The organism is Erysipelothrix anatis (assembly GCF_009828745.1).
In the GTDB taxonomy this organism is placed as follows: Bacteria; Bacillota_I; Bacilli_A; order Erysipelotrichales; family Erysipelotrichaceae; genus Erysipelothrix; species Erysipelothrix anatis.
Genome location: NZ_WTSX01000013.1, coordinates 1 through 57,671 on the forward strand (window position 1 = coordinate 1; position 57,671 = coordinate 57,671).

58 protein-coding genes, 1 rRNA gene, 1 riboswitch and 2 other annotated features (1 of these 62 running past the window's edge) are annotated in these 57,671 nt (G+C 37.5%); of the genes, 7 read left to right on the forward strand and 52 right to left on the reverse strand.

Annotation, left to right across the window (positions count from 1 at the left end):
• The 5 genes from GVV19_RS08920 to GVV19_RS08940 all read right to left on the reverse strand — a co-directional run.
• A 16S ribosomal RNA gene (locus GVV19_RS08920) occupies positions 1-89 on the reverse strand; the annotation flags it as partial.
• Between the two features lie 188 nt (positions 90-277).
• Positions 278-811, reverse strand: coding sequence for a DUF402 domain-containing protein (locus GVV19_RS08925; RefSeq protein WP_159638408.1), 534 nt, complete (start codon positions 809-811; stop codon positions 278-280).
• Positions 812-860: 49 nt separating this feature from the next.
• Positions 861-1,376, reverse strand: a complete 516-nt coding sequence (locus tag GVV19_RS08930; protein WP_159647116.1) for an energy-coupled thiamine transporter ThiT — start codon at positions 1,374-1,376, stop codon at positions 861-863.
• A 24-nt stretch (positions 1,377-1,400) separates the two neighbouring features.
• A riboswitch (TPP riboswitch) is annotated at positions 1,401-1,491 on the reverse strand.
• A 31-nt stretch (positions 1,492-1,522) separates the two neighbouring features.
• A complete protein-coding gene (locus GVV19_RS08935; protein ID WP_159647118.1) occupies positions 1,523-2,203 on the reverse strand; it encodes an AAC(3) family N-acetyltransferase in 681 nt (226 codons plus the stop codon).
• Between the two features lie 18 nt (positions 2,204-2,221).
• On the reverse strand, positions 2,222-2,701 hold the full coding sequence (locus GVV19_RS08940) for a phosphatidylglycerophosphatase A family protein (protein ID WP_236261726.1): 480 nt from the start codon (positions 2,699-2,701) through the stop codon (positions 2,222-2,224).
• A 106-nt stretch (positions 2,702-2,807) separates the two neighbouring features.
• On the opposite strand from GVV19_RS08940, the gene GVV19_RS08945 reads away from it, so the two are divergent.
• Complete coding sequence (locus tag GVV19_RS08945; protein WP_159640956.1) at positions 2,808-4,286, forward strand: carboxypeptidase M32; 1,479 nt, start codon at positions 2,808-2,810, stop codon at positions 4,284-4,286.
• Between the two features lie 46 nt (positions 4,287-4,332).
• Complete coding sequence (locus GVV19_RS08950) at positions 4,333-4,944, forward strand: superoxide dismutase (protein WP_166083073.1); 612 nt, start codon at positions 4,333-4,335, stop codon at positions 4,942-4,944.
• An 82-nt stretch (positions 4,945-5,026) separates the two neighbouring features.
• On the opposite strand, the gene GVV19_RS08955 is transcribed toward GVV19_RS08950, so the two are convergent.
• The 9 genes from GVV19_RS08955 to GVV19_RS08995 all read right to left on the reverse strand — a co-directional run bounded on the left by GVV19_RS08955 (position 5,027) and on the right by GVV19_RS08995 (position 16,160).
• Complete coding sequence (locus tag GVV19_RS08955; RefSeq protein WP_159647120.1) at positions 5,027-7,789, reverse strand: polysaccharide lyase 8 family protein; 2,763 nt, start codon at positions 7,787-7,789, stop codon at positions 5,027-5,029.
• 347 nt (positions 7,790-8,136) lie between these two features.
• Positions 8,137-8,847, reverse strand: coding sequence for a TrmH family RNA methyltransferase (locus tag GVV19_RS08960; RefSeq protein WP_159647122.1), 711 nt, complete (start codon positions 8,845-8,847; stop codon positions 8,137-8,139).
• Positions 8,848-8,849: 2 nt separating this feature from the next.
• Positions 8,850-11,567 (reverse strand): isoleucine--tRNA ligase, encoded by a 2,718-nt coding sequence (ileS, locus tag GVV19_RS08965; protein WP_159647124.1) that lies wholly within the window; start codon positions 11,565-11,567, stop codon positions 8,850-8,852.
• A 34-nt stretch (positions 11,568-11,601) separates the two neighbouring features.
• Positions 11,602-11,817 (reverse strand) — a binding site (T-box leader).
• Positions 11,786-12,265 (reverse strand): DivIVA domain-containing protein, encoded by a 480-nt coding sequence (locus GVV19_RS08970; protein ID WP_159647126.1) that lies wholly within the window; start codon positions 12,263-12,265, stop codon positions 11,786-11,788. Its footprint overlaps the feature before it by 32 nt.
• Positions 12,266-12,270: 5 nt before the next feature.
• Positions 12,271-12,675 carry a cell division protein SepF gene (locus GVV19_RS08975; RefSeq protein WP_159638392.1) on the reverse strand — a complete coding sequence of 135 codons (405 nt, stop codon included), beginning with the start codon at positions 12,673-12,675 and terminating at the stop codon, positions 12,271-12,273.
• A gap of 60 nt (positions 12,676-12,735) precedes the next feature.
• A complete protein-coding gene (gene hpf, locus GVV19_RS08980; protein WP_159638390.1) occupies positions 12,736-13,278 on the reverse strand; it encodes a ribosome hibernation-promoting factor, HPF/YfiA family in 543 nt (180 codons plus the stop codon).
• Between the two features lie 32 nt (positions 13,279-13,310).
• Positions 13,311-14,252, reverse strand: coding sequence for a zinc dependent phospholipase C family protein (locus GVV19_RS08985; protein WP_207948930.1), 942 nt, complete (start codon positions 14,250-14,252; stop codon positions 13,311-13,313).
• Between the two features lie 73 nt (positions 14,253-14,325).
• Positions 14,326-15,444, reverse strand: coding sequence for an alanine dehydrogenase (ald, locus tag GVV19_RS08990; protein ID WP_159647128.1), 1,119 nt, complete (start codon positions 15,442-15,444; stop codon positions 14,326-14,328).
• Positions 15,441-16,160 carry an HAD family hydrolase gene (locus GVV19_RS08995; protein ID WP_159647130.1) on the reverse strand — a complete coding sequence of 240 codons (720 nt, stop codon included), beginning with the start codon at positions 16,158-16,160 and terminating at the stop codon, positions 15,441-15,443. The genes ald and GVV19_RS08995 overlap by 4 nt, the downstream gene beginning before the upstream one ends.
• Before the next feature lie 257 nt (positions 16,161-16,417).
• On the opposite strand from GVV19_RS08995, the gene mgtA reads away from it, so the two are divergent.
• Positions 16,418-19,024 (forward strand): magnesium-translocating P-type ATPase, encoded by a 2,607-nt coding sequence (mgtA, locus tag GVV19_RS09000; RefSeq protein WP_159640977.1) that lies wholly within the window; start codon positions 16,418-16,420, stop codon positions 19,022-19,024.
• A gap of 65 nt (positions 19,025-19,089) precedes the next feature.
• On the opposite strand, the gene GVV19_RS09005 is transcribed toward mgtA, so the two are convergent.
• From GVV19_RS09005 to GVV19_RS09020, 4 genes are all read right to left on the reverse strand, one after another.
• On the reverse strand, positions 19,090-19,248 hold the full coding sequence (locus tag GVV19_RS09005) for a hypothetical protein (protein WP_159647132.1): 159 nt from the start codon (positions 19,246-19,248) through the stop codon (positions 19,090-19,092).
• Positions 19,248-21,830, reverse strand: a complete 2,583-nt coding sequence (locus GVV19_RS09010; protein WP_159647134.1) for a valine--tRNA ligase — start codon at positions 21,828-21,830, stop codon at positions 19,248-19,250. Before GVV19_RS09010 ends, GVV19_RS09005 begins: the two co-directional genes overlap by 1 nt.
• Before the next feature lie 27 nt (positions 21,831-21,857).
• Complete coding sequence (locus tag GVV19_RS09015; protein WP_159640986.1) at positions 21,858-22,406, reverse strand: GNAT family N-acetyltransferase; 549 nt, start codon at positions 22,404-22,406, stop codon at positions 21,858-21,860.
• A gap of 35 nt (positions 22,407-22,441) precedes the next feature.
• Positions 22,442-22,647: a binding site (T-box leader), on the reverse strand.
• Between the two features lie 57 nt (positions 22,648-22,704).
• Positions 22,705-23,115: a MerR family transcriptional regulator gene (locus GVV19_RS09020; protein ID WP_159647136.1), complete on the reverse strand. Its 411-nt coding sequence runs from the start codon at positions 23,113-23,115 to the stop codon at positions 22,705-22,707.
• Positions 23,116-23,201: 86 nt separating this feature from the next.
• Here GVV19_RS09020 and GVV19_RS09025 point away from each other — a divergent pair, with 86 nt between their 5' ends.
• The 3 genes from GVV19_RS09025 to GVV19_RS09035 all read left to right on the forward strand — a co-directional run bounded on the left by GVV19_RS09025 (position 23,202) and on the right by GVV19_RS09035 (position 26,143).
• Positions 23,202-23,792: a histidine phosphatase family protein gene (locus GVV19_RS09025; protein WP_159640992.1), complete on the forward strand. Its 591-nt coding sequence runs from the start codon at positions 23,202-23,204 to the stop codon at positions 23,790-23,792.
• Positions 23,793-23,910: 118 nt separating this feature from the next.
• Complete coding sequence (locus GVV19_RS09030) at positions 23,911-24,942, forward strand: sugar-transfer associated ATP-grasp domain-containing protein (protein WP_159647138.1); 1,032 nt, start codon at positions 23,911-23,913, stop codon at positions 24,940-24,942.
• 169 nt (positions 24,943-25,111) lie between these two features.
• Positions 25,112-26,143 carry a sugar-transfer associated ATP-grasp domain-containing protein gene (locus GVV19_RS09035; protein WP_159647140.1) on the forward strand — a complete coding sequence of 344 codons (1,032 nt, stop codon included), beginning with the start codon at positions 25,112-25,114 and terminating at the stop codon, positions 26,141-26,143.
• A 62-nt stretch (positions 26,144-26,205) separates the two neighbouring features.
• On the opposite strand, the gene yihA is transcribed toward GVV19_RS09035, so the two are convergent.
• From yihA to GVV19_RS09110, 15 genes are all read right to left on the reverse strand, one after another.
• Positions 26,206-26,784, reverse strand: coding sequence for a ribosome biogenesis GTP-binding protein YihA/YsxC (gene yihA / locus GVV19_RS09040; protein WP_236262215.1), 579 nt, complete (start codon positions 26,782-26,784; stop codon positions 26,206-26,208).
• Positions 26,784-29,105, reverse strand: coding sequence for an endopeptidase La (gene lon / locus GVV19_RS09045; RefSeq protein ID WP_159647142.1), 2,322 nt, complete (start codon positions 29,103-29,105; stop codon positions 26,784-26,786). The genes yihA and lon overlap by 1 nt, the downstream gene beginning before the upstream one ends.
• Before the next feature lie 46 nt (positions 29,106-29,151).
• A complete protein-coding gene (tig, locus tag GVV19_RS09050; protein ID WP_159638368.1) occupies positions 29,152-30,426 on the reverse strand; it encodes a trigger factor in 1,275 nt (424 codons plus the stop codon).
• A 74-nt stretch (positions 30,427-30,500) separates the two neighbouring features.
• Positions 30,501-31,133, reverse strand: a complete 633-nt coding sequence (locus tag GVV19_RS09055) for a DUF3196 family protein (protein ID WP_159647144.1) — start codon at positions 31,131-31,133, stop codon at positions 30,501-30,503.
• Positions 31,134-31,432: 299 nt separating this feature from the next.
• Entirely contained in the window at positions 31,433-32,314 is an 882-nt protein-coding gene (locus tag GVV19_RS09060; protein WP_159641001.1) for a G5 domain-containing protein, read from the reverse strand.
• Between the two features lie 95 nt (positions 32,315-32,409).
• Positions 32,410-33,387, reverse strand: coding sequence for a sugar kinase (locus GVV19_RS09065; protein ID WP_159647146.1), 978 nt, complete (start codon positions 33,385-33,387; stop codon positions 32,410-32,412).
• Positions 33,384-34,124 (reverse strand): 2-dehydro-3-deoxy-phosphogluconate aldolase, encoded by a 741-nt coding sequence (gene dagF / locus GVV19_RS09070; protein WP_159638360.1) that lies wholly within the window; start codon positions 34,122-34,124, stop codon positions 33,384-33,386. Before dagF ends, GVV19_RS09065 begins: the two co-directional genes overlap by 4 nt.
• On the reverse strand, positions 34,124-35,227 hold the full coding sequence (locus GVV19_RS09075) for a DgaE family pyridoxal phosphate-dependent ammonia lyase (RefSeq protein ID WP_159647148.1): 1,104 nt from the start codon (positions 35,225-35,227) through the stop codon (positions 34,124-34,126). The genes dagF and GVV19_RS09075 overlap by 1 nt, the downstream gene beginning before the upstream one ends.
• Positions 35,224-36,315, reverse strand: coding sequence for an amidohydrolase/deacetylase family metallohydrolase (locus GVV19_RS09080; RefSeq protein ID WP_201288208.1), 1,092 nt, complete (start codon positions 36,313-36,315; stop codon positions 35,224-35,226). The genes GVV19_RS09075 and GVV19_RS09080 overlap by 4 nt, the downstream gene beginning before the upstream one ends.
• A gap of 36 nt (positions 36,316-36,351) precedes the next feature.
• Positions 36,352-37,284 carry an NADP-dependent oxidoreductase gene (locus GVV19_RS09085; protein ID WP_159647150.1) on the reverse strand — a complete coding sequence of 311 codons (933 nt, stop codon included), beginning with the start codon at positions 37,282-37,284 and terminating at the stop codon, positions 36,352-36,354.
• A 233-nt stretch (positions 37,285-37,517) separates the two neighbouring features.
• The gene (locus GVV19_RS09090; protein ID WP_159641013.1) at positions 37,518-38,333 is read right to left on the reverse strand and encodes an undecaprenyl phosphate translocase family protein; all 816 of its coding nucleotides are present in this window, start codon (positions 38,331-38,333) and stop codon (positions 37,518-37,520) included.
• Between the two features lies 1 nt (position 38,334).
• Positions 38,335-38,688, reverse strand: a complete 354-nt coding sequence (locus tag GVV19_RS09095) for a DMT family transporter (RefSeq protein ID WP_159641016.1) — start codon at positions 38,686-38,688, stop codon at positions 38,335-38,337.
• On the reverse strand, positions 38,685-39,035 hold the full coding sequence (locus GVV19_RS09100; protein ID WP_159641019.1) for a DUF2304 domain-containing protein: 351 nt from the start codon (positions 39,033-39,035) through the stop codon (positions 38,685-38,687). The genes GVV19_RS09095 and GVV19_RS09100 overlap by 4 nt, the downstream gene beginning before the upstream one ends.
• Positions 39,036-39,038: 3 nt before the next feature.
• Positions 39,039-39,734, reverse strand: coding sequence for a glycosyltransferase family 2 protein (locus GVV19_RS09105; protein WP_159641022.1), 696 nt, complete (start codon positions 39,732-39,734; stop codon positions 39,039-39,041).
• Positions 39,703-41,034, reverse strand: coding sequence for an ArnT family glycosyltransferase (locus GVV19_RS09110; protein ID WP_159641024.1), 1,332 nt, complete (start codon positions 41,032-41,034; stop codon positions 39,703-39,705). Before GVV19_RS09110 ends, GVV19_RS09105 begins: the two co-directional genes overlap by 32 nt.
• A gap of 651 nt (positions 41,035-41,685) precedes the next feature.
• On the opposite strand from GVV19_RS09110, the gene GVV19_RS09115 reads away from it, so the two are divergent.
• Positions 41,686-41,889, forward strand: coding sequence for a cold-shock protein (locus tag GVV19_RS09115; protein WP_159638344.1), 204 nt, complete (start codon positions 41,686-41,688; stop codon positions 41,887-41,889).
• Between the two features lie 97 nt (positions 41,890-41,986).
• On the opposite strand, the gene GVV19_RS09120 is transcribed toward GVV19_RS09115, so the two are convergent.
• The 19 genes from GVV19_RS09120 to GVV19_RS09210 form a co-directional block, all read right to left on the reverse strand.
• Positions 41,987-42,847 carry a LicD family protein gene (locus tag GVV19_RS09120; protein WP_159647152.1) on the reverse strand — a complete coding sequence of 287 codons (861 nt, stop codon included), beginning with the start codon at positions 42,845-42,847 and terminating at the stop codon, positions 41,987-41,989.
• A 350-nt stretch (positions 42,848-43,197) separates the two neighbouring features.
• The gene (locus GVV19_RS09125) at positions 43,198-43,911 is read right to left on the reverse strand and encodes a hypothetical protein (RefSeq protein ID WP_159647154.1); all 714 of its coding nucleotides are present in this window, start codon (positions 43,909-43,911) and stop codon (positions 43,198-43,200) included.
• Between the two features lie 588 nt (positions 43,912-44,499).
• The gene (locus GVV19_RS09130; protein WP_159647156.1) at positions 44,500-44,733 is read right to left on the reverse strand and encodes a hypothetical protein; all 234 of its coding nucleotides are present in this window, start codon (positions 44,731-44,733) and stop codon (positions 44,500-44,502) included.
• A gap of 4 nt (positions 44,734-44,737) precedes the next feature.
• Positions 44,738-45,583, reverse strand: a complete 846-nt coding sequence (locus tag GVV19_RS09135) for an N-acetylmuramoyl-L-alanine amidase (protein ID WP_159647158.1) — start codon at positions 45,581-45,583, stop codon at positions 44,738-44,740.
• Entirely contained in the window at positions 45,583-45,993 is a 411-nt protein-coding gene (locus GVV19_RS09140; RefSeq protein WP_159647160.1) for a hypothetical protein, read from the reverse strand. Before GVV19_RS09140 ends, GVV19_RS09135 begins: the two co-directional genes overlap by 1 nt.
• Positions 45,994-46,007: 14 nt before the next feature.
• Positions 46,008-46,667, reverse strand: a complete 660-nt coding sequence (locus GVV19_RS09145; protein ID WP_159647162.1) for a hypothetical protein — start codon at positions 46,665-46,667, stop codon at positions 46,008-46,010.
• A 17-nt stretch (positions 46,668-46,684) separates the two neighbouring features.
• Positions 46,685-49,252: a phage tail spike protein gene (locus GVV19_RS09150; protein WP_159647164.1), complete on the reverse strand. Its 2,568-nt coding sequence runs from the start codon at positions 49,250-49,252 to the stop codon at positions 46,685-46,687.
• A complete protein-coding gene (locus GVV19_RS09155) occupies positions 49,249-49,911 on the reverse strand; it encodes a phage distal tail protein (protein ID WP_159647166.1) in 663 nt (220 codons plus the stop codon). Before GVV19_RS09155 ends, GVV19_RS09150 begins: the two co-directional genes overlap by 4 nt.
• Positions 49,908-52,871: a phage tail tape measure protein gene (locus GVV19_RS09160; RefSeq protein WP_159647168.1), complete on the reverse strand. Its 2,964-nt coding sequence runs from the start codon at positions 52,869-52,871 to the stop codon at positions 49,908-49,910. Before GVV19_RS09160 ends, GVV19_RS09155 begins: the two co-directional genes overlap by 4 nt.
• 108 nt (positions 52,872-52,979) lie before the next feature.
• Positions 52,980-53,342: a hypothetical protein gene (locus GVV19_RS09165; RefSeq protein ID WP_159647170.1), complete on the reverse strand. Its 363-nt coding sequence runs from the start codon at positions 53,340-53,342 to the stop codon at positions 52,980-52,982.
• Between the two features lie 30 nt (positions 53,343-53,372).
• A complete protein-coding gene (locus GVV19_RS09170) occupies positions 53,373-53,981 on the reverse strand; it encodes a major tail protein (protein ID WP_159641790.1) in 609 nt (202 codons plus the stop codon).
• A gap of 3 nt (positions 53,982-53,984) precedes the next feature.
• Positions 53,985-54,380 carry an HK97-gp10 family putative phage morphogenesis protein gene (locus tag GVV19_RS09175; RefSeq protein ID WP_159641793.1) on the reverse strand — a complete coding sequence of 132 codons (396 nt, stop codon included), beginning with the start codon at positions 54,378-54,380 and terminating at the stop codon, positions 53,985-53,987.
• On the reverse strand, positions 54,367-54,711 hold the full coding sequence (locus GVV19_RS09180) for a hypothetical protein (protein ID WP_159641795.1): 345 nt from the start codon (positions 54,709-54,711) through the stop codon (positions 54,367-54,369). Before GVV19_RS09180 ends, GVV19_RS09175 begins: the two co-directional genes overlap by 14 nt.
• Positions 54,704-55,084 (reverse strand): hypothetical protein, encoded by a 381-nt coding sequence (locus GVV19_RS09185; protein WP_159647172.1) that lies wholly within the window; start codon positions 55,082-55,084, stop codon positions 54,704-54,706. The genes GVV19_RS09180 and GVV19_RS09185 overlap by 8 nt, the downstream gene beginning before the upstream one ends.
• Positions 55,038-55,340 (reverse strand): hypothetical protein, encoded by a 303-nt coding sequence (locus tag GVV19_RS09190; protein WP_159641799.1) that lies wholly within the window; start codon positions 55,338-55,340, stop codon positions 55,038-55,040. The genes GVV19_RS09185 and GVV19_RS09190 overlap by 47 nt, the downstream gene beginning before the upstream one ends.
• Entirely contained in the window at positions 55,315-55,521 is a 207-nt protein-coding gene (locus tag GVV19_RS09195; RefSeq protein ID WP_159647174.1) for a hypothetical protein, read from the reverse strand. The genes GVV19_RS09190 and GVV19_RS09195 overlap by 26 nt, the downstream gene beginning before the upstream one ends.
• Before the next feature lie 32 nt (positions 55,522-55,553).
• Positions 55,554-56,687 carry a hypothetical protein gene (locus GVV19_RS09200; RefSeq protein ID WP_159647176.1) on the reverse strand — a complete coding sequence of 378 codons (1,134 nt, stop codon included), beginning with the start codon at positions 56,685-56,687 and terminating at the stop codon, positions 55,554-55,556.
• A gap of 18 nt (positions 56,688-56,705) precedes the next feature.
• Positions 56,706-57,410: a head maturation protease, ClpP-related gene (locus GVV19_RS09205; protein ID WP_159647178.1), complete on the reverse strand. Its 705-nt coding sequence runs from the start codon at positions 57,408-57,410 to the stop codon at positions 56,706-56,708.
• On the reverse strand, positions 57,411-57,671 hold the 3' end of the coding sequence (locus tag GVV19_RS09210; protein WP_159647180.1) for a phage portal protein. Its footprint extends 894 nt past the window's final position; the window shows 261 of its 1,155 coding nt (coding positions 895-1,155); its start codon lies beyond the right edge, outside the window — the gene reads right to left on this strand; it ends in the stop codon at positions 57,411-57,413.

The following is a 57,671-nucleotide window of genomic DNA, read 5'->3' on the forward strand; positions in this document are numbered from 1 at the left end:
AAGCAAGCTTCTTACGCTCTTCGTTCGACTTGCATGTATTAGGCACGCCGCCAGCGTTCATCCTGAGCCAGGATCAAACTCTCCATTTGATTCTTTCTCATTTTTATACTCTGACGAGTTTTGTTTACTTCTTGTATTTCTTTTGAAATTGACGTTTCCTGTTTAGTTTTCAAAGACCATTTCGCACTAAAGCTCCCTTGAGTGCCTACATATAATACTACTTCAGGGGGCAGTTGTCAAACATAAAACTCATTTATTGCAAAAAAAATCCACGAGCTTATTTAAACTCGTGAATTGATAAATATTTGTCGAAATAACGATGAATAGTATCGTCATTGAATGGATATTCTTTATGTTTAGCCAGTTCAACGAGGCGGTTTTTCTCATCTTCAACAATTCTTATGATGGATTCACTGTAGTGCATCTGTTTTTGATGCAATTCAAATTCATCTTCATCCAAAATGATATACTTACCATCCGGAAATACTTTCACATCCAAATCATAATCTATATTCTTCAATGACTCGCCATCGTACACACTTGGCGAAGCAAGATTGCAATAATAATAAACTCCTTTGGCACGAATCATAGCAATGACATTATACCAACGATTTAAATAGTAGAAGCAAATTGCGGGTTCTCTAGTAAACCACCGACGTCCATCAGATTCGACTACCCACGTTTTATATGTAATGAGAACAATTTTTTCGTCATCGGCCGATAATACCGTTCCACTTGACCATGTTCTATGAAGCGATCCGTCATGTTTATAACTTTGTACGTAAATTACTTCTCCAACTTTCGGTTTCATAATGTTCCCTCCCAATTAATATACAATAATAACTAATTTAAAATATAATTCATTTTTTCAATTTTGGTCTTATTAATAGAACTAAGAATGCACTTATTATCATCGTCGGTACCATATATGACGCATTGTAAAGCATGACTCCGACAAGGATGTTACCTTCGTAATACGAGGCAAAGAAAAGCCATCCTGCAATATTATGCCACATAAATCGCAAAACATTCGACATAATTGCGCCAGTGGGGAATGTCTTGTCTCCAAACCTTAGATCTTTAAAGAGCACCGCTGTAGAGTAGGACATGTAAGAAAATACATAATCTGCCATGAATTGACCTAGAGTGAGAAAGTATGGAGGTGTGATTAACAACATAATGACGACGGAAATTGCGGACACTATCAAAGATTTTTTAAATCCTAAGTGATAACTCGCTATAATCAATGCTACTGCACTAATGGAAATACTTCCACCCTGAGGCATTTTCAATAATCCAAATGTAACACTTATATACTCCAATACTGTAAATAAGGTTGCGTACATTGCAATTAGAACTAAATCTTTTGTTTTCATAAAAAAAAACCTCCACACAAGGCGCAGGGTAAAAACAGAACTCCCTCCGCTAGTCTTAACTAGATCAGGTTTTGAGGGTTATTTTCTCAACCATTTGGTTCCCCTGTTCACTTTTAATTATAACATTTATGTTTGTTTTTTCAATGTCACATTGTAATGAAGTCAACGAGCATTCTATAGGATATCCCATAAATTTTTACACCTTCAATTTCTTCAAACAACAGGATATTCGAATTAACAATTTTCGATAATAATGGTGTTTCGTCAATATCTAAATCTAAAAACGAAATCATTTCTCCATCTTTAATTGCTGTATTCCTTTTAATTGACTTCGTTGTGTCGTGGGCATATGCAAGCTTAGCTTCTGGAACATGTGCCGGTTCTCCAAGAAAAAGTATTGTTGCATTTAACTCGTACATATCTTGAAAAATCGATTTATCTCCGTAGGGGTAATCGACTTTAACATGTCTTGCAAAGAACTTTGCATACTTACCTATATGTCCAATCATTAAAGATGGATGGTGGGCAAATGTTGTCTCATCTTTTAAGAGCATTAATTGAAGCATTCTTCCTGATGAGAGAATAATTCGTTCTTGGGTTGTAACAAGTGGTTTTAGTACCTTTTGGGATACGTTATTATTAAACGTATTGTCACCAATTATCGAAACAGTTCGGTCTTCTATATTTTTCAACAACATGTCAAGCACATATTTCGATACAAGTGCAGGAACATTGCTGTTTTCATGAATTATTAATACACCGTCTGAAGGGACGTCAAGTCTCTTAAGGAGTGATTGAATTTGATCTTGATTCACTTTCTGTTCCATATGTTCCCTTTCCAGCTTTTAATTACTATGTGAATGTGCAAGCTTGCTCGCAGCTGCAGCTGCAATTGCGCCGACTATATCATCGATAAAGGTGTTGCATTGCCCTGCATCATGATCATTAAGTTTGCCAATAATTCCAGGTTTTACTTTATCGATGTAACCATAATTGGTTAGTGCAATAGAACCATAAAGGTTACATATTCCATATGCCATAACTTCATCAATACCATATAAACCTTCATCAACTCTTATGATATTTTGAATTGTTTCATTACCAAATGCACCCTTGTCGACTTGAATATCAATATTAATAGCGGTCATCAATGCATTTTGTACTTCTCTTTTCCGGATTACGCTTTTAACAATATCTTCAATATCGATTTCGTGAATGTTCGCGATATAGTCTTTTTGTAGATAAACCACACAATCAACTATATCATTAAGGGTTACACCGCGTTCTTCTAGTAACGCAATGCAGTCATCATACATTTCATTCATTATTGAGTCCTCCAGTACTTTGTCACCTAATTATACATCATCTTTTCTGTAAAACATAGTATCCCTTTAGGTTTGAATGCAGTACAATAATTTCAGGAGGTATATTATGAATTTTTCAGAATTAAACAATAAATTGAATGCTTATTCTTTAGCATTAACAACGATGTCATTTGATGCGCAGACGATAGCACCAAAAATGGGAGATGCGTATCGAAATAGCGTAATGTCTTTTTTATCTGGTGAGTACTTTTCATTGTTCACAAGTCATGAAGCATATGTAGCCTTGACTGACGCTTTATTAAATGAGGATCCAATTATCGCTAAAAGTGCGGAGCAAATGTTAGAGAGCTTAAACAAAATCAAAGATATTCCTTATGATGAGTACGTAGCGTTCGAAAATCTAAAACTTGCGTCTCATAATGTATGGGCTGATAGCCGTAAAAATAAGGACTATAGTACTTTTGTTGAGAACCTGAATGAACTAATCACATCTCATCGGAACGTTGTTTCATATCGACCAAATGGTGCATCCATATATGATGCATCTTTAGATGATTATGAAAAAGGATTAACAATTAACATTGTCGATAATTTCTTTACAACGATCAACGACAAAATTGTACCGTTCATCGATACGGTAATCGAACATCAAGCTCCGCGTCCTGCGTTTATGAACGCTTTTGTATCAATTTCAAAACAACGTGAAATTTCTGAGTTAGTAATGACTCATCTTGGTTATAGTGTTGATTTTGGTCTTCTTGGTGAAGCTGAACATCCTTTCAGCAGTACATTTTCAATCAACGATACTCGTATTACAACTACATATCACGAAAATGACTTTACACAAAGTATTTTCTCGATAATTCATGAAATTGGTCACTCCATGTACAACCATCAAGTTAATCCAGAATTTGAGGGTTACGCTATCGCTGATTCGATGAGCATGAGTTTGCATGAATCGCAGAGTCGTTTTTTAGAAAACATGATTGGCCGTTCCGTTGCATTTTGGACACCGCTTTATCCAAAATTGCAAGCAATTATACCTGATGTTCTTGGAAGCGTTTCACTTGATGAATTTATTCGCGGTATCAATTTTGTTGAACGTGGTGCAATTCGTATCGAAGCTGATGAATTGACATACCCACTGCACATTCTTGTTCGTTACAATATCGAAAAAATGATGTTTGTAGAGGCTCACGATGCACATGGGCTTGACCAAAAGTTTGCCGACGAAATGACTCGTATCTTAAAATTAACACCTGCATCCGTAAGCGAAGGGATTTTACAAGATATTCATTGGTCCGATGCATCATTTGGTTATTTCCCAACATATGCACTTGGTACAGCATATGCAGCACAGTTTATGGCGGCGATGGAGAAAAATCTTGACGTCGACCAAACATTGCGTGATGGAAATTTATCATTAATATTTGATTGGCTACGTCAGAACATTCACCAATTTGGCGGATCAATCGAAACACAGGACCTTATTCTTAAAGTGTGCGGAGAGGCTTTTGATCCAAATTATTATGTGAATTATTTAATTACAAAATATAGTACATTAGTAGGCATACCTTTTGAATGACCCGACCCCATATGCTATGATGTAGCCATTAGGAGGAAGTACTATTATGACATACAAACTACCAGAATTGGCTTATGCTTATGATGCTTTAGAGCCACAAATTGATGCACGTACAATGGAAATCCATCATACAAAACATCACCAAACATATATTACAAATTTAAACGGAGCTTTAGATAAACACGAAGCTTTGAAGGATAAATCTCTAGAGGATTTAATCCGCAATATTAATGATGTTCCTGAGGACATTCGTGTTGCTGTTCGCAATAACGGTGGTGGCCACTTAAACCACTCGATGTTTTGGGAAATCATGGCTCCCGCAACAGGACAACAACCTGAAGGTGCATTGTTAGAAGCTATTAATGGCACATTCGGTTCAGTTGATGCATTCAAAGAAAAATTTGATGCAGCAGCTAAAACTCGTTTCGGATCAGGTTGGGCTTGGTTAGTTGTAAATGCTGACAAACAATTGGAAGTAATTTCAACACCTAATCAAGATAATCCACTTATGGATGGACTTGTTCCAGTTCTTGGCTTAGATGTTTGGGAACATGCATACTACCTAAATTATCAAAACCGACGTCCAGACTACATCCAAAGCTGGTTCGATGTTGTTAATTGGAGTAAAGTTGCCGAATTATTTGCAGCTGCAGTCTAGTCAACTTCAAGGAAGTCTGAAAACAGTATTCAAAAAATAAAAAAACGGTACATTTCGCACCGTTTTTTTTAGTTATCTTTTCCTAATCAATTTTTTTTAATTTCTTTTTGATATCGAAACAGAATACAATAACTCCCATAATGGTTAGCATTGCACCCAGACTTATCCCAAAGCCACTCACTCCTGTTGAAGGTAATGTTTCCAATCTCGAATCGCTTGATTTATCATTTTCTATAATTTCGTTAACTTCTGCGTCTGGTTTCGGCGTCGTTTCTCCTCCTTGTTCCGGTGTCGTTTCTCCACCTGTTTCTGGTGTTGTTTCCCCACCTGTTTCTGGTGTTGTTTCCCCACCTGTTTCTGGTGTTGTTTCCCCACCTGTTTCTGGCGTTGTTTCTCCTCCAGTTTCTGGCGTTTCTTTCTCTTTTTTGTTAAGTGTAATCGTTGTTGTAACACCGTTTGAATTTCTCGTATCAACAACAAATACATTATTTCCAATTTGAGATACATTAGCAGGCAAAATTACTTCTGAAAATTCTACATCCGTTGAGAACATGATTGAGTCTTGTGCTTGAGTTGGATCTGCAATGTTAATTTCAAATGACTTTGCTTGTTCATCAATTAGAACCGATGCTGGTGAATAGATTGTATAGTCCATCACCTTATGAGGTCCTTGACTCCACACATTAATACCCAACGTATTGTGTTTTTCATCAAGAACTGCTTGAACGTCTTTGTTGTTCTCAATAATCTCAAAGGATTCCTCCACAGTACTTAGGGAATTAATTTCTACGGCAGGTGCCATAACGTAGGCATACGTTGCTTCTTGCGCGTTAGCACCGTGATTTACAATAATCTTCTTATATGTGTCAGTGTATTCATTGCCACTTAATTCAGTCGCTGAGTGTCGCAAATATGTATCTGTATTTGTTTCCGTTTGTATTGTGACGGCTTGGTCTTGAAGCATCATGTATGCGAGATTGTTCGAAGATTCATATGCTTCAAGAATCATCCAATCTCCTTTTTTTACGTCGTAATTTCCATCGATAATTGCTTTTTCGTCTTGATCAACCAACTTATAACCTATATCACTATCAAGGATGCGATTTTCAACGACTGTTTCGATTGTTGCTGGGGTTTTTCCATTTATATCCGTTCCAAGTGCAACGATCTTTCCATCCATCACAAACCATGATTTTTTTGCGGTTAAATCCATACCAATGTTTTTACCATTATTTTTCATGTCATTTTTATCAAGTTGCATTCCAATAACAGCGTTAGTATCACTACTTGTTCCGCCCACCCATTTTTGTGGCGAAAGGTATGAAACCCATGCTTCAGTTGTATCTTCAAGAGTTCGCGTATCTACCGTTATTCCAGGTAGACGGTACATATCGACAGTTGCCCAGTATGATTTTCCGAATTGCTTGTCCTCATTTTGGAGGTAAACCATTCCATCAGCCATGTGCCACCCTTTTAGGTTCTCTTTGTTCCCTGTTGCATATGCTGATACTCGGTTGGAATACATTGAGAGCCCGAAATGATAGTCTTGAGCACTGTATACGTATCGGTCCATATTTGAAAACATTTTACTTCCTCTAAATGGGACAAAATCTACTGGCAACGTATCTCGATTAATAAAATCGCTCATTGTTACTAAGTCTGCTATATTAGAGCTTATTTTGAGGTAGTATTCTGGATCTTGCTGAATCCAGTATTGCATTGAGTTTTGTAGCTGAATGCCTTGATTGTTATTAAGCAAGTTTCCTGCTTGCGCGAGTACTTTTACGCTATCAGATCCCGATGCATCTATATTATGAACATATTCGCGTGCAATTGATCGTCCTTTAACAAACGGCAGAAACGTTCCTTTGAACATAACTGGGACCGTAGCATTATAGGTCATTGCAACGAATCGTTCTTTTGTTTCTGCTGGGAGATCGTATGTTGTTTCGCTCACAATTGTAAGTATTTTTGTAACGGCTTTTATTAATTCAATTCCGTATGAACCTACATACGGTTTATTTTCGTGAAAAATAAAACTTCCGTCATCATAAAACCCTTCACCCTGGGTAACATAGTCAAATTCGCCCTTAATACTTTCGATACTTTCAGCAATAATTTCTGGATTTTGGTCAAGGATTCCGATGCCAAGGCGAGTATAAGCAAAATCTGTCCGGTTAGCTCCTGAAGTTTGTGGTCCTGTATAAACAAAAGGAACAAATACTTCACTGCTTCCTTGGCCTAACAGTTGTTTATAGGGATCTGGTACATATAATTTTAAGATTTCGATATATTCGTTCAGCTCTTCAGGTGTCAAAGTATCTTGAATCATGAATAGAATATTTATCATTTCATGTGGAATTCCAATTTGCCAGTTCCACCAGTTTCCATAGTATCCTTCACCATTGTACTGTTCGATTTCTACAATGTGTCGTAATGCGTCTTTAATTGTTTGTAACATTGCACTATCTTGATAGTACACAGTACCGTATGTTGCGTAAGCTTTGGTCAAAATTCCGATATTTTTGACATTTCGTGAGAGATAGTCGTGTTTGGGTTCTTTATCATTTCGCACCCATAAAGAAGTCCGATTCGTATCTTTATTAAGTGTTTGGTTGACTTGCATAGCATCATTGGAAAGTTTTTGAACATAGTCTTTAACATATACATTTGATTGTAAGTCCGTATCTACGTCTAAATTTCCGGTTAGTGATTGAACCCATCGTTGGGTCATCACTTCTATATCCTGGGCTTCGTCACCATAGATTGGCATAAATGGTACAGATCCAATTCCTAGTACCATAATAAAGAGTAGTATTGTTCCTAGTTTATATAATCGTTTCATTATTCCTCCTGTGAAAGCGCTTCGATTATTAAAATAGCACACCACATCTCGATGTCAATTAAGCAGTTGTATCTAATTTTTTATATTTGCGTGTCATCAATGTCGATCAAAACCACTTATAAATGGCTTTTTAGGCATTACGTTACTTACCTAACGATTTTAGCTTCGAAACTAAAACACCAAAATTGCGTATGTTTTACACAAGATTGTTTATGCTCATTTTAGCCTATTAAGCTTCATTCAACTCCTTATTTTAAGAATGTGGACGTCTTAATATCTTTCGCCATTTTATCAGTATCTACGGAATAAAAGGATTAAAAAAACGCTACAAAATGTAACGTTTTAGTTTATTGCCTAAATGTATAACAAATAATTGCTGTCGCAATCGCAACATTTAATGATTCAAAATTACTGGTTTCTATTTTTGTAGTGCCATCACATTGCTCGAGAACTGCATCACTGACACCTTGCCCTTCGGATCCAACCACAAAAGCAATTGCATTATCGGTAACTGCTGACAATGGCACTGTATTATCTCCCAAGTATGTTGCATAGACAGATACAGATTCACCTTTCAAACGTGCGATTGCGTCTTCGAGTGACATTCTTATAACTGGCATATGGAATATCGACCCTTGGGTTGATCGGACAACCTTATCATTGAATTCATCCACACTATCGTTCGAAACGATGACTGCATCAAATCCAAAACTGTGTGCGGTGCGTATTATCGTGCCAAGGTTTCCGGGGTCTTGAACTCCATCACATAATATGAATCGTTTCCCATTTTGGGGCCACCCATGCTGCGGTTTATCAACTACAGTAAACAGTGTCGATCCTGATTGAGTCGTCGATAGTTTGTGTGCAATGGCATCGGTAATTTCAACATCAAATTCTGATCCGATACCATAAGTTGTGTGGTTAAGTCCAGATGCCTTCACTTCTTGAAGTAGGTGTTCTCCTTCGACAAGAAGTTTGCCATTAGCATCACGATATTTTTTCTTTGATAATTTTAAGAGCGACTTGATGGTTTCGTTGTTGACGGATGTAATTTTCATAATTAACTATGAAGGACGTGATCACAACGCTCACACAATCCTGCATCGTTAATTGAACTTACAACATTCCAGCAACGTTGGCAAGTATGACCATCGTATTTCGTAACCGCTACGTCAATTGCTTCGCCTTCGACAGCTTCAAGTGTAACATGTGACACAATAAACCATTGTGCTAGATGTTTTCCAAGAATAGACTCGACACGTTCTATTGTCGCGCTATTCATTGAGATTGTAACTGCTGCTTCTAATGATTTCCCAATTTCTTTATCCGCACGTTTGACTTCAAGTGCTTTAAATACTGTTTCGCGAACCTTAAAGAGATCTTGCATGTCTGCTTTTTCTTGTTCAGAAATAATCTCATCTTGAATATCGACAAATTTTGTGAGATGAATACTTCCTTGCTCTGGTTTAAAGATTTGATACATTTCTTCTGTTGTATGCGGCAAGATTGGTGCAAGGAGTTTTAAGTATGTATCGAGTGTATGATAAATGACAGTTTGAATTTCACGTCGTGCTCGATCATCTTCTTTCTCAATGTAAAGAATATCCTTTGTATAGTCTAAATAGTATGACGACATCGTATTAATTAATGAGTTAAGAACTGCTGTCGTTACTTTTTGATAATCATAACCTTCGTATGCTTTACGGCCTTCGTTATTTACACGAATCGTTTCGTTCAAGACATAACGGTTCATTAAGGATAAATCTTCAATTGCAATACCGTCAGTGTCAATGTTGAAATTGTTCAAGTTACCGTGCATGAATCGGAATGTGTTTCGAATCTTGCGGTATGACTCGCTCACTTGTTTTAAAAGGTCTTTTGACATTGTAATGTCTGAGTGGTAATCAACACTACCCACCCAAAGTCGTAAAATATCCGCACCCATTTCGGATGTGATTTCATTTGGGCTAAGTCCATTCGATTTAGACTTACTCATTTTTTCACCAGAATCCAGTTTGATGAAACCGTGCGTAATTACAGTCTTGTAAGGTGCAATTCCGTACAACGCGACTGAAATAATGAGTGATGAGTTAAACCACCCACGGAATTGGTCAGCTCCTTCAGCATATGCATCAACCGGAAGTGGTGTTTCGTTGTGATTTAATGCAGCTGTGTGCGATGATCCTGAGTCAAACCAAACATCCATGATATCTTTTTCTTTTGTAAAGGTTCCATTTGGAGAATTTGGATGTGTATAACCAACAGGCAACAGTTCAGCAGCCTCTTTCTCAAACCAAATATTTGAACCATGTTCTTCAAATAACGTTGCAACATGTTCAAAGACTTCTGCATCGATAATTGGTGTCTCATCTTCTGCGTAGAAGATTGGAATTGGAACACCCCACGCACGTTGACGTGATATTGTCCAGTCGCCACGATCTGCAATCATATTATGCATACGTTTTTCACCCCATTTTGGATACCACTCAACATTCGCAATTTCATCAAGAATTTGTTGACGAATGCCATCAATCGATGCAAACCATTGCGTTGTTGCACGGTAAATAATTGGAAGCTTCGTTCTCCAGTCGTGTGCATAACTGTGAGTAATCCAACCCATTTTTAAAAGTGCACCTTCTTCTTCCAAACGAAGCGTTACGGCTTTATTTGCTTTCTCAAAGAACATACCCGCAAACTCACCTGTTTTTTCATTAAGGTGACCTTGAGCATCGACAGGTCCAAACGGTTTAATATCATACTTTGCAGCGACATCAAAGTCTTCTACCCCGTGGTCTGGCGCTGTATGAACACAACCTGTTCCCGCTTCATCAGTTACGTGATCACCATTTAATACAGGGGAAATACGGTCATAAAGTGGGTGTTTGTATGTAACATATTCAATGTCTGACCCCAAGAATGTTGTCAAAATCTCATAGTTTTCAATTTCTAATTCTTTCATTACGGATTCAATGCGCGATTCCATCATCACGAGAACTCCTTTATCAGTTTTCACACGTGCATAAGTCATCACTGGATTAACTGAAATTGCAAGGTTTGCTGGAATAGTCCATGGTGTTGTAGTCCAAATGACCAATTTATCATTTTGTTCTACGACGCCCTTACCATCAACCACATCAAACGCAATATAGATAGCTGGATCACGTCGATCTTGATATTCGATTTCAGCCTCAGCTAGTGCAGTCTCACTGGATGGTGACCAATAAACAGGTTTTAATCCTTTGTAGATCATACCTTTTAGTGCCATTTGAGCAAAGACACGAATTTGTTGTGCTTCATAGTCTTTATTGAGTGTAATGTATGGATTCTTGTAATCTCCAATTTTCCCAAGAGATTTGAAATCTTTCATTTGAATTGCAACTTGTTCGCGTGCATATTTCTCGCAAAGAGCTCTAAACTCGTGCAATGGCATTGATTTACGATCAACACCTAGCTTTTGAATCGCATTTTCAATTGGCAATCCATGCGTATCCCAACCTGGTCTAAACGGTGTCTTAAATCCTGCCATGAATTTTGTACGGACAATGAAGTCTTTTTGAATGCTATTTAATGCATGACCAATATGAATGTTTCCATTCGCATAAGGAGGACCATCATGTAATACAAAGAGTGGCGCACCTTCTGCTTCTCTGGTTGTTTGCATTGCTTCATAGAGATTTTCTTCATCCCATTTCGCTTGAATGAGTGGTTCTTTTTTGCTGAGATTCCCTCTCATCTCAAATTCTGTTTTCGGTAACAGTAGTGTATCTTTGTATTCCATAATTTCCTCCTATATACAAAAAAAGACGTCCTTAGATAAGGACGTCTTCGACGCGGTACCACCTTAATTCACAATTAAAAAATTGTGCACTCAAATGCGGTAACGCCGCCGACGTGTTTCTTACTTTATTCATAGAGTGTTCAGAAACAAGCTCACAAGTGATAAACCCATAAGGCCCTCTTCGTTCTCACCAACCACGAAGTCTCTGCAAGGGATGCTTATTGATTATTGTCTTGGTCATCGCCAATTATTAATGAATAAGGCGCTTCAGGAAGTTCAAGTCCTTCAATCGCTTCTTCTAGATTTTTAATTTTATCTTTCAATTCATCACGAAGCAACTTCGATTCATTTGAAATTCGAGCAATCTCAACCAGCACTTGACGCGATGTTGACATTGCTTCACGAACAATCATATCTGCATTTGAATGAGCATTTTCAATAATGTCGTTTGCTTCACGAAGGGCAAGGCGTGACATTTCTTCTGATGCTCGTTCACGAACAGTGATTTCGCCAACAAGTTGCTGATACCTCTTTTTTATGAGGTCACGTTGTTCTTGGAGTGTATCAATCTGTTTCTTATAGATTTGTGTTTGTTTTTGCAACAAAACGCGTTCACGTTCTAGTTCCGAGATTGTCTGATCTACTTCAAAGCGATCGTATCCCTGTTTCATAATGCGAAATGCATGATTGTTTGACATAGTGTCTAAGAATCGAATTCTTCAAGGTTCATACTGATTTCACCTTGTACACCAATTGTTTTAGGAGTACATAGAATTACATTATGACCTATTTTTTGAATTGATCCATCAAGTGCAAAGACGACACCTGTTAAAAAGTCAATTGTACGCTGTGCGTAATCACGTTGTAAACGATGTAAGTTAACAACAGCAGCTCGTTTTTCTTTTAAGTAACGTGCTACTTCTTCAGACTCCTCAAAGGATCTTGGTTCGAATAGAACCATCTTTGTATCACTTGGTAATTTTGTTCCATCGCTTGCGCGTGGTGCTTCATAATCGCTCAATGTTTCTACCTCATCATCTGAAAATTCCAGGTATTCGTCATCTTCTACTGGCGTTAGAATGTTTTTTAGTTTGTCTTTAAAGCTCATATCCAAACCTCCATTTGTGTAATTATAGCATTTTTTCTACTGAACTTAAAATAAATTTTGTTATTCTACCTCAAGTAGACCATAGTCACCATCTAAACGCTTGTAAACAACAGCTACTTCATTGGTTTCATCATCAGTATAAATGAAGAATGTATGACCAAGCATTTCCATGTTTAAGATTGCATCGCTTAGGTCCATTTTTTCTGCAGCAATTGTTTTGGTTCTTACTAATTCTGCTTCTTCGTTTTGTTTTGTTTCTGCTTCTTGATCTTCGATCATTGAAATGAATGCTTGTGATAAGCCTTCACGGTTTTTCTTAGAAATACGTGTCTTATGACGGCGAATTTGATCTTCTAATTTATGAACTACTTTATCAAGCGCAGCATAGAAATCTTCGGTCATTACTTCTGCACGTAATGGTCCGATTTTTGAAGTAATAGTTACTTCAACTTTAACGCCTGTTGGGTATGTATTAACAACAACGTTTGCACGCCATGTATCGTCAATTTCGAAATACTTGTGTAAGAATTCCAATTTTTCCTCTACTGCTGTGTACATCGCCTCTGTAATGTCGACGTTTTTTCCATGAATACTGATTAACATAATAAAACCCTCCCTATTATAGTGTTATAGATTTAATAAATACTATTGTAATACTTCATTTCTTTACCTACAGGTCTCCCCGTATCATATTGGCAATCTCTGAGTATGTCATCAAATGTCACACTAGGATCTGCAAGTGCTTCGTTTAGACGATCAACAAGGATTACACCTAGTTTAATTGAGTAATCGTACAAGTCGACGAAGCTTAGTCGCGATGTATCGTTTATATCCGTTGGATTTGACCAAACATCGTGTTTTAAATTAAGCACATCATGTTCTGAATCCAGTTCTCCATTCACCACATGGCTCGTAAGTGCCCAGGGTTCCAAGAACTTGTTTTCATATGCCCGGATTACAGGCGTCTTGATGTTACTTGGATCATATAAAAATCCAAGTGCCGTCTTGAAAGTCACAATTGATTCTTCTATGACTTGTGGACTCGTTTGAATATCAAACACATTTGCCAATAACATTTGGTAAAATGATGCGATAACACGACGCTCCGTCGCATCAACATCCACAAATCGTGTCGCTTTCAATTTTTTCATGTCTCTTCGTTTTACGTAAGATACCATGAGGGCGTCAATCATTGACTCGTAACGGAAATGCCAGTACTTCGTTTCATTTGCAATTTCGCCACTGCGATAAAACACAAATGGATGTGCTAACGTATCCAGTGACCAATGCATAAAATGTCCCGAAAGATATGCAATAAGAATTGCACGTCGTTCTGGATCTTGGACTTGACGAACAAATGATACAGCTTCACGATAGAAGTCATTTATATGTTCAACATGAACCAAGTTTCCATACCCACCAACTTTTTTATTTAAAGCTTGATCTTGCCAAGGCAAGGCTTTGTAGTAAAAAAGAAGGTCAGGTCCGTTACTCCCAAGCAAGTAAGCTTTAGGATGTTTTGCGATTGCCTCTTGGACTTCTGACACCTCTAGTTTGTTGTAAACGTCGAGTGCCATCAATCCGTGTGTTATTACATTAGGTATGACGGCCACCTCCTTTAATCTATTGTACCAAAAATGCTTAAAGAGTTCATCCTTTTAACGTATTTTTCATGTTGTTATATTCAAAATTTTGTGAACGTGCAACTGCAGCATTTGTAATGTGACCATCGTAGGCATTAAGACCATTAAATAGACCTTCATTACTTTGGATTGCTTCCAAAGCGCCACGATTGGCAATTTCTAGACCATATCGAATTGTCGCATTCCCCAATGCATGAGTGGATGTTTGTGGCACAGCACCCGGCATGTTCGTAACACAGTAGTGCACAATTCCCGAGTCAATAAAAATTGGATTTTGGTGTGTTGTCGGTTTGCTAGTTTCAAAACATCCCCCTTGATCGATTGCAACATCCACAAGAACTGTTCCTTTTTCCATCAGTTCTAGATGTTCACGGCGCACAAGTTTGGGTGCCTTATCACCAGGAATCAATACACTTCCAATTACAATGTCTGCACGTTTCAATTCTTCTTGAATATTATGTTCATCACTGAAAATCGTGTTGACACGGCCATTAAAGACATCCTCTATGTATGCAAGGCGATCAAGATTTGTATCCAAAATGCTTACAGATGCTCCGGTTCCAAGTGCAGTTTTACATGCACTCATCCCGACGACACCTGCCCCAATGATTACCACATGACCACCATGAACTCCAGGAACACCCGATAGCAGAATTCCTTTACCACCGTAGTGACCTTCAAGGTATTTTGCTCCTTGTTGAATTGAGAGTCGTCCTGCAACTTCTGACATAGGACGTAATAACGGCAAACGACCTTGCGGATCGGCAACTGTTTCATAAGCAAACGCTGTCACTTTTCGGTCTACGAGGGCCTGTGTCAGTGGCGCATTATCTGCCAAATGAAGGTATGTGAACAGTATTTGTCCGGCACGCATCAATGGATATTCACTTTCAAGCGGTTCTTTGACTTTTATCATCATATCTACTTGTGCCCATACCGCTTCAGCGCTATCGACAACTGTAGCTCCAGCTTCGCTGTATAGTTCATCTGTAAAACCACTTGCAACACCCAAGCCAGATTCCACAACTACAGTGTGCCCTGCATTCACATATTCAAATGCATGGGTCGGCATTAATCCCACTCGGTTCTCGGATTCTTTTATTTCTCGTACACAACCTACAATCATACTAAATCCTCCTTAATTTTTATGAGTAGTTCTTCTCGGTTTCCTCGCCACGTCACATGATCATCAAGAACATCCGGTTGACGGTTAATTAAGTCATCCGTAATCAACCATGTTTCCATACCGAGTTTTGCAGCCATCATATCTTCTTGTACATCATTTCCAATCATGATGCAGTTTTTGGGTTCTAAGCCACAAACACTCATAATTTCTTGATAATACATTGGATTAGGCTTACAGAAATGATTCGATTCGAATCGTGTAATATAATCAAAGTCTTCAGGTTTAAATCCTGCCCATTCGATACGTTTATCAGTAGCTATCTTAGGGAATAAAGGATTTGTCGCTAAAATAACGGTATATCCTTTTTGTTTGGCATAATGGATTGCTTCAATCATTGCCTGACTTGGTTTTGTTGCTTTTTGAATTTCTGAAAACGGACCGTTGTAGTACTGATCCATTGTTTCCTTAATATATGCGGTTGCTGACGCGCCAATCAATGCTTCAAAAGCTTCCCAAAAAGTTGTTTCATTGGTTCGATTTGAATCGGTATTTTGAATCATTGCTGCGGTTGCTGCCCACAGGCTTTTCGCTAATTTTTCAGGTTCGATAGTATCCTTCGCAAAGTTTGTTAACGTTCCAATATAGAGACGTTCAAAGTCTTTGTTATCTAAAGGTAATACAGTTCCATCTAAATCAAATAATAGTGTCTTTTTCATTATGCACCCCCTAGTACTCTAAAAGTATATCATATTGTGTTATTTTTCTGTGAAGACTGTGTTCACAATCCGTCGTTTTATTGCTAATAATCCTTAATTTTGTTATAGTTTACATGAAAGTGAGGTGGCAACATGGAAGGTCAAAGTTGTAGTTCTAGTATATGTAGCACTTGTTCTTTAGACGATGATCCCTTGGGGCCTCCCTCGGGTTATTATCTATTTTAGTGCGCTTTTTCTGATGAAGGAGGGCTTATTGAATGACATCAAAAAATAAAAATATTCTAGACTTGCTCCAAAGTTCCCAAGAGGAACTCTATGATAATTTGGGAGCGTCACCAACAGGGTATACTCTCGACCAAGCAGAGCAAAAACTTGAAGAGCTTGGTCCAAATGCGATTTCACAGGGGACGAAAAAGCATCCAATTATTGGTTTTGTAAACGTATTGATTAATCCATTTAACCTAGTGTTAATGGTCGTAATTGCAATTACATTAATTACTGATGTGATTGTTCCGGTATTTTTCCTGACTGGGGAAACACCAGATTATCTCACCATCACAATCTTGACTGTCATTGTCATGATTTCAACACTGATTTCATTTGTTCAAGAAGAACGTTCCAGTGCCGCTAGTGAGAAATTACTCAACATGGTTTCAAATACCACCGCTGCACTTCGTGATGGTGTCTTTACTGAAATCCCAATTGATGATTTAGTTTTGGGTGATATTGTCCGACTATCTGCAGGTGATATTATCCCAGCTGATATGCGCGTCTTATCTGCAAAAGATTTATTTATTTCTCAAGCAACCTTAACCGGGGAATCACAGCCTATCGAAAAATTTGTTAAATTCGATGAAGAGCAAATGATCACAGAGTCTGATTATTCGAACTTGTGTCTCATGGGAACCAACGTAGTCTCAGGTAGTGCACGGGCAATGGTCATTCGGACCGGTGATGATACATATCTTGGCCGTATGAATACAAGTTTAAAAGAAACAAAGCAAATCAATAGTTTTGAAAGTAGTATTTCAACAATTAGTTCGCTTTTAATGCGATTAATGTTAATTATGCTACCCATCATTTTTATCATTAATGGCGTTTTGAAGCATGATATTGTCGAGGCCTTCTTGTTTGCGCTCACAGTTGCGGTAGGTCTTACACCAGAAATGCTTCCGGTTGTGTTAACCACAAGTCTTGCACGTGGTTCTATCAACATGGCAAAGCATCAAACAATTGTAAAATCCCAAAGTTCTATTTCTTCCTTTGGAGAAATGGATATCCTTTGTACAGATAAGACTGGAACTCTAACACAAGATAATATTGTTCTTGAACGTTATATGGACGTTAATGGAGAAGATGACATGCGTGTCCTTCGTCATGCATTCTTAAACTCATATTTCCAAAGTGGTCTTAAAAACCTAATTGATCTCGCCATTATTAACCGTGCAGAATCATATAACATGGATGACCTTGTAAATTACTATTCAGTCGTTGACGAAATCCCATTTGATTTCTCTCGCCGTCGAATGAGTGTCATCTTGGAAGATGGTAATGACAAACGACAACTTATTACGAAAGGTGCCGTTGAAGAAATTGTTAAATTATGTCGATACATTGACCGTAATGGCGAAGTATTTGAACTCAACGACGAAATTCGTAAAGAAGCTATGGAAGTCTATTCCCAACACAATCATGATGGATTACGCATGATTGCTGTCGCGCAGAAGAACAATGTTCCTACAGAGCACGAATTCGGCGTCGAAGATGAAAGTGATCTCGTATTAATTGGGTTTATTGGTTTCCTTGACCCGCCTAAAGAAAGTGCGAAACCTACAATCGAAAGCCTTAACCGACATGGTGTAAAAGTTGTTGTTATTACAGGTGATAGTTTGGGTGTTGCTAAAAAAGTAAGTAGCAAAGTTGGAATTGATACTGAGATTACCTATATGGGTGATGAAGTAGAAGCCATGAGTGATGAGGAATTACGTGATGCAGTTGATCACTGTCACCTCTTTGCAAAGATTTCTCCAGATCAAAAACAACGAATCGTTAAGGCATTCCAAGATAAAGGCCATACAGTTGGTTTCTTGGGTGATGGTATCAACGATGCCCTCGCATTGAAACAAGCAAACGTCGGTATTTCGGTTGACAGTGCCGTTGATATCGCTAAAGAATCTGCTGATATTATTTTATTGAAGAAAGATTTAACCGTACTTGAAGAAGGAATTCTTGAAGGACGTAAAACAATTGTAAACATGATCAAGTATTTGGAAATGGCAGTCAGTGGTAACGTGGGGAATATGATTTCTGTCTTGGTCGCAAGTCTCTTTGTGCCATTCCTACCACTATTACCAGTTCATATTCTTGTTCAGAACCTCTTAAGTGATTTAGCACAAACAGGAATTCCATTCGATAATGTTACTGAAAAGGAACTCGAAAAACCTCGTAAACTCGAATCAAAATCGCTTGTGAAGTTCATGAAACTCTTTGGGCCACTCAGTTCAATTTTTGATATCGCGTGCTTTGTCGTCCTGTATGCTGTGTTTGATGTTAGAACACCTGAGCATGCTACATTATTCCAAACATTCTGGTTTGCGTTTGGAATCATCTCCCAATCTTTAATTATTTTCGTAATTCGTACAAAACGTCCATTCTCGCTATCAAATCTACCTTCGGGAGTGCTTGTGTTTGTATCATTCTTAGCGATTGCTATTACCTTGCTCTTTGTGACCACACCATTAGCATCAACAATTGAGCTCCAAGTACTTTCATCAACACACCTCTTGTGGGTTGGTGGAATCGTACTCATGTATATCATCGCTACTTCAGTTATGAAACGCATTTGGTTTAAAGATATCATCTAATTAAAAGGAGTGCGAATGCACTCCTTTTACATAAAAAAAAGAACCGCACTTATGCGGTTCTTTTCTTAATGTATTAATGATCCAATAACCCCTACATACAGCAGGATAATAAAGATAAGAATGATGATAAGGCTCTTTTTACGAGCACCACGTGGGTCTTTTTCGATATCAAACCGAAACATTGTAGAAATACCTTTTACTAAGGTGTTAATGATTGCTTCCATTAGTTTAACTGTCCTAAGACCACATCAAGTTGACGTCGATATTCATCAAGTTTTGCTTGTTCGGCTTCAACTTTTGCAGCAGGTGCTTTGGCAATAAAGTTCTGGTTTGCAAGCATTTTTTCACCACGTGAAATCTCCGCTTCAAGTCGTTCTTTCTCAGCATTTAGTTTTACTAACAATGCTTCCTGATCTACTAATTCATCTTGTAATAAAATAATTGATCCACCTTGAATTGGTTGTTTAACGGGATTCTCGGTAATCGTTCCGATGGCAACACGTGCCATACTCTCAAACATCGCTTTTAAGACAGCATCAAATTCGTAGTCCTTATCTTTGTTATTCAATAGTTGTGCCGTGAGTGGTTTTGAAGGCTTAACATCGTATTGAACACGGAGTTCACGAATTGCTGAGATCGCATCTATCATGAATGTGACTTGTTCTAATCCATCTGTGTCAATTTGCATCATTGAAGGCCATGTCTCGAGATTGATTGATTCCAAGCTGCCAGGCATCGATTGGTAAATCTCTTCGGTTACAAATGGCATTAAAGGATGAAGGACTTTCACAATATTCTTCAACATATAAGCAAGTGTTGCTTTTGTTGCATAGACAACTGTTTCATCCTCACTTTGAAGTCCTGATTTGCTAAGTTCGATATACCAACTGCAGAAATCATCCCATACGAAACGTTGTAAAGTATTTCCTACAAGGGCATATTCGTATTTGTCCATATTACGATTAACTTCATCGAGTGTGCGGTTAAATTGATGAATAATGTGACGATCAACCATTGATAGTGTTGCTTTTTCTATATCATATACTTGATCGCTGGTATGCATGTTGACGAAGCGTGAGGCATTCCAAATTTTGTTGATAAAATTCCATGAAGCTTCAACTTTCTCTGGCACATAACGCATGTCTTGCCCTGGTGTCGAGTTTGTCGTTAGGAAGTAACGTAGCGCATCTACACCAAATTCTTCGATAACATCCATTGGATCAACACCGTTTCCTAATGATTTACTCATTTTACGACCGTGTTCATCTCGGATTAATCCATGCATTAGGACGTCTTTAAATGGTTTGGTTCCTGTAAAGTAGCGCCCTTGGAATGCCATTCTCGCAACCCAGAAGAAGATGATATCATAACCTGTGACTAATAAGTCAGTTGGGTAGTATCGTTCAAGATCTGGTGTTTGTTCTGGCCATCCAAGTGTTGAGAAAGGCCATAGCGCTGATGAGAACCAGGTATCTAATACGTCAGGATCTTGTGTCCAATTTTCGCTGTCTTTAGGGGCTGTTTCTCCTACATAGACTTCTTGGGTTTCGTTATGGAACCAAGCAGGAATACGATGCCCCCACCATAACTGACGTGAAATTGTCCAGTCTTCAATATTTTCAAGCCATTGGTTGAAGGTATGGCTGAAGCGTTCTGGGTAAAATTTAATTGGATCTGTTTCCTGGAACTTCAAAACTTCTTGCGCAAGTGGTTGCATTTTAACAAACCATTGATCGGATAAATACGGCTCTACAATAACACCTGTACGTTCCGAGTGGCCGACCGAATGTATGTGTTTTTCAATACTGATTAACTTCCCATTTTCCTTAATGTAAGCTACTAACTGTTTTCGTGCTTCAAAACGGTCTAGTCCTGCAAATTGATGTGCAAGTTCATTCATGGTACCATCTGGATTCATACAAATTGGCATTTCTAAATGATGGCGTTTTCCAATTTCATAATCGTTAGGATCATGTGCTGGAGTACATTTCATAACACCTGTACCAAATTCAATATCGATATAGTCATCCGCAATAATTGGTAAGACATCACCATTTGCAGGATTTATCGCATGTTTCCCAATTAGATGCTGATAACGGACATCATCTGGATGTACAACGATACAAACATCTCCGAACATTGTTTCAGGACGTGTTGTTGAAACCGCAAGTTTATCGCCTGTTTCTTCAACCGTATATTCAAAAGTATAGAAATTCCCTTCAATTTCTTTGTGCTCTACTTCAATATTTGAAAGCGCCGTTTGGGCTTGAACGTCCCAGTTGATGATGCGGTATCCACGATAAATCAAACCATCGTTATAAAGATCAACAAAGACTTTATTAACCGCTTTGTTCAAGCCTTCATCTAGGGTAAAACGTTCGCGTGAATAATCAACCGAAATTCCTAGTTTTTCCCATTGAGCACGAATGTGTGAAGCATATTCTTCTTTCCATTCCCATGATTTATTGAGGAACCCTTCACGGCCTAAATCATATCGCGAAATTCCTTGCTCACGCAGACGTTCGTCAACTTTTGCTTGAGTGGCGATTCCAGCATGATCCATCCCCGGAAGATACAAGGCATCTTTACCTAAGAGTCGTTGGTAACGAATTGCAATGTCTTGCAAGGTATTATCCCATGCATGACCTAAGTGTAGTTTCCCAGTAACATTTGGAGGCGGAATTACAAGGGAATATGGCTTTTTACTGATATCTCCAGCAGTAAAATATCCTTTGTCTACCCATTTTTGGTATTTATCTTTTTCAATATCTAAGTGATTGTATTTTTGTGCAAGCTCTTTACGCATCTTACATCCTCTTCTTTCTTTTCTGTTTTATTTGAACTCTTCATCAAGCATCGCATAGTAGACGATATCACTGTAGTGTTCATCAATCTTAACCAATCGTCTACGGACGCCTTCATAAGTAAATCCTTGTTTTTTGATAATATTTCGAGATCCGATATTCTCAGCGTTATGACGAATTTCCATCCGTCGAACACCGAAATCTTCAAACGCAAACTTTAAGACTGCACGGCATGCTTCTGTCATGAGTCCTTGACCCCAATACGCTTGATTAAGGACATATCCCATTTCATACGTATTGTCACCATCAACTCGCCAAAAGTCACAGGTTCCAATCATTTGATGTGTCGTTTTATCAACAATTGCGAATGCTTCAGGAGATCCGTTATCGGGACGTTTCATAAAGATGTTTGCAATCGCCCATTGTGCATCCTCGACAGATGTATGTGTCGGAAATGACAGGTAGCGTGTGACCTCAGGATTTGAAGTATAAGCAAACATATCTAATGCATCATCCATAGTTACAGCTCTTAATATTAGTCGGTTCGTTTCGAGTGTTGGAATTCTTAACTTGTTCATCATTTACTCCTTTTCTAAACACAAAAAAACATCATCCAAAGGACGATGTGTTAGTCGTGGTACCACCTTAATTTACTTGTTTTCAACAAGCCTCAATGTGTTAACGCCACCAACGGATTTACCTACTTAAGTTCAGTATCTCATCTCACATACGACTTTCCCGTTTCCAACGATTGTCTTTCACCAGACGACAACTCTCTAAACGTTTTTACACGGTACTCCTTATGCTCATTGATTTTTTTATATTTTAGCACAGTCTTTTGTGATTAGCAATTTTTCAAAGTTCTTATTTTAAAAGTTAGCTTGTTTTTACCGCTACTAAATTACTGACGTATGGAACCACGCCATTTTGGACGTCCGTATAGTAGTTTTGTTTCTTTTCAAGAAATTGTAGTGACGCTTCAATTTCTTTTTGTTGGTTCTGTAACTGTTCATATGTTTTTTTAAGCATCGCTTTACGTTCTGAAATTGAGTCCACACCTTCAAGACCTAATTGAATATATTGCTTCATATCCTTCACCGACATACCACATCGTCTTAAACAGACAATGCCTTCAACACAAGCGAGATCACGTGCATCGAAAATTCGGTGATTGTTGTGATCACGTTTATGAAAGGGCACAAGGTTTTCATTACAATAGTATTTTAGTGTATCATAACTAATTCCCGTCGCAATACACACGTCACGCATTGTCATTAATTTTGTCATTGTACAATCCTTCCTTGACCGGGAGTAGCTCCCCTAGTTTATGCTTCTATTATAGATGATTCATTAAAATCATCAAGGAGGTCTCTATGACAAATTTGAAATACAATGATACAAAAACGATTTATCTAGTTCGCCACGGTCAAACACTCTTCAACCTCCAAAAGAAGATACAAGGATTCTGCGATTCACCACTTACTGCGCTCGGCATTCAACAGGCACAAGCTGCTCGTAAACATATTGATTCGCTAAACATTGTTTTTGACGATGCTTATTGTTCTACTTCGGAGCGGGCAGTTGATACGCTCAAAATTTTAACTGACATCGCCTATACACAGTCAAAAAACCTACGTGAGTGGAATTTTGGACGTCTAGAGGGCGAAGGAGAACATCTCAATCCGCCGCTCCCCTACCAAGATTTTTTTGTGCAATTTGATGGCGAGGGTGAAGCCGACTTTCAAGATCGTATTAGTCTTGAGATAGCACAATGCGTGACTAACTCAAAAGGAAATCAGATTCTTATCGTTTCGCACGGTGCTGCGATTGCACAATTCTATAAACGTTGGGAATCCTATAGCTCCGTGCGCCGCCAAAATCGAATTCCCAACTGTGCGATTTTCAAATATTTATATGTCGATCAGTCATTTATACTCCAAGAGATAATTGAACATGACATTTAAAATCCGGGCATTTGTACTGGTATAAAGGTGTCTTGCATTGTTTCCCTTCTGAGCATTGTTTGTGGTCAATGAATGCGATATAATTGATGACGTATAAGAACTTATGGAAGGTGATATCATGAAAAAATTTAAATATATGATTCAGCGTATTACAAAAATGAATCATAAAGCTATGTATGAAACAGCCAAGGAAGTTCATAAGCGAACGGGCAAGAACACCTTATTGATTCTAATCGATATCATTAAAACCGGATTAAAATATCAAGCTGGATATGTAGATTATTTGGATTTCGAATTATACAACGTTCCCGAATCAAAACGTAGCACTTTCGTGACTCGAGGTGTCAATAATGCTTATGTCGCGAAATTTAACAGTCAAGAAAAATGGGATACACTCGATAATAAGGTTGAATTTCTCAAATTTTTTGATGGGTATCATAATCGCGCCTGGCTTGATTTAAACGCGACCAGCTTTGATGATTTTGAGCATTTCTTCAAAACAAACCCACGAATTGTCGCAAAGCCAGTAGATGGGATTGGTGGAAAAGGTATCGAATTCTTTGATTTTGACGGTACCAATGCAAAAGCCGTATATGACTCGATGCTTGCGAATAACCAAACACTCGCGGAGGCGTACATCATTCAAGATGAACGGATGGGGATTTTACATCCTGCATCGGTAAACACTGTACGGATTGTTACACTGCAAAAGAATGGTCATATTCGAATCCCCTTTGCATGTGTTCGTTGCGGAAATGGAAAGAGCGTTGATAATTTAAACAGTGGTGGATTTGCAGCGCGCATTAATCTAGAAACAGGGGTTGTTGAAACCGATGGCGTTGGTAAATTCAATAAGATCGCTGCCGTTCATCCGCTAACTGGTATCACATTCAAAGGATTTGAAGTCCCTGAGTTTGAGGCAATGATTGAACTTGCGAAGAAAGCTGCCCTTCACATACCTGAATTAGGAATGGTCGGATGGGATGTTGCTTTGACTAAAGATGGACCCATGCTTATCGAAGGTAATCAGTTCCCAGGGCACGATATTTATCAGTCACCAGGATTCCTAGGCGAAGCACAAATAGGTGTCAAACCACTCTTTGACCGTCTAATTGCCGAACTGGATAATACACAAAATACCGAGAAATAGTGATCGAACACTATTTCTTTTTTTTTGACTAATTTACGAGACCTTTTAATACCCCTAAAACTTAAGAATACCCACTATTCAAGCCGTATTATGCGTTTACGCATCTTGTTGTTTATCTTGACACATGAGCCTAAAACCGATAACATAGTAAGGACAGGAAGGTATTTGTATGAAAAAATTATGGTGGCGTATAAAGTACTACTTTAAACGTCTGAAACAAATGGATCGTCAAGGATTCAAAGACGCAATTAACTATGCTCATGAAAAGAGCGGAAAAAGTAAATTTGTAATTCTCATTGATATGATGTGGTGTTCATTCCGATATACTGCGGGCTATGTTGATTACAATGAGTTTGAATTTTATCTTTTAAACGGTAAAGAACGTAAAACTTATATTACATTAGGACATTCTGACAAAGTCGTTAAGTACTACAATGATCGTGAGTATGTTGGACTTTTTGATGATAAATCCCAATTTGATGTATTATTTGCAAAATTCATTAGCCGTAAACACATTGATTTGGAAGAAGTAGATGTTGAAGCATTTAAAGCTTTCGTCGTTGAACATGGCAAAGTTATGGCTAAACGTAAAAACGATTACGTTGGACGTGGTATCGATAAGATTGACTACAACGAAACTCCAGACATCGATTTCGAAAAGCTATACAATGATTTAAAAGCAAATCGCCAATATCTTATTGAAGAATTCTTTACGCAACATCCAAAGATGTCAGAGCTATCACCTACATCTGTTAATACAATGCGTATTATTACATTTTTAGATAATACTCAAACACCTCGAGTGCTTATTACAGCATTAAAATCAGGTTTAGGTGGTCACGTTGATAATATTGGTCAAGGTGGTATGTACACCATCTTAGATGAAAAAGGGACTGTTGTTTACCCATTCATCGACAAGCATGGTAACCAACATACAAACCATCCACTTACAGGTGAAAACCTTATGGGATTCCAAATTCCAAACTTCGAGAACGTCGTTGCTCAAGTAAAAGAAGCGTGCCTCGTCATTCCTCAAGTACGTTATATCGGTTGGGATGTTGCTGTCTCGCAAGACGGTAATGCAGAGCTTATCGAAGGAAACAGTTCTTCAGGACCATTCCAAGTTATTCCATCACTATCAAAAGATCGTGTTGGAATTCGCCCAGTTTACGAAAAATATATGACAGACATTAAGTTCTAATTCTTAAGCTATCCCTTATACGGATAGCTTTTTTGTCATAAAAAAACCTGCTTTCGCAGGTTTTATAGAACACTTCGCATATATTCAATAATTGGTTCACGAGTATCATGGTTCAGACTTGAAAACTCAAGCACTTTTACATCAGGATATTCTTTCTTGACAGCACGTCGCTCATTCGCGATTTTATTACGTGACAACTTATCGGTCTTCGTTAGAACGATAGCATGTTCAATGCCATTGTAACGTGCGAAATCAAGCATCATAATGTCATCTTTACCAACGCCACGGCGGACATCAATCAAGATAAGCATCATAGCTGGATGACGTTGTTGGAAATAACTATCCATTAGCACACCATACTGAATTTGTTCTTCTTTAGAACGGTTCGCAAACCCGTACCCGGGAACATCGGTCAACAATAACTCATCATTAATATGATAAAAGTTAATGAGACGGGTCTTACCAGGACGCTGTCCTACGTACGCAAGACGCTTACGGTTTGTAAGTGCATTAATAAGGGATGACTTCCCAACATTAGATTTACCAACCATTACAATTTCCTTCTGTGTCGTTTCAGGAAACTGTGATGCAGATGCACATGAGATAATCAAATGTGCATCTTGCGTATTCCAATTAATCACTAAACAAGTGCCTCTTTGATAACCTGGTCAATGGTTTCAACCGGAATGAACTTAACGTTTTCTTTAACGACATCCGGAACATCAACTAAGTCTTTTTCGTTCATTTTTGGAATCACAATTCGAGTAATACCAACGCGGTGAGCAGCTAATGACTTCTCTTTTAAACCACCAATTGGTAGAACATTTCCACGAAGTGTAATTTCACCTGTCATAGCTATATCTGCAGCAACCTTACGGTTGGTAAGTGCAGAGATAAGCGCTGTGGTGAACGTAACTCCAGCAGATGGTCCATCTTTCGGAACAGCACCTTCAGGAACGTGAACTTGAATGTCATGTTTTTCAAAGAAGTCAGGCGCGATTTTTAACTCTTTGGCATGTGATTTCACATATCCAAAGGCAATTTCTGCAGACTCTTTCATTACATCTCCTAATTGTCCTGTGACGATAAGGCGTCCTTTTCCGTCAAATGAAGTTATTTCGATTGGAAGCACATCACCGCCGAATTGTGTAAAGGCAAGACCTGTGACGACACCCACTTGATCTTTCTTTTCTTTTTGTCCATACTCAAAGATAATTTGACCTAACCACTCAGAGATTAAATCTTTAGTGATTGTGACTGACTCTTTTTCATCTTTAAGAATTGCTAATACCGTCTTACGCGCAAGCGATGAAATGGTACGTTCTAGTTGACGCACTCCTGCTTCACGTGTGTAGTGACGAATTAAATAACGAAGCGATGCATCGCTAATTTTAAACTGCGATTTTTTCAATCCATTACGTTTAAGTTGTTTCGGAATTAAGTGTGCTTTCGCAATGCTTAATTTCTCTTCTTCAGTATAAGAGCTGAGGTTAATAATTTCTAAACGGTCACGAAGTGCTTCTGGAATATCACCAAGATAGTTTGCTGTTGCAACGAACATAACTTGTGATAAGTCATATGGCTCTTCTAAGTAGTTGTCAGAGAACAGTTTGTTTTGCTCTGGGTCCAATACCTCAAGCATCGCACTTGTTGGGTCACCCTTGTAATCTGATGCCATTTTATCAATTTCATCAAGTAAGAATACAGGGTTTACAACTCCTGCTTTTTTCATCCCTTGAATAATTCTTCCTGGCATTGAACCAAGATATGTACGACGGTGTCCACGAATTTCCGCTTCATCACGTACACCACCCAGTGAAGCCTTCACAAACTCACGACCTAGTGAATCTGATATGGACTTCGCCAAAGAAGTTTTACCAACTCCTGGAGGCCCTACAAGCGCGAGAATAGGAGCTTCGAGGTTCCCTGTCATTTGTTTAACAGCCAAGTACTCCATAATACGATCTTTAACTTTATCCAATCCAAAATGATCTTCATCAAGTTTTTTACGAACGTCATTAAGGTCTTGAATATCCGTAGTTTGTTGCCACCAAGGTGTCTTTAACAACCAATCTAGATAGGTTCGAACCACACCTGATTCACCCGATGCTTGAGGAAGCATTTCATAACGGCGAATTTCTTCAAGTGCTTTTTCACGAATGTGATCTGGATAAGGGTTGTTTTCTAGAAGTTCTCGGAACTCATCACTGTCTTCTCCAACATCCGTTGCATCTCCCAATTCTTCACGAATAGCGCGCATTTTTTCACGTAAGTAGTACTCACGTTGATTTTCTTCAACACGATCTTTAACTTTTTCATTAATTGTTGTTTCAATAGTTGCAAGGGTTTGTTCGCGTTGAATTTCCTCAATTATCATTAAAAGACGCTCATTAACATCAAGTTCTTCAAGTAATGCTTGTTTACGCTCAACTTGTAATGGGAAGTACTGTGCAAATTGATCACTCAATTGCGACGCTGACACTCCCAAAGTAAGCTGATTAATCAATTCAGTTGGAATCGTAATGTTTGCGGCGGATACTTTTTCGATTTCTGATGTAATACGACGAATAAGCGCAATTTCTTCATTTTCTGAACCGATGATATCCTCAAGGAGTTCAACAGTTCCAAAAAGCATTTTTCCATCATCTACGAGTTCACTGATACGTACACGTTGCAATCCTGAGAATGTAACACGTAAGAATCCTTGTTTACGTTTAACAGATTTAATATGGACTAAAGATCCATATTGGAACAATTCATCTTTCTTAGGATCGTCAATGAGAATGTCTTTTTGACTTACGAGTATGACGTGTCCGTTGAAGAATTTTTCTGCTTCATCAATCGCATTTATACTTTTATGACGACCTACTTCAATCATTATTTCCTGTTCAGGAAATACGATTACCCCGCGTGTCGCAACGACAGGGACATTCATAATTTTATTTTCTTGTTTTTCGCTCATAGCAATCCCTCCTTTTAGGATAAAAAAGACGCTAAGCGTCTTTTAATTAAGCACGAGTTTCTTTAACTAACTCGATTGCCTTACGAAGTAAAATGTCGTATGTTACAGCGTCGATTGAGACAAGTTCTTTAACTTGTTCGAGTTCGATTCCGTATGCTTCTGAGATCGCAGCAAATTCTTTTTCTACTTCCTCATCATCAACTTTTAATCCTTCAACTTCAGCAATTTTTTCGAGTGTTAAACGTGTGCGAACGCGTTTTTCTGCATCTTCACCCATTTGTGATTTAACATCTTCTTCTGTTTGACCTAAGATTTGTGAGTACAATTCAAAGTTCATTCCTTGTTGTGCAAGACGTTGTTGGAATTCATTGAACATTTGGTTCAATTCTTCTGTAATCATTGCTTCTGGTACATTGATTTTTGCATTATCTGCAACTGTTTGAACTAAAACGTCATTGACACGGTCTTCTTCAGCGTGTTGGCGGTTGTGTTCTAAGTTGTGTTTGATTGATGCTTTCAATGCTTCTAAAGTTTTAACTTCTTCATCATCTAACAATTCTACAAACTCATCGTTAAGTTCTGGCAATTGTTTTGATTTAATTTCATGTAGTTTCACTTTGAAAACAACAGGTTGTCCTTTTAAATCTTCAACATGGTAGTTTTCTGGGAATGTAATATTTAAATCTTTTTCTTCTCCAGCTGCCATACCGATCATTGCTTCTTCAAATCCTGGAATAAATGAGTTTGAACCAATTTCTAATGTATAGTTCTCACCTTTTCCACCTTCGAATGCAACGTCTTCTTTAAATCCTTCAAAGTCAATAACAGTTGTATCTCCTGATTCAACAGTTCCTTCTTCTTTAAGAACGAGTTCTGCTTGTTCTTCTTGTAATTTTGCAAGTTCAGCTTCAACATCTTCGTCTGAGACTGTGATATCTTCTGCTTCTACTTTAATCCCTTTATACTCACCTAATTCAACTTCTGGTTTTACAGTTACATTGAAAAGTAATGTGAGTGAATCAGCTGTCATCTCTTTAACATCTAATTCTGGTGTTGCGACTGGTTCTAATTTATGTTCAACCATTCCTGCAACAAATGCGTCATTTGCAATTAAGTTCATTGCTTCCATCATGACTGAGCTGTCGCTAATTTGTTTGCGTGCAAGTTCTTTAGGAGCTTGTCCTTTACGGAAGCCTTGAACCTCAACGTCTTTAGTTAATTTATCAACTGCTTTATCTTGTGCTTTTTTCCAAGCATTTTGTTCAACTTCAACAGTTAATAATCCTGTTGAGTTTTCGTTTAGTTTCCATGTAGATTTCATGTGTTCCTCCTAGTACGTAACTATTATAACATACCTTTTAGCACAGTCAAGCAATGAGTGCTAAAAGTTTTAAATCATTGATTGAGATAGCGATTTACAGTGTCCAAGATTGATTGCGCATCAATATTTTGGGCTTCTTCTGGAAATGCCTCTAAAACTTTTTGATCCAACTCATCAATGCAAAGCATGAGTAGGCTCGGATTTACAGATTCTAGCATATCACGAAGTGATGCTACAGTTTGTAAATATGCTTCACTGCCAATTGGATTTTCAAGTTTACGAATTTCAAGTGTGTACATTTTATTGTTCAAACGTACATCTATTGAAACATCAATATTTTGCTCCATCAAATAAAAGACTAACTGCTTTTTAGGCCAATCATCAATCAGTTTATCGCGCATAATATCCTCAAGATCATTCAAGACTGCACGTAAATTCATACGTTCGAGTGATATGAGTGCTTTTTGTTTCAGAGCATCATTCCCTTTCAACGCATCAAAAACCTCTTCCATTGACTCGAAGTAACGCGCTTTCGGGTTTCTATCGATTCGTAAGTTATCTCGTAAATCACGAAATACTTGGTCATACGGCTGAGGTATAAATGGCATTGAAAGTTCTTGGTCTAAAAGTGTCAATGCTTCTGCATGATTTTCATCAGCAATACATTGTCGAATCACTTCTAAACATGATTCATAGTAGTTATTCATACGTATCCTTTCATACTGTTTCATTTTATCATAAGTTGCGATATTTTGACATATCAATAGTTTTTTTATTCACCTTTGAAATTAATTTTCAATCATAGTGTATTTTATGAGATTTTATACCAAATTGTATTGACTTACAATTAGTTCAATGTTTTAATATAGGTGCATGCATGTGTAGTATATAACTAATAATGAATGTCTCTTCTCTATTAACAAAACTACACTTACACCAAGCGATCCAAGTTCGCTTGGTTTTTTTATGAGAAAAGCAGGATCTTAAGATCCTGCTTTTGTATTTCTTAATAACCAAACAATTGCACCCAATACCACTCGCCATTGCTTGCTTTAAAGACCGCAACACTTCCCATAGGGAAGTCTGAAAGAATATTCTTCCGATGTGTCGGCGAATTCATCAGTGCATCCATCGCCACATTTACTTTGTAGGCTTTGGTAGCGAGATTTTCAGCATAGATAATATCAGGGTTAAGACTATCCCATGCAGACCCATCAGGTCTTCTGTGGTCAAAGACTACCGAGATCTCTTGTGCTCTAATTTTTGCATAATCATAAAGTTGATTCGACCATCGTAGGCGACTTAATCCGTTTTGTTCCCGGATATCATTCATCGCATCAAACATTGATCGCGCAAGTCCATCATCGTAATTTCCTTGAGGTACTGCTACTTCTTGAGTTGCTGGTTGCTGGCCACTTGAATTTGATTCACTTGACCCTGCACTAACTTTAGTCCCAACAACAACGACTTCATCAATTGGTGCGGTCACTGTATTTTCTGAGACTAATGTTGTTGCAACGAACACATCCCCTTCATATTCATCGTTATATGTGCTTTCAAGCATTCCTTCAACACCTTCCACACTTACATACGAATCTTTTTCTTCACGCGTATCGTCATACACATACTGTGTATCAAACGCGATAGGTGTATTCTCTACACGACTCTTATATGTTTGGACTTTTTCTATTTTTTTGTCATCCGCTTGTGTGCCATTTCCAATTGCCGCATTTATGTTGCCTGAATGGGGGGTGGATACAGGAATTATATTTGGTTGGGATCCCTGTACGTTTGGAGATGTATTTTTCGACACCGAGCCTGCTAATAATGCTTCAGTTACCATCACGCCCAAAATGAGCGTAATTATTAACATGCTTCGTTTTTTCACGTTCTACCTCTTCTGTCCAAACATTGAATCGGTATAAGCTTACAATATCATAATTTATTTAAAAAAGCAGTTTAATGCTTAAAAAAAGAGGTATTTTACCTCTTTAAATCTATTTTCACACCTTGGATAAGATTTTCAATATCAATACGATTCACAAGAACTGCATCACCGTAGACAGTATGTGCCAAAACACCACTCGCTACGCCGTACGTTACGATATCCTCTGGTGCCTTGCCTTCAAGTATACCGGTGAGTGCTCCTACTGCAAACCCGTCACCACCACCAATACGATCTATTATTGTAAGTGGATATCGATCGGATACATTGTACGCATCATTGCTCACAATAAACCCTTGGATGGATTGCTCAAAGCGTTCTGTTCCTAAAACATATTCAAGCGCATAATGTTTCTGGAAAGCTTGCATCAATGTTGCTGAATCCCCGTCAATACCAAGTAATTTAACAACGTCTCGAGGACCCGCAAAGACTATATCTGCACGCTTGAGCATCGCTTCATACATTTCTTTGTATAAATGCATGCGATCATCTTGCCACAAAGATGGCCTGAAATTACTATCAAAAACAACCGGAACATGATGGTCTTTGGCAGTATCCATCAATCTTAGTGCAGTGTTATATGTGTTTTCGTTAATAAGCGAAATACCACAAATATGTAACATATCCGCATTCGCTACCACAGATTCCCAGTTTTCGAGTTGATAGTTCGCTTTCGCAAAAGAACTTTCAGTACGGTTCAAATATGTTACTTGGGAACTTCGCGCACCTGCCCCAAACTCAATGACGTATGACCCTAAATGATTCCCTGAAAAGTCGATATAACTATCTTTGATACCTAATCGTCGTAAATGCGATGCAGCAGCATATCCGACATTATTGTCAGGTAATGCAGTTAGTAAAGTAGTTTCAAAACCAAGACCATAAAGACCTGCCAAGACATTAACACCCGTTCCTGTAAACATAAAATCAAACGTCTGTGCTTGCTGAAGTGTTGTATACATTGGGGGTGCTAATCGCATCATGACTTCGCCAAACGCGACTATTTTCTTTTTCATTGGGTTAGTTTTTTCATTATGGCGTAGAGTGTCGCAACATCTTCAGGTCGAGTTGCTCCAGTTTCGGGATCAATGATTGATGAATAAACATGAGGAATCACGCGTTTAACACCTGCATCAAGTGCCGTCTTAACGACGATTTCAAAATTTTCTAAATCCAATCCGCCTGTTGGTTCCAACATAAAATCATATTCTGCACATGCTTCACAGACTGCTTTGTATTCTTCGAAAGTTGACAATCCATTCATTGGAAAGAATTTAATTGATGATGCTCCCATTTCTTGCATCATACGAATTGCCGTACGAATTGGAACGAGCGCTACCTCTTCTTCACGACTTTTTATACCTGTAGCAACATTTACATATCCTACTTTCCCAGATGGTGATACGAGACTATTAACAATCGTTTGATCTTGGCCTAGAAGTCCGCGTGTATATCCTGTTGCTGTAAACATTTGATTAATATGTTGAGGTTGAATAATCTCAGAGATTTGAGCAACCATTTTCCATTGCCCTGGATCGCCAGCTCCCAATCCTACAGATATCGCATTATCGGTTGCACTTTGATAGCGTTTCATATCTTCAACCGCAGCTTCAACCGTTGGATAATTCTTGGACAATACACCTACTAATACATGCCCTTCCGCAGCCTCTACGAGTGCTTGAGCATTTTCTACTGAATTGGTTAAGACATTCAGTGCCAGTCTGTCGTTTAAATATTTCACATCTAATGTCATTATTTTAATCCTCCATACAGTGTTTCTATTGCCTGCGCAATTTCTTCTAATTCCGTTTCACTTACATCACGAAGATCCACCTCGATTATGCCTTCATTTTTTCGATAATCGCGAGTATATATTTTGGGATCATTTTCTTGTAACGCTTTCGTAATTTGCATTGCATCTTTGGCATGTGTAAATGTAATTGATGCACGATAAATTGGGCGACCTGCACCGTCTTGAACACTTTCAGCACTCACACCATCAAGTGCATTCATCCGAGCCAAAAGTGGTGCCATGAACGCTTCTTGCATCGCTTTGGTTGCTGGTTGACTCTTTTTGAAGTGAAGTAACGCAGCCATTAGTCCGAATATCGATTCTTTTCCCACTTTCATGACTCGACCAATCCCTTGCCCTTGAAGTTTAAGCAGGTCAATAAACGCTGCTTTTCCAACAACAACCCCTGACGTAGGTCCTTCAAGAGCTTTTGTTCCTGAATAGATTACAGCATCTGCACCTTTGTTTAAATAAAGATTTAAATCGCTTTCTGCTGCAGCATCAACGATTACGGGTACTTTATATTTCTGTCCAAGCTCAACGACTTCTGCAAGTTCAAGCATGCCTTTTTGTACTGCATGGTGTGATTTCACATAAAGCAGTGCAGCTGTGTTTTCTGTAATTTTTGTTTCAAAATGTGCTTTTGTGCAAGCATTTGCGAATCCTGCTTCAATGATCGTACCACCACCCATTCGGATTGGTACCTCGATAGATGTTCCGTAATCTACAATATGCCCTTTCGCAATCACAATCTCTCGCTTGGTAACGTTAGGTGCATAGGGATTAAGTATTACATCCAAGTTATCCTGGGCGATTGCTGCAGCAACGGTCTGTGCAATGCCAGAAGATGCTGAACTCACAATCCATGCCGCCTCAACGTTATAATTCGTTTCAATCCATTGACGCGATTTCATCATCAAATCAGACATAACATAAAAATTCTGAGAGCCATCGCACATTGCTTCTGTTACTGCATCTGATAATTTAGAGCCACCTAAGATGGTCATTTTACCAGATGCATTAATCACTCGAGTTAACGATAATTCGTTTCGGATTTGACTCATAATTCAATATACTCTCCTTTAATCACTACAGCCTCTACTTGAATTCCACGTTCTAATGTTCGTGTCACATCATGAGAATCAACCAAACTCTGATGGATTGCTTGTTCCTTAAAAATCGTAAGATCTGCATAATTACCAACCGCGAGGGTGCCTAGTTTGGGAAGGCTCATAATCTCTGCCGGTCTTACTGTTACCATCTCAATTACACGTTCTAGGGAATAGCCCACACTTAATAGTTTATTCATTGTATGTGCCAAACTATAAACGGGTCCTTCGACGCGGTTATGATGGTAAATATCGCTGCTAATCGTATCGCACAACAAACATTCTTTGAACGCTTGCACTGCTACATCAAAACTAAAGCTTTCGCGGCCATGACCAATATCAAAAATGACACCGCGGTTGTGTGCATCCCACACTTCTTGGCGAACTTTTCCGAGATGATTTAAAATTCCATTCTCTTTACCGTTAAAGATGTGAGTCACGATATCCCCTGTTTCCAAACGTGTCAAAATATCAACAAGTAGCGGTGGATTTGACCCAATATGAACCATTAATGGTTTCTGAAATTGTGTCTGAATGGATTTTGCGATTTCCAATGGAACAATCCCATTATCCCCAATTACAGATGCACTCATACGTACTTTAAACCCAATGACAAAATCAGGATATTTCATAATCGCTTGATCTATCATTTGGATGTCGATGTTGTTTAAGTCAGCGAGTTCATTTTGAGTTTTAATGCCTTGTTTTGCAATATTTATCATTGCATAGACTCGAGTTTTTTTTAATCGTGTATCGGCATAGAATGTTCCAATATCAAGGGCACCGGTAGTTCCTGCATCAATCACTGTTGTAACGCCTGTTTTATAACCAATTTCATCTGGATCATCATAATACAAATCCATTCGCTCGTAGCAATGTGTGTGCATATCAATCCATCCTGCGGAAATATAGTTTCCGTCAAGATCGATAATTGATGAATATCCACTTTCGTTAGTGGGATTAATTGCAATAATTAATCCATTTTCAACACCAATGCTAATTGCCTCACCATTCACGAGCTTTCCATTTTTATAGAGTCGCATTATTTCACCCCTTTATAACATTATAATGATATCACATTATAGGATGTTTGAGGTATCATTTATCAAAACAATTTTTCCGTTTGTTTGTTTTCGCTCAATTTTTTCATGTGCATCCCGAATAGCCTCAACCGACATTGGAACAATTTCGCCAATGATTGGGTGAAGGCTTCCATCATCCAGTCTCGCTACGAGTGCTTCCAATACCTCCACCGATGATTTATTACTAAAGAATCGAACTTTATCTGACTCAACAACTTTTCCAACTATCGTGACAATACTCCCAGTCTTATTCAACACATCTATACTTTTTATCTGAGTATCATTTCCAATCGTATCAAACACTAAATCAATGTTAGATACTACCGTCTCGAATTGTGTTGTATGATAATCGATTACTACATCCGCACCAAGTTCCAACAAGCGGTCATGGTTCTTTGTGGATGCTGTAGTAATTACAAATGCACCTACTTGGTGTGCAAGTTGAATCGCAATACTTCCAACACCACCCATACCGCCATGGATAAGGACGCGTTGTCCTTGTTTTAAGTTACCATGGATAAATAATCCTTGATAGGCAGTAGCTGCAGCTGTTGGAAGTGTCGCCGCAGATTCATAGTCAATGCTATCAGGAAATTTTGCTAGGCGATTTTGGGGTACCACTGTAAATTCACTATAGGTTCCTTGATCCTTAGGCGCAGGATCGCCTACAACACGATCGCCAATTTTAAATTTGGAAACCGCCGAACCCACCGCGATTACATCCCCTGCCACATCACGTCCTAGGATTTTGGGAAAGTGTTTATTTGGAAAACCTAGCATCAATCCAGCTCGGATTTTGGTATCAATCGGATTTACGGATACTGCCTTCACTGCTATTAATACTTGGTCAGATTCAACTTGTGGAATCTCTAGTTCAATTTCATGCAGTGTATCAACACCGCCAAATGTATCGATTGCGATTGCTTTCATAATTTCACCTCTAGTATTATTTTAGCACATAGATTCAATCTGTCATCACCCGTACTTCAGACACTTACTTTTTATGAGAATTAACGTTTGGGGTCATCATAATCACAAGGACATGGATTTACACCATAGTAGTTACGAGGCTCAAATACGCATAATAAAAAAGGCCCTCATCATAAGGCTATGATGAGGGGCCATTACTGACTGCTGATACGATTTTAATGACGAACCTTATTCTAGTTCTTATCGAATACTTTCGTGATGAAAGTAATGCAAAGGAAACCTGCAATACCAAAGACTAAGCTCAATAGTAATTCCGGAATTGATCCAAATGATATCTCCGCGAACATACTTATGCAAGATCCTAAGATTAGCCCGAGTATTGAAACATACACAGTTTCTTTGTGATTTGCGATAGCATATTCAATGAATCGCGTAAAGAAAATGACACCCAGTAATATTCCCAAAAGTAATGGAAATAAAAACTCTAAATCAAATGTTGTGATACTTGTTAGGGTTTTCTCGTAAATTCCAAAGACAAGAAATAGATAGGAAGTCGATAAACCTGGAAGAATTAGGGCAACCGATGTCGGAATCCCAATTAAAACCAGTGAAACAAAGCGGAACATACCACTTGCTTCCATAATATTGACCAAACGTCCTTCTGTATAAGTAAGAAGCATCACTAATAAGAACGACACAACAAATGCCATGACATGTCCAAAATCAATTTTAATTCCTTTTAGTAACTTACCAATTTCTAAAACACCACTGAGAATAACACCCAGGAAGAATGTCATCGCATAACCACTATACAAGGATAAAATGATACTCATAACCCCTGCAAAAAGCGTGATTCCGGTCAAAATTCCGAATGCCATAACACAATAATATGCTAGTCTATAGGGTTTAAATTGTAGTAATTGGTTTAATGCATGGATTGCATCGTCAAAGACATTAAGAATAATCATCATCGTCCCGCCGCTTAATCCCGGAACTAAAAATGAAATTCCAATTAAAATGCCTTTGATAAAACTTTTCGTATACGACATGTTACTTTCCTTTTATGTTCATCACAAAAATCCCTGCAACAATTAATGCGATTCCAATCATTTTCCAAACCGTAATACTTTCACCAAGAAAATAGTGTGAACCGGTTAAAATTAATATATTTATTACCGCAACGGATAATGGATAAATAAATGATAAATCAGATTTTTGGACAATTAATAGCCAAAGAATAAAGCTAATACCATAACATAGAATTCCTAAAATCGATTTAATACTGAGGGACACGGATAGTACACTATTGATGTACGTCGCTCCCTGTGTTCCTGCTGTGCCGCCTAATTTAAACAGAATTAAACCAGCTGTCGATAAGATTACATATATGATAAATAAAATCATAATTCAGACTCCTTGTTCTCGCGTGCTTTCATCAAAGACACTTCTTGTATTAGTGTTTTTGAAAGTAATTTTTGTTTGTGAATTGTCATATTTTGTTTAAATATAATGATTAGCATTACAAGTAAACCTGCAAAGAAGACAAAATTTGATGGTGTTTCAAATCCAAGTGTCATTGATAAATCCATCGGTATTGATGGAAACAATGAGCACAAGAAAATTCCCAAAGCCATGATGAGCCAAAAGAATCCATCACTGATTCCAAGTTTTTGTTTTTTTAATGATAAGATAACGATTACTAATATTAGCAATGACGTTATCCCTAACACAATTCTTAAACTGTCTGTCATCTGCTACCTCGCCATACTTGCAATTATTATTGACAAGCCTACTTTGATCATATACTTAACAGAATTTAATGCGCGTATTGATGAGACACCAAACTCACGCTCAAACATTGTTACACCAACTTCCTTGACCGTATAGCCACGTTTGATGACATGAACAATACTTTCTGGCTCTGGATATTCCGTTGGGTATTCATCAGCAAAATACTCGATTATGTCGCGGTTGCATGCGCGATTCCCCGATGTTACATCGAGGATTCGCTTACCTGTTGTGATTTTAATCAACGTTGATAGAATTGTAATCCCAACACGTCTCATAAAGGATGATTGAAATTCACTACTGCTATCCGAGACAAAGCGAGATCCAATTACAAGCTCACCCTCCTTGGAAACAATTGCGTCGATAAGCGTTTGTACCGAATCAATATCATGTTGACCATCACCGTCAAATTGAATTGCAATATCATAATCATTGTCTTTCGCATAACGGTATCCGGTCTGAACTGCACCACCGATTCCTAAATTCTTTACAAGCGTCACGTGATTGATATTGTGTGCCTTCAAAAGCTCGTCTGTATTATCCTTGGATCCATCATTGATGACCACATAGTCAATATCAGGCCGTGCTTGGTTGATTTTTGCAACTAGTGAAACAATGCCTTCGCCTTCATTATAGGCTGGGATTATTAGTAAGACTTTCATTTCGCACTTTCACCTTTCGTTTAATGAATTCATAGAATGTTCCCAGTTCAACCATCAGTGCCACAATCATCAGGAAATGAAGCGTGGCCGCATATCGATTAAACGAGAATGTGAAACTATAAATTATAAGGTTACCATAGTACAGCGACCCGAGTAGGAACATCAATGTTCGCGTTTTCTTCGAAATAAAGAATCCAATCATTGTTGCTAGAATTCCCACTTTGATTAAGCGCGGATGGAATGTACCTAAAGTCTCGATACCAAACACTGAATGCCAGTAAAAGTAGGATTCGACCATTTCTTTTGGTTTAGAATAAACGGTGCTATAAATGTAACTTTTCAGATTTTCACTACGCCATGCATCAAGGCGGGCACTTGCAAAGAGCGCATCATGCTCTAACGCAAAGTACTTACGCATATAACTTGGTGTATAGGTATCCGTTTCAGGATCGTAATACCCTTCACGAGCCTTATCGAAATCATCTTGAATACTTTCTAAAAATCCTTCATCTCGCGACGGATCTGGATATCCATAGCCTTGATAAGTCCCTAAAAGTGTTGGATTCCCTGCTCCATATGTAGTCGGGATAAAATGATCAAATTGAATATAGTTACGAATTGTCCATGGAATCAGGAATGCAATAAGAATCGAGAACATAATGAGTCCATGTTTGAACCAAAGCTTGATTGGATATCTTTCTAAGAGCAGATAAATAAAAGCAAATGCCGGATACACACCAAAGTTCGCTTTCAATAAGAACCCAAACATATAGTAGAAACTAACCCACAGTAAGTCTTTCAACGAGCGAGACTTCGCTAATTTTATGGTATAGTAGACCGCAAATACAAACGCAAATTGAAATGCTGATTCCGTAAGGACAAGATTATCCATCCAAATGTATGGCGGAAGTATAAAAAATAGCATACCCAAATAGCCAAACAGCGGTTTTGCATACATTCTAATAATCGCATAAACTCCGGCTGCAGAAGCAACACCGAAGACAAACATCAAGATTCTTCCGAGAATAAGCGTTCCTTCGAACGTTCTTCCAAAGATTGACAGAATTGCTAACATCCACGTCAAAAGTGGCATAATCTGAGCACTACGGACTCCGTGCATAATGAGCTCTCCTGTTTTAGCAAAGTGCATACCACTCAAAACATAGTTTGCATCATCACTATCGAGATTGTAAGTAGCTCCTAGGTCAAAGAAAGCCGCTACCCTCACTGCAAATAATAAAATAATAATCCCCCAAAAGATATATTTCTCAGTCGTCATTTCCTTAAAATATTTTTTCACGATATTCACCCCATGTATTTATTCACGTATATTTTATTATAACATATTAACTTTTTATATACATAAGTTCATAACTTTCATTTGAATCAAAAAACTTTATCTTATCATTGATTTTAGAGGTTCTTATCGAGCACTTATACCAGGCTCAACGCACTTCGATCCGACATTACTGATTTTCAACGGAAAACCTGAAACGAGATAATTCTAGAAGGATATGGCATATCTTTTTGGATTACAAATTTGTTTTCCCCTATTCTAGAATAACCCCATCGTCCCATACAATACATCATAAAAAAACACACCAAAGGTGTGTTTACTTATCTTATTGGCGTCCTCGGAGGGATACTAAAAATAGAGATTTGAGCTGATGTTAAATAGTGTTAAACGCCACTAAATAGTGCGTTCTAGTTAGTTGTGATTTTTCGATATATTTACTTGTAGGGGTTATGTAGGGGTTTTTATTCATTTATTATTTTCTGATAATTGGATTTATTATTACCTAGCCACCTCTACAAAGAACAATAAAAAATGCAATTATTTGCTTTTAGTCATAAATACTGATATACTAACATTAATATATGACTAAACACATTAAATAATACCTAACACCTGTTATTATATGAGACATATTTTAGAGGGAGGTATTTTTTTATGGAATCAGGAAAAGTAAAATTCTTTAACGCTGAAAAAGGCTTCGGCTTTATTATCGTTGACGGATCAAACCAAGAAATCTTTGTTCACTTTTCAGCTATTGCTGAAGAAGGTTACAAATCATTAAATGATGGACAAGCTGTTTCATTTGACATGGTCGAAGGCCAACGTGGAATGCAAGCAGAAAACGTACGTAGTTTATAATTTCGGTACACAGCTAAGAAGGAGCAACTGCTCCTTCTTTTTTTTATTAGTCTACATCTATTTACCATTATATATTTAGAAGTTATCAGTTTTTATGTCAGATTTTCATATTTATTTTTTCATTAAACTCTAATTCAATCAATCCGTGATGAGGTTTTCTTTGACTACTTGGTGGGAAAGAAAGGTAATCTCCGTATGTGTTATGCAGTATGAATTGATAATTATTAGGGATGGGTAGCAGTATCTTTTCAAAAGCATAATAAGAAGGTCTAAGATGATCATGTATTCGCCTTCTGTATTCTCTGTATGTTTTAAATCCCTGAGTCATATGCGTTACAAAATCTGAATCCCTATGTGTTTCATTGTACTTCGTCATGACTTTGGTTTGTATTTTGTTTAACTCTTGCATTGAATTAAGAGCTAGAGGGCAATGTATCTTCGCTCTCTCCCATAACACTTTATCATTATCCCTGAGTAATTTAACGCGCTTTAATTTCGCTTCTTGTAGAATGTTAATTTCTTCTTCATGCAATCTTATTGCATCAATTGAGGATGGCATAACATCATAAGGGAATATATCAATAAAAATTCCATGATGTACATCGAGATGTGACCATTCTTCTTGTAATGCCTTCGAATTGTTCAAACGAAGGCGGGTAAATGAATGGACATATTGCGGGTCAGTGTCATAATTTTGAACAAAAATATGCTCATTATTCCATTGCTTAGTCAATTCTAAAAAGACATCGTAATCCCATCTAAGCATCGCTATATCTATATCATCATCCCAAGGAATGAACCCCCTGTGTCTTATTGCGCCAATAATTGACCCAAAATCCAGTGTAAAGGGAATCATGTGTTTTGAACAAAAATCATTAAACTCTTTTAACAAGTACAGTTCGTTTAATTGCAACTTTCTAATCAACTCTTTTGATAGCGTTTGATCGGAAACAATCATATTTTAAGACCTCCTTTTAAAATCAGAAATCCATAAATATTAGACTAATTAACCTTAGTATATCACTATTAACTCAACTAACCTAGTCATAGGTCACTACAGTAAGTATTATAATAAAAAAACACTCTCAGTTAAGAGAGTGGATGATCATTTTTTCTTCTAAGGTCTTCTCGGAGCATAATTTGGTTTCTCATAGTTAAGACAACATATGCTTCTCTAATCACCAGAAGAATAATTATTGATTGGTAATTGTCAACAAATAATTTACTCAAAATAAAATAGAATAAAACTACATCTAACGCAATAATCAAACCATCTAAAATTTTCAATCTCGATCACCTCTAACTAGTCTAATACCCTGGGTTGGCATAATAGTAGTAAGTATAATATTTGCTACCTGTAAACGATTGATTTCCAACGTATGTTATCATCTGCCAAGTGTTTTTTGCAGCTGGTGCAGCTGAGTGTAAGGCTTCCCATTTATTTGTTTTTACTGGAGCTAGATATTTCCCAGCCACGAATGCGACTACCCCTGCTGCAACCGCAGCAACAAGAACGGCTTTCACAAATGTCAATGTAAATGCTGCTTTTATCGCAGCCACGGAAAGTTGACCAATAGAGCTTAACTTTGTAATTGCAGTAGTAAGTCCTGCGCTTGTTCCGATAAATGCAATATTTTGATTATGACTCGTATTCACGACCCCAATAAATCTATCAGCTCTATAACCTGTTGTGGGAGGAATCACATCCCAATACGCTTGTGCCATTTGTCTCGACTCCACTTCAGGAGCTACCACATCTTCGACAAATATTTGACTATAATTAGATAAGTAAGTTGTTATCGGATATTGAGAATTATCTAAAGACTGCTCTGTAACAGCTTCTAAATAGTCTTCAGGTGAATACTTATAACCCGAAACCTTAACATATGAGTCATCTTTAGCATGAATTATTTCTATTTCTTCTCCACTATTTTTTATAACAAACCTGACACCTTCACTGTGTTCTGATGCAGTTATTAACTCATCGGTAATTTTCCCCTCTGCACTAACAGGAATGACCATACCATAAATCAAGTAAGTTTTGTTAAGGAAACGTTTACATTGTAGTTTTTAATGATTAATATGTAAAAAGCGCCTTGGAGAAAGGGCGCTTTTTGTACCAAATAATCCCCACCGATCATTTGATTTACAGTTATATACATATTTCTTTATCTGATTAGATAAAAGAGTTGAGAGACAGTATATAACCACTAGTGAATGTACTGATCAAGTACATCAGGAAGAAAGGAAGTTCTTCATTGTTCCTTTATCAAATAGCTATTATGGAGAATGCTATTCAACAACAAAAGTATACGACTAAATATATAAAAAGATGAATGCATTTTGCTTAAGTTGTTACTTTTATTGACTATATTGTAAATCTATAAAAAAGAAGGGCAACCTTCTTTTTTCACAAACTCACGGGAGTAGGTCAGATTCTAACACTCCAGCGAGCGTATAATGGCTGTATTTTAGATACGAGATGTAATTATAGGTATACAACCACATTGAACATAGCACATTACTATCTAGTTTCTATTGCGCTTCTATTGTATTACTCAATGAACACGAAGAAAAAAGACCACTTTCATAAAAGAAAATGGCCATTTTTTAGTTTATTCTGTTTTTTTCATAATGAGTTTTCTTAATCTTATCGATTTCTTGCTGATGATTATCCAAGCGTTTGTCTTGTTCGTCATCCTTATCATCTTTGATTTTTTGCCATGCAGTTAGGTTTTCTACAGCATTTGCAAATTTAGCAATTGAAATTGATAACTTGAAGATACTTGTGACTGTAGGAATAGCAACAAGTACAATCATTCCCATAAATTCATAGTTGGACATAGAACTATCCTAAAATCTCATTCACTCTAGATTGGACCTCATCTGCATCATATCCTTCTGCACGTAGCTTGTCATAGCGAGCTTGACCATTTCCATAGTCGCCACGAATAACTGCGTTCGCTACATCATTAATTGATTTTGTAGGCGTTACTCCGCCATTGATAATGTCTTGGATTGCATAGTAGTCATAACCTGCATTTGTGAGTCGATTGTATCGATCATCACCATTACCCCAATCACCACGCATAACTTGTGCTGCAATCTGTTCATTTGATTTAATAATTGGTTCAGGTTTAGGAGTTGGTGTTACTTCTTGTGAAGTTCCATTTAATGCAATCTCGTAGTATTTGATAATATCACGAACGATATGGTTCATTCCTTTGCGTTTGTAGAACGTACCGCACGATGTGTGTACAAACTCACCATGCAATCTTACGGTCTTTGTGGACGGATACAAGCCCAATTGAGCCATTGCATATCCAAGATATTTAACGAAGTTGATGTAACCCTCTTCAATATTTTTTTCAACTAACTCAATTCCGATTGAACATTGGTTAATATCTTCATCTCCAGCATGGTGAGAAACATCACTGAAGCGTACAGTTTCATATACTTCATTTGCATCAACTACTGCATTGAATGAATTAGTGCCATCGTTGTTCGCGAGGTTTGCTGCTTCATTAACTGCGGGCGCGTCATTTGCGGTTGTATGAATAACAACCATTTCAATTGGTTTACGATGAGCGGCACTTGATGCTCGTGTGGATCCGTAAGCGGAACTTACTTTACTCGTAAAGTTTTGTTTAACTGTTAGTCCTACTTGTTTAGCGTATTCTGCGAATTGTAACATTACTTGTCCTCCTGGTACTCATAAGTACCGCTTTCTGTTTTAATTACTTTATTTTCATCAATAGTTGTTGGTTGTTTAAAGATTAGTAGAAACAGTTCAAAGATATCTTTCACGTATACCGCGACTGCTCCCATGATTATCACTGTAACGGCTTGTACGAGAGTTAAACTCGTTCCATTAACATTGACACTTAAATCATTACTTAGAGCTGCCATGACGGACAGAACCGCGATTCCCATGTAAATTAGTAATCCTTTGTACAATCCACGTTTCAGATAGTTCCAATTTAATTGATTAGATTGTTGTGCATGACCTGCACCAAGTAAATTCTTCGCTATAATTGCTAGCGGTAATGATGATAAAGCGACCCACAATGGGTCGCTCTTAATGAATAGTATGATTTCGTTCATAGTTTCTCCTTTGATTATTTAGTATACGTGACATACAAATGAAACTCTCCGCCTGCACCTTCAGGTGTATCAATCCACCCTTCATTAGATACACGGAATACTGCTGGTTTTGTAACTCCTCCGCTCGTTGTAATTCCAACCGCACGAATAACGCTACTAGGTGCTAAACCACCTTGAATCCATCCGAGTAATTTTACTCCTCCACCAGCTGTAAATACTCCGACAAGTTCCAATGTAACTACTCCATTTACTTCTGTAACTCTTCCAAGACCAATACTAGATGCACCAGTTCCTTGCGTTATAGCATATCTTCTTTTTGGTGAGGCCATTAATGTCCATTCCAGTGAAGATGCGTTATGGTTTACAGTTCTAGCCCATATCCCAACATTTGAATACAATAACTGAAGATTCAAGTTGGCGTCTCGCTTCACATTAATTAATGATATATAGTTCGCAGGATAACCAAGAGAGATACCGTCTGGGCCTATGTAGTAATTTGATCCTTCGAGGTTCAATTGAGCCTGTCTGTCATCACTTGGAATTGTAATATGAGGGGAACGCATTAGACTATTAAGGTGAGCAGTAACCCCATTCCCCCAATTTGAATCGAACAAGTCGGTAGTTGCTGGGTCATTGTCTTTAAATATGTAACTTAAAAAGCTTTTCATTGGCATGTACAACCTCTCTTTCTTTAAGCATCTACAATTGCTTTAACAAAACCATTTGAATCGACGGTTAATAGTTTTCCTTTTAAACTTATTGCTTCTGTAGACATTGCCTTAGCAATTAGGTTCCTTGAATTAGTACTTGAACTTGAAAACACGTTTCGTTCTCCAACTACATAATTATTATCTTTCTTGTACAACGTTGTTATTTCAACGTTACCGTGATTTGTTCCGATTTTAATGTTTGATTTAACGATTCGATTTATCTTTCTAATACCGTTTACTTCTGCATTAATCATCGAATAATCAATAACATTTATTGTTCCGTCACCATTCAAATCATAAATGACTAAATCTTCCGAAGTTGGTGTTACGGTACTTTCCAGGATCATCTTCACATATGCAGCATCTGCTTTTGTGTAATCTCGAATATAATCAGCAGTCGTAAAATCCATGACTCCATCTATAAGACTGAAATTCCCAACGGAACCATTAGATATGTCGATGTAGATAGACTCCTGACCATTTCTTGTAACAACTGATAGTAGTTCTTTTGTTTTTCCCTGATCCATAATTTTCAACTTAGGACCATATGCTAGAATTCCTTCTTTAGCATTTATTTCTAATCCCGCATTGTGGATATCATGATTTATTCCATCAACACTACGTTCAACTTCTTCAATATCGATTTTAAACTTGTTATCTAAGACTTGTACGATTGTTTCAGCATATACACGTACTTCTTCAGAACTCTCTTTCCAAACTGAAGGTGTTCCTCGATTGAACATAATTTCAGTTAATGTAAGTGAGTTGCTATCGAGTGTCTCAATTTCAAATCGTGCATACATTGTTTCACTTGTTGGTTTGAACGATACTTCTTCATACTCATTGGCATCGTCAAATACAACGCTCGTTTTCTTCAATTGAAGCATGCCGGCATTAAACTCAATAATTGACACACTAAAACTTTGCATACCCAATTGTCTTTTTAGTCTCAATGAATAAATTTCGTTTGGAACTATATACGCAACCGGAGATAATGCTTTACCTTCAGTGAAGAACTTTAGAGCAGATTTAGATAGTGAATGAACTTTTTCCACGATGAATGTAGGAGTAATTCTACTCATTGGTACGTGAGGTGGCGAGAATGATGGGTACAATCCTGGTTGAGAAAACTCCCAGCCGTTGTACCCGAGTTCTCCATTAGCACCTAATATCAAATTCTGTCCGTTATCAAGTGTTCCTAAATCTTTTACCAATGCTGTTATCGCTTTATTAGATGACAAGTCTAGACTTGATCCAACGTCACTCGCTAAGTGATTTGTCGTTATAGATTCAGCTGATATAAAACTAGCATTGAACTTACCATCTTGAGTGAAGGCAAAATCAAACGGTCCTTCATAACCATTCGAAGAAAAACCTATCCCACCAAGACCAAATCTCCAAACGTTTAATGCATTCTCCTTAGGTAATTTATCGAGTATTAAGATTTCGTTATCATCGATATAAACAAATCCATTTTTATTAAGTGAATTAATCAAGTTGGTTTGATGATTTACTAATGCTTCTGTAACGGACATTTTTTGTACTGTTTTATTAATTAAGTCTTTTACTTCACCAAACTTCTTCTTTACATCTCGACTGTAGTTTCCAAATACAAGAGTTCTCACTTTTTTAGATATAACATCATAAGTATATTCTTGAACTTGAGTATTAAGTAATAGGACTGGATGTCTTACTACAATTAAATCACCAATATCTAGATTTTGCTGAACATCACTTTTAACAGTATAAGAAACGCGAGGAACTTCATTTTGTAACATGTACTTCCTTGCATTAGCCCTCAGTTCGGGAATCAAATTTTCTGGAGTTTTTTCATCTTCCTCAAACTCCGATTCAAAATGTACTGTTTTAGTGTAGGGTTGTTGATATTCGATTTCTGACAATAAGAATTTCTCAGGAAGCATAATTCCATCATAGCCAGTTGGATAAAGCTTAGTGACGACTTCGCTCCAATCTTCAATAACTTCAACACCTTGCAGGTCAACACCATAATTGAGCGTTGCACCCTTATCAATTGGTAAATCAATATTAAAACTAATCTCAAAGTTATCAGCATCAAATATGCCCTGCCAACGTTCTTCCATGATTGACCATGCTTCCAGTAAGTTTTTTCTTATGAAATACGCAGTATTAGAACTTGATACATTTGACACATAAGAAAACGGACTATCATTGTCCGCTCTCTCATCAATATAGTTAAGCGCTCCGATTGCGCTCATATTTGTAGGTCTCACATTATCGAGAAAGTATCGTTCCCCATCAAACATAACATGATCAGCTGTGAAGGTTATTTTTCGAGATGTTACCTTTAAAGTATTAATTCGAAATGCTTGTGGTTTAAGTTTAGATTTTGTTTGGATGACACACAACATATCTTTAGCGATTATGTCTTTGTGTTCAATTGAGCATTCTACTTCTATAAACCACCCATTAAGCGATTTTTTCTTTGTTTCAATCAGTTTAAAAGGATTGATAACATGGTCTCCGTTTGAAAGAAATTTCGTTTCATCAGAATTGAATAGTCTTATCATAACCACAAGTCCTTTCTTTTACATAAAATCAAAGCATCACCTGAGTGAATTGTTACAACGTTTTTCCCTGGATGAAATATTGGGAAATCCCATCCAATTTCTAAATTCCTATTTCTCGATAGTCCATCGTACATCGCATTTTTATTTTCACAATCAATATCAACATGTGCATCATGTTCATTAAACGTGTACTTAAACCGAATGCCCGATACTGTCATATCTACTGTTGAGTCTTGTTTCTTAACAAGTCGTAAAATTGGTTTTGAAGCTACGTTTCCGACATTGCTAAAATCTTCTACAAAATCATCATCAATTCTCCAAAATGGATCTCGATGAACAGATATTGAGAATTTCCTTAGAAACGCCATACGTTCCAGGTTAATAGCATCATAAGTGTTAATAAAAGTGTATTTTCCATCATAATCAAGCCTTAATTGACCTGTTAAAGTCTCAAATAGTAAATCAATTTTACTAATATCTAGAATCTGAAAATCAAGAGATGTCTTAAATGGTTCATATCCTAGATAATCAACAATGTTACTATCACGACCATCAATCGCTGTTATTTCTGTTTTTAAAGGGGCTCTTCCTAGAATTCTTGTTGGTTCTTCAATAACAACACCTAATTCTATTTCGCTTAAATCATTAAACTTAATCATTGGATAACCCCCAACAGTCTATCATCGACAAATTTACCGATACCATCGTCATCGATTGTGAACTTCATTAATCTCATTGCATTGGCAACTGCAGCACCTAATTTCTCATAATCAATAATACTTGTTGCATTGTGTTTTCCACTTTCTGTAAGTGGTACGACTGTTGATCGCCCTTGACTTTGCATTAATATCTCTGGTCCTGCCTCACCAACAATAGCTGCCCCTGAGAGCAAATCGCCTCCTGTTGCCAAGTAACTAACCATTGGAAAGTTAACAGAAGCTCCACCAATGCCAGGAACCCAACTAGGTACTCGAATTCTATTTAAAGAACTGAGAACACTGTTAATCAGGCCAATGATTCCATTGATTGGCGCTTTAATTATGTTTCCGATAGCATTAAACATAAGAGCAACAGAGTCTCTAACGGCAGTAAACATATTTAGGACATAATTCTTCATGTTTGCAAAAGCATTTTGTATTGACCAAATAGCGTTGTTAATAACACTAAAGATAGAATTGAAAACCCCACTAAAAAATCCTACAAGCGGTTGTACTACATTGTTTTTAACCCATTCAAAACCATTCATAAAGAATGCCTTTGTACCCTCGATAAACGATGATACAACTTGCTTAATTGAATTAAAGATTTCAGTCATTTTGAGTTGAAACGGCATCATAACATTTTGATTAATCCAATCGAATATGTTAGTAAAGAATTCATAAATCCCATTCAAGGTTGCAGTAACGTTTGTTTGAATTGTATTGAATGATGTTTGAAAAAACTCAACTACATTCGCAATCGTTGTTTCGATGTTAGTCTTTATCGTTTCAAATGCACCTACAAAGAATGCAACTAATGGCGCGATTACAGTTGTATAAATAGTCTCTAACATCATTGCAAGCACTGCCACAATAAGAATTGCAGCATTTTTTAAATATTCAATTGGTAATGCCAACATCTCCATTATTTTTGCAATAAATGCGTTGAAGTTTTCCGAAATGATTGCTATCCATTCAGTTACAAAGATTGAGATATTGTTAAATATTTCCTGGAAGAAAGTTTCAATACTTGCAAATGATTCAGTAAAAAATAGTTTGATTGATTCAATGACACTCGTTACTGAATCTTTAAAGTTCGTGAAGTGTTGACCCATACCTGAAATTACACCGCTAACTGTCTCTGAAATGGCATTAAACGTATTTATAGTGAATGTCTTTATTTCGTCCCAATATTTAACAACTACAACAACTAAAGCTGCTATAGCTGCACCAATTGCAACAACTGCGGCAACCGGCAAACCTAATGTTGCAGCAAACCCAACGACTGCAGCTTTTAAAGCAACAAATATTGGGGCAACTATTGGTTTGAGTGAAATAAATGCTTTCATCAATGCAGAAACACCATGAGCCATTTTTCCAATAATTATTAGCAACGGACCAATCGCAGCAACAAGTGATCCGATAAATAAAACAACGGACTTCATTGCAGGACTAAGATTGTTTATTGCATCAACTATGTTTTTCATGAAATCAACGAATGCTTGGACCTTTGGTAGCAATAAATCACCAAAAGAAATAGCTAAATCATTTACTGAGTTTTTTAGCAAAATCATTTGAGATTCTGTAGTAGCGTATCTTTGACTTGCTTCATCAGTTAGAGCCGTATTTTCTTCCCATGCTTGAGAACTTAGACCTATTGCATCACTAAATATATCACTGGCATTTGCTGAACGCAGTAAGGCATCTCGTAGACGTGTTTCAGAAATACCCATATCATCAAGAACTTTAATTGCCGATGCTCCGCGTTCATCAGTTTTGGATAATCCCTCAATGAATGCCATAACAGCTCCTGTTGCATCAGTTTTAAATTTATGTGCAAATTCATCTGCACTCATACCGGCGACATTTGCAAAATCTGCTAATGCATCACTACCTGTTTCAGTCGCAAGTTGCATTTCAATCATCAATTTAGAAAATGCAGTACCACCCGCTTGTGCTTCCAACCCTACTGAACTTAATGATGCTGCCAACGCTAATATGTCACTTTGGCTCATTCCAATTTGCGTTCCTGCAGAACCTAGGTTCATGGCCATTGCCGAAATTTCGGATTCAGTTGTAGCAAAGTTGTTACCTAAAGCTACAATGGATGATCCGAGCTTTGAGAAATCATTTTGAGACATTCTAGTTACATTCGCAAATCGAGCAAGAGTTGTTGCCGCTTCTTCTGCAGACATCGATGTTGCGTTACCAAGGTCAATCATTACTCTTGAGAAAGCTAATACGTTATCGGTCTGTATTCCTAGTTGACCGGCTGCTTCTGCAACTGCTGCAATTTCGGTAGTGCTTGCTGGAATTTCTTTTGCCATGTCTCTAATGCCTTGCTTAATGTCTGCAAGTTGTTTTGGAGTACCGTCAATAGTTTTATTTACTCCTGCAATTGCACTTTCAAAATCGACTGATGCTTTAATCGCTAAACCAGTAGCCGCAGCATAGGCTGCAGAGAATACCGATGCTTTCTTTCCAGTGCTAACAAGTTTGTCTCCAGTATCATCAAGTTTCTTTGCAAAATCTTTTAGATCGGCCGTTCCTGACTTAATCTCTTTTGAAGTTGCATTCATTTGCTTTTGATATCTACCGAGTTCTGCTTCCGCTTGCGCAACTGCAGCTTTTTTCTTTTCAATTTCAACAGTTGATGATTGTTCATTCGATTGAAGTTCTTTAAGTTCAGTCTTAAGGATTCTTACTTTGTCATTTTGGATATCATATGCCTGTGTAAGATACTGCATCTTGTCTCTTAATTTTTCAGATGTTTTTGTAGAACTATCCCATTGAGATTGTGTTAACCTGAATTGTTGATAGTTTTCTTTAAGAACTGCATTTACAGCCTGATTACTTTTAATAAAATCAGCAGAACCATCGGCTTTAAATATGAGACCAACTTTCTTTAAATCATTTGCCATTCTTTTTCCTTTCTAGTTCAATATGCATATCGACCATCTGATTGAACTCGATGGGATTCATTTTTTTAAATTCAGACTCGCCAATGCCAATTTGAATTGCTGTAAATTTCAGGCTTGCCCAGTCGATTTTTTCTGACCGTTCTTTTTGCGGTTTCCATTCCTCTTTGATGTTCCTTTTTTTTTGTAAGAATTTTGAAGTTCTAATTGCTTTTGAATGAATGCGAAAACACGCGGATAGTCCTCGGGCTTAACACTTCTAATTGCTTGCTTGTAAGTCATCACATCATCAACATTTGCTTGAATAACGGCATAAATGAATGAATTGGATAGACGTACTTTTTCAAGGTCATTCGTTTGATTTACTTTTTCTTGCAACATTTCCATTGAACCTTCTCGTTCTTCCAAATATTCAAGAACTAGATAGTTCCACTCAAGTTTTATTGCTTGTCCCGATTTAAGTTGTAGAATCATTGGATCCTCCTTTTAACAACAAAAGGAGCATTACGCTCCTTCTGTTAATCCTTCAATTGTTGTAATAGGTTTAGCAAAGAATTTATCTTCAGTAATCCCTTCAGGAACATTTTCAAATTCACTGTCGATGTAAACATGATCGTTTCCTAAATCATCATATGCGTAAGCACGAATCGTTAATGTATCATTCTGCTCACTGAATGATTCACCTCCATCCGCAATGTCTTTTGTGTTCGACACAAGTTGACATTTTGGATACCAAATATACTTGTAATTTCCAGCATCCTTCTTCTCGACATATCCGTATGCGAAAAATGGACGTTCTTTTCCTTCACCGCTCTTTACGAGTCCGCCAGTATTGGTTTCTGCGCGCATTCGAGATAGTGTTTGTGGATCAAACGCTACAACATCCATCGCAATTTCCGTACCGTTGCGTTGTGACACTGTTGCATACATTTTTCCACTTGCGGTAACAGTATTTGTTTCTTCATTTTCTGTCACACCAATTGTTTTGACAACTTCTTGTTTAACTGCTTTTTCAAATGCAGCTAAATCGAACTGTCCATCTGCCCCTGGTGTATTGAATGCAGTATATTGCGCGCCGACAGAGCGCTTAATAAATGGTTTTTTTGTAGTCATTTTTTATCCTTCTAGCTTCAATTTGCGAAGCATTAGTGCATTGTATTTCTCTTTGTTTCGTTCGTAAGTATTGTTCAAAAATAGAGTTCTTGGAGTACTCCATTTTCTTTTTGCGCTTGATTTTGTACCATCATTTACAAAACGTAAATAGTATTCAGTTTTAGACCCTACTTCGACCTCATTGTCTTTTGCCCTAACGTACCCAATACTATCGAGCAAATGAGTATATCCAGCTTTTCTGATATCTGAATGTGGTTTAGGCAATTTTCTCAAATCATTTGAATACTCTTTTGCCGCAATAACTAGAACATCCTGTACCTTGCTTGCAGAAGTTGTTACTTCACTAAGATACTCACTGAGTTCTAGAAAAGCATCGAACGAATCGTTATTCTGTCTCATTTCCTAAATCTTCAATAACATCTATTTGAAAAAATGAATGAAATGATGGAATTTTGTCAACAAACTCATGATTTATTTGAGGCCTAGAACCTAATTCATTGAGTTTTTCTTTTAATAGAATTAATTTGGGATCACGAGGAGTTCTTGAATAGAAAGACACTTGATATGTCACAACTGTGGCATGAACATCATCACTTGCTGGAATGTCGGTCCATAAGTATTCAAAAAATACAATTCTAGGAGATTTGTTTACATCGTTATCATTTTGGATTCCTTCGTTGACGGGTATTCCAAGACTTTTGAGAACTTCTACAAGCTTGCTTTTATCCATTCACATTCTCCTTCAAAACTGGATCAGTATACGGCTCAAGAGTTAAATCTGTTTCAGGAAATCCCTCTTTATTCGTGAAGTGATATGCGTTGTAAACTTTGTGGTAATCACTCCCGAGTTTCAATACAGTTTTTGATGTAATTTCCATACTTTGAGGGATTCTAATTTTCAATGAGATTTTCTTTTCCCGTTGTTCAAATTCGAACTTGAGCCGATCTGAAATTGATAACATTTTGAAACCTATCTTCTTATCAGTGTTAACTAACACATCTTGAGGATAATTATCATCAGTTTGATCAATAGTTAATATCGACGCAAAACCATCGTTATATACCGGCATTGTGGTACCTGATTTGTAAAGTGGTGTAAGCACCTGCATATACCTCCTTAAACTCTGAAAGTCGCGCAAAACGACGATATAAAACATACATTTTTAATAACGCTCTTGCATCACAATCTTGGTCATAGTCAATTCGAAAACCCGACATATTATTGATGTCATAAATACCTTCATCAATTAAGTGAGTAAACGATGCATCTTCTACGTACGGCGAAATATTTTGTTCAATACGTATTTCTGCCATTAGTTTAGTTTTATCGAAGTCAGTTTCCGTTTTCTTGTTCACCATTATCGGCTACCTTCTTTTCAATTTTCTTAATTAAAGGAATTCCTCGAATGTTACTCGTTGAACTCAGTTCTTGAATTCTTTTCTTGTTGGGCTTCAATCCTTCACGTGGATAAGTATCACCAGGATGGTACTGATGGTTATCATCTTTTAAGTCGTGCCAACGTGCGATTACTTCATACATAATTACCTCCTTGAATTAATGAGAAAAGGAGCTTATGCTCCTTCACCAGTTTTTCCATCTTGTGCAACATTGAATGCTACTGGCTTAATATCAGTGATATCAAGCACAACTGCCATGTTATTCTTCTTAATGATTCCGTTACCATATGTAACAATTTTGTGTGTACGTAAGTGATCCAAGAAGTTGAAATCATCACTTGTAGAAATTCCCATACGATTGATACCAGCAGTATAAGCTTTAGGTAGTGTCAAAATGGCTTTACCACTTGGAACTGCTACAGATGGAATAATTTCGATATCATAAGGCATCACACGACGATATTCTCCAGTAGCGGTTAAAAATACAGTTGCTGGCGCAATTTTTGTATATTGATCTGAAGCATTGACGACGAGAAGCATCTTAGAAATTGTGCGTTTACCGTCATCACTGAGTGATTTAACAACTTCAGCAAGACCTGCTGGTGTAAAATCTGTTAATTTAACTGCTGTTTTGTCCGGATAAACTCCACCAGTTACAGATCCATCTAAATCTTTAAGCATTCCAATCGGAGAATCTTTTCCAATCCCTGCAATAAAGCCTTCTTCGAGACCTTCTTCATTTGCTTCTAGCAATGATTCACGAATAAATAAATCGACCCACTCGAACCCTAATTCAATAACTCCAAGAGGTACTAAAGAGAACGCAGATAACTTGTGTGCTTCTAAATCAATAGTACTTAATTCGGCTTTAATTTCCTCCGTGATCTTTGAATCGAGCGCACCCCAAGTTGATTTTCCAACTTTTTCACCAACAATCCATTTTTTTAGACCTGCAGGTGCCCAGTCAATGTGTGCGAACAAAGGACGAGATTTTTTCAAATCTTCATATAAATAAGTTAGAACTGTTTTAGGAAGCAAATTGTCTTGTTCCGTCGTATATGCTCCAGTAGTGATTTTTTGATAGTAATCTTTTTCCTCAGAAGATAATTGACGTAATCCGTATTTTTCTGCCATTGCTGCATTTGCTTGAACATCTGCTGCCATTTCTTGATATCGTGTAACTTGTTCACTCATTGCATCATCAAGTAACGCTTGCATCGCTTGAACAATTGCTTCACTCTTGCCTTCCATTGAAGCTTCCTGAATTTTCTGTACCAATGCTTCAGTATTAATGTTTTTTAGTTTCATAATTTTCTCCTTTATCAACTAAAAGAAACCCTCCCAACCAGTCACGTTTTGTGTTTGTTGTTCAACGGTTTCTAAACTTATTTCATTCAATTGTTGTTTCAAAGATTTATTTTCGATAATTAATCTTTTGAAGTATTCATCTCCAATGGACTGTTTCGCTTCATTACGATCAATTGTCGTTGAAAATCCCCAGTCATATGACTCTTGAGGAGTAATCCAAGTTTCCTTATCCATCATCAATTTGATTTCATCTTCTTTTAGATTACTCTTTGAAGTATAAATACTGAGACTTGGTTGTGTAATTTTCTTTAAATCCTCTGCAGCTTTTTCAAGTGCATTAGAATCTCCCGAAACACTAGACCATGCATTGTGAATCATAAGTAAACTAGATTCAGGCGCGATCCGTTTACTCCCAGCCATGAAAATAATCGAAGCTGCACTACATGCAAATCCATCGATAATTGTCGTGACTTCACCTTCAAAACTTTCAAGAAGGTTGTAAATTGCTAGTCCTTCACTTACGGATCCGCCCATTGAGTTGATACGTACTGTCAAATTCGGTGTTGTCACTTTTTCTAATGCATCTTTTATATCAAATGCACCTGTTCTAGTTTCGTCATCACCAAACCACATCTCGAATAATCCTTTTTTACGAATTTCTCCGTAAACGTACATTTCAGTTGTGGTTGCATTTTTTTGTTTAAATTGCATCACATCGTTCATTTAATCACCTCCTTCCTTTTGCTCGTCGAATTTCATGTCTTGATAGTTCTTCGTTATAAATCGTTTATTGGCCCATTCTTCATCAATAGTCGGTTCATCGATAAATGTTTGAGTATCATTAAACGAATATCCTACGCTGCGCAATTTATCAATGCTCGATGAAATATCCATAATGTTGAAATACTGCATTGAGAATTTGTTTGCGATGATTCGAGTATTGTTTAGATAGTCTTTTTCTGAGATAAGTCCAGCATTAAGTCC

Bases quoted from the DNA above. Each gene is read 5' to 3' on its own strand.
- GVV19_RS09010 (WP_159647134.1), bottom strand. From the start codon at position 21,830: ATGCGTAAAGAGCTTGCACAAAAATACAATCACTTAGATATTGAAAAA.
- GVV19_RS09115 (WP_159638344.1), top strand. From the start codon at position 41,686: ATGGAATCAGGAAAAGTAAAATTCTTTAACGCTGAAAAAGGCTTCGGC.
- tig (WP_159638368.1), bottom strand. From the start codon at position 30,426: ATGAAATCTACATGGAAACTAAACGAAAACTCAACAGGATTATTAACT.
- GVV19_RS09020 (WP_159647136.1), bottom strand. From the start codon at position 23,115: ATGACAAAATTAATGACAATGCGTGACGTGTGTATTGCGACGGGAATT.
- GVV19_RS09105 (WP_159641022.1), bottom strand. From the start codon at position 39,734: ATGAAAGTCTTACTAATAATCCCAGCCTATAATGAAGGCGAAGGCATT.
- GVV19_RS09125 (WP_159647154.1), bottom strand. From the start codon at position 43,911: ATGGTCATTCCTGTTAGTGCAGAGGGGAAAATTACCGATGAGTTAATA.
- GVV19_RS08935 (WP_159647118.1), bottom strand. From the start codon at position 2,203: ATGGAACAGAAAGTGAATCAAGATCAAATTCAATCACTCCTTAAGAGA.
- GVV19_RS09065 (WP_159647146.1), bottom strand. From the start codon at position 33,387: ATGAAAAAGAAAATAGTCGCGTTTGGCGAAGTCATGATGCGATTAGCA.
- mgtA (WP_159640977.1), top strand. From the start codon at position 16,418: ATGACATCAAAAAATAAAAATATTCTAGACTTGCTCCAAAGTTCCCAA.
- GVV19_RS09120 (WP_159647152.1), bottom strand. From the start codon at position 42,847: ATGATTGTTTCCGATCAAACGCTATCAAAAGAGTTGATTAGAAAGTTG.
- GVV19_RS09015 (WP_159640986.1), bottom strand. From the start codon at position 22,406: ATGAACAAGTTAAGAATTCCAACACTCGAAACGAACCGACTAATATTA.
- GVV19_RS09180 (WP_159641795.1), bottom strand. From the start codon at position 54,711: ATGGATAAAAGCAAGCTTGTAGAAGTTCTCAAAAGTCTTGGAATACCC.
- dagF (WP_159638360.1), bottom strand. From the start codon at position 34,124: ATGACATTAGATGTGAAATATTTAAACGACAGACTGGCACTGAATGTC.
- GVV19_RS09140 (WP_159647160.1), bottom strand. From the start codon at position 45,993: ATGAACGAAATCATACTATTCATTAAGAGCGACCCATTGTGGGTCGCT.
- GVV19_RS09030 (WP_159647138.1), top strand. From the start codon at position 23,911: ATGAAAAAATTTAAATATATGATTCAGCGTATTACAAAAATGAATCAT.
- GVV19_RS08960 (WP_159647122.1), bottom strand. From the start codon at position 8,847: ATGAAAATTACATCCGTCAACAACGAAACCATCAAGTCGCTCTTAAAA.
- GVV19_RS08970 (WP_159647126.1), bottom strand. From the start codon at position 12,265: ATGTCAAACAATCATGCATTTCGCATTATGAAACAGGGATACGATCGC.
- ileS (WP_159647124.1), bottom strand. From the start codon at position 11,567: ATGGAATACAAAGATACACTACTGTTACCGAAAACAGAATTTGAGATG.
- GVV19_RS08940 (WP_236261726.1), bottom strand. From the start codon at position 2,701: ATGAATGAAATGTATGATGACTGCATTGCGTTACTAGAAGAACGCGGT.
- GVV19_RS08950 (WP_166083073.1), top strand. From the start codon at position 4,333: ATGACATACAAACTACCAGAATTGGCTTATGCTTATGATGCTTTAGAG.
- GVV19_RS09075 (WP_159647148.1), bottom strand. From the start codon at position 35,227: ATGAGTCAAATCCGAAACGAATTATCGTTAACTCGAGTGATTAATGCA.
- GVV19_RS09155 (WP_159647166.1), bottom strand. From the start codon at position 49,911: ATGATTAAGTTTAATGATTTAAGCGAAATAGAATTAGGTGTTGTTATT.
- GVV19_RS09135 (WP_159647158.1), bottom strand. From the start codon at position 45,583: ATGTTACAATTCGCAGAATACGCTAAACAAGTAGGACTAACAGTTAAA.
- GVV19_RS09080 (WP_201288208.1), bottom strand. From the start codon at position 36,315: ATGCGACTCTATAAAAATGGAAAGCTCGTGAATGGTGAGGCAATTAGC.
- GVV19_RS08930 (WP_159647116.1), bottom strand. From the start codon at position 1,376: ATGAAAACAAAAGATTTAGTTCTAATTGCAATGTACGCAACCTTATTT.
- GVV19_RS09205 (WP_159647178.1), bottom strand. From the start codon at position 57,410: ATGAACGATGTGATGCAATTTAAACAAAAAAATGCAACCACAACTGAA.
- GVV19_RS09130 (WP_159647156.1), bottom strand. From the start codon at position 44,733: ATGTCCAACTATGAATTTATGGGAATGATTGTACTTGTTGCTATTCCT.
- GVV19_RS09090 (WP_159641013.1), bottom strand. From the start codon at position 38,333: ATGTCGTATACGAAAAGTTTTATCAAAGGCATTTTAATTGGAATTTCA.
- GVV19_RS09160 (WP_159647168.1), bottom strand. From the start codon at position 52,871: ATGGCAAATGATTTAAAGAAAGTTGGTCTCATATTTAAAGCCGATGGT.
- GVV19_RS09175 (WP_159641793.1), bottom strand. From the start codon at position 54,380: ATGAGACAGAATAACGATTCGTTCGATGCTTTTCTAGAACTCAGTGAG.
- GVV19_RS09170 (WP_159641790.1), bottom strand. From the start codon at position 53,981: ATGACTACAAAAAAACCATTTATTAAGCGCTCTGTCGGCGCGCAATAT.
- GVV19_RS08985 (WP_207948930.1), bottom strand. From the start codon at position 14,252: ATGGCACTCGACGTTTACAACAAACTAGAGGTGTCAGAAGTCCAAGAG.
- GVV19_RS08975 (WP_159638392.1), bottom strand. From the start codon at position 12,675: ATGAGCTTTAAAGACAAACTAAAAAACATTCTAACGCCAGTAGAAGAT.
- GVV19_RS09005 (WP_159647132.1), bottom strand. From the start codon at position 19,248: ATGGAAGCAATCATTAACACCTTAGTAAAAGGTATTTCTACAATGTTT.
- GVV19_RS08955 (WP_159647120.1), bottom strand. From the start codon at position 7,789: ATGAAACGATTATATAAACTAGGAACAATACTACTCTTTATTATGGTA.
- GVV19_RS08945 (WP_159640956.1), top strand. From the start codon at position 2,808: ATGAATTTTTCAGAATTAAACAATAAATTGAATGCTTATTCTTTAGCA.
- GVV19_RS09085 (WP_159647150.1), bottom strand. From the start codon at position 37,284: ATGAAAGCAATCGCAATCGATACATTTGGCGGTGTTGATACACTGCAT.
- GVV19_RS09195 (WP_159647174.1), bottom strand. From the start codon at position 55,521: ATGTATGAAGTAATCGCACGTTGGCACGACTTAAAAGATGATAACCAT.
- GVV19_RS09190 (WP_159641799.1), bottom strand. From the start codon at position 55,340: ATGGTGAACAAGAAAACGGAAACTGACTTCGATAAAACTAAACTAATG.
- GVV19_RS09095 (WP_159641016.1), bottom strand. From the start codon at position 38,688: ATGATTTTATTTATCATATATGTAATCTTATCGACAGCTGGTTTAATT.
- GVV19_RS08925 (WP_159638408.1), bottom strand. From the start codon at position 811: ATGAAACCGAAAGTTGGAGAAGTAATTTACGTACAAAGTTATAAACAT.
- GVV19_RS09100 (WP_159641019.1), bottom strand. From the start codon at position 39,035: ATGACAGACAGTTTAAGAATTGTGTTAGGGATAACGTCATTGCTAATA.
- lon (WP_159647142.1), bottom strand. From the start codon at position 29,105: ATGAGCGAAAAACAAGAAAATAAAATTATGAATGTCCCTGTCGTTGCG.
- GVV19_RS09035 (WP_159647140.1), top strand. From the start codon at position 25,112: ATGAAAAAATTATGGTGGCGTATAAAGTACTACTTTAAACGTCTGAAA.
- GVV19_RS09055 (WP_159647144.1), bottom strand. From the start codon at position 31,133: ATGAATAACTACTATGAATCATGTTTAGAAGTGATTCGACAATGTATT.
- GVV19_RS09165 (WP_159647170.1), bottom strand. From the start codon at position 53,342: ATGATTCTACAACTTAAATCGGGACAAGCAATAAAACTTGAGTGGAAC.
- hpf (WP_159638390.1), bottom strand. From the start codon at position 13,278: ATGTTAATCAGTATTCATGGAAAAAACGTCGACATTACAGAGGCGATG.
- GVV19_RS09200 (WP_159647176.1), bottom strand. From the start codon at position 56,687: ATGAAACTAAAAAACATTAATACTGAAGCATTGGTACAGAAAATTCAG.
- GVV19_RS09025 (WP_159640992.1), top strand. From the start codon at position 23,202: ATGACAAATTTGAAATACAATGATACAAAAACGATTTATCTAGTTCGC.
- GVV19_RS09145 (WP_159647162.1), bottom strand. From the start codon at position 46,667: ATGCCAATGAAAAGCTTTTTAAGTTACATATTTAAAGACAATGACCCA.
- ald (WP_159647128.1), bottom strand. From the start codon at position 15,444: ATGATTGTAGGTTGTGTACGAGAAATAAAAGAATCCGAGAACCGAGTG.
- GVV19_RS09150 (WP_159647164.1), bottom strand. From the start codon at position 49,252: ATGATAAGACTATTCAATTCTGATGAAACGAAATTTCTTTCAAACGGA.
- GVV19_RS08995 (WP_159647130.1), bottom strand. From the start codon at position 16,160: ATGAAAAAGACACTATTATTTGATTTAGATGGAACTGTATTACCTTTA.